Below are 54,176 nucleotides of genomic sequence, written 5' to 3'. Positions count from 1 at the left end.
GCGCATGTGCCTCTCCTCGGGTTCAGGCGGCGCGGGTTAGAGCCGTTGGGGGATGGGAGCAAGAGGTCGCCGGCCTGTCACCCACAATGAACGGCGGGGCCCCGGCTCCGCCGTTTTCCACGTCTCTTTTCGGGACCCTCGTGGAAATTTCGGGGGCTCGTGCGTTAACGGTCGTTAACCGTAACGAGCCGCGCGTGCACCATACCGATTCTTCCTTTCCCATCGCATTGCGCGGCCGCAGGCGCTGGCCTCTCTACGTGCGGGTCGTGCTGCTGAGCCTGCCCGCGCTCGGACTGCTGCCGATCCTCGACATGGCGCAGGCCTCGCGGCAGACAGGCGGCCCTACGCCCGAAGCGCCACGCGCGCGACCGGGCCAGATCGACCGGCCCGCAACCATCACGCTCGGCGCGCTCATCGAAGTACAGCGGCGCGAGCGAGAGCAGCGCCGCGCGATCGCCGCGGCGGAGCTGCTGGTGGAGGAAACGCCGTCGGGCGAGAGCTGGCAGGCGCAGCTCGGCGCGTTCCGCTCCGCCGATGCCGCCGAGCGCCAGCGGGCGCGGCTGATGGAGGCGGCGAACCTGCCGGTCGTGGTGCGGCAGGCGGGCGCGCTTCACCGGCTGGAGAGCCTCCCCGCCCTGCGCGCCGATACCGAGACGCTTTGCGCGCGCGCCCAGGCCAGCGGCATGGATTGCTTCGTGCGCCGGGCGGCGGATGCGATCTGATTCCGCGTCACTCCGGCCCAAGACCGGGGTGACGCACAAGAGATAACGCGCTTACCGCTTGCATTTCCGTCGCTTTGCCCGCATAGGCCGCGCCAGCCGGGGTGGAGACGTGTCTCCGCCCCCGCTTGCTTTTGAGACGACAGCCGGAGGGGCGCCGCACATGGGGTGCGCGTCAGCGATCGGCCAACAGGAAGAGAATATATGGCTCTTTACGAGCATGTGTTCCTTGCGCGCCAGGATCTGGCACAGGCGCAAGTGGACGCTCTGGCGGAAGCCGCCACCAAGATCGTCGAGGACAATCAGGGCAAGGTCGTCAAGACCGAGACCTGGGGTCTCCGCAGCCTCGCCTATCGCATCGCCAAGAACCGCAAGGCGCATTATGTGATGCTCGAGATCGACGCGCCCGCGGGCGTGGTCGCCGAGCTCGAGCGCCAGACGCAGATCAACGAGGACGTCATCCGCTACATGACCGTCAAGGTCGATGCGCTGGAAGAAGGTCCGAGCGTGATGATGCGCAAGGGCCAGGACCGCGAGCGTGGCCGTGGCCGTCGCGACCGCGACGAGGCCGGCAACACCGGTTTCGGCGAGTAAGGAGCTTATAGATCATGGCACGCCCGTTTTTCCGCCGCCGCAAGAGCTGCCCCTTCTCCGCGAAGGACGCGCCCCGGATCGATTACAAGGACGTCCGTCTGCTCCAGGGCTTCGTGTCCGAGCGCGGCAAGATCGTCCCCTCGCGCATCACTTCGGTGAGCGCGAAGAAGCAGCGCGAGCTGGCCCAGGCCATCAAGCGCGCGCGTCACCTGGGCCTGCTGCCCTACATCGTTAAGTAAGGAGCGCCAGAATGGACGTCATTCTGCTGGAACGCGTCGAGAAGCTCGGCGCCATCGGCGACGTGGTGAAGGTCAAGGACGGCTTCGCCCGTAACTACCTGCTGCCGAACAAGAAGGCGCTGCGCGCCAACGAAGCCAACCGCAAGGTCTTCGAGGCCAACCGCGCCCGCATCGAGTCCGAAAACGCGGCACGCCGCGGCGAGGCCGAGAAGGAAGCAGGCAACTTCAACGACGTGTCGGTCACGCTGATCCGTCAGGCCTCGAACACCGGCCAGCTCTACGGCTCGGTCGCGGTGCGCGACCTGGTCGAGGCGATCACCGCCGACGGCCACAAGGTCACCAAGAGCCAGATCGTGCTCGACCGTCCGATCAAGTCGATCGGCGTGTACGAAGTGCGCGTCGCGCTGCACCCCGAGGTGTCGGTGACCGTCAAGGTCAACGTCGCCCGCTCGCCGGAAGAGGCCGAGATGCAGTCGCAGGGCGTCGACGTGATGTCGGCGATGTTCGAGAAGGACGAGGCCGGCTTCACCGAGGATTACGATCCCAACGCCGAGCCGGGCGCGACCGCCGAAGTGCAGGCAGCACCTGCCGAGGACGAGAACGCCGAGGGCTGAGGCCTTCGCCGCGACAGGAAACGGGCCGCTCCGGAGCATCCGGGGCGGCCTTTTTCGTTGCGCGCGACTTGGCCGGTTGCCATCGGGCCGGAATCACGGTTAATCCCGGAGTATCCGCACGCATTGCCAGTGGCTTAGGGTGCGGGCGGTCACCATCCATATCCGGCGCGCGCGGGGCGCGACGGGGTTCGGGGGGAACGAGTTTCATGCGTATCGGGCGTTTCGCGGCCTGTGTCCTTGCCGCGTGTTCCGGGTTGTTGGTCGCCGCCGCCGAGCCGCGCGGCAGTTCACTCGAAGCGCAGGTGCTCGCGCGGATCAACCACGCCCGCCAGAATCCCCGCGCCTATGCCGACGAGCTGCGCGAACTGCGCGACTATTTCGAGGGCGACATCCTCTATCTGCCCGGTGAGCCCGAAGGAATCGCCACGCGCGAGGGCGTTTCGGCGGTCGACGAGGCGATCGACTTTCTCGAGCGCCAGGCGCCCCTGCCCCCGCTGGATCGCGGCGACCTGCTGGCGCTGGCTGCCCAAGACCATGCCTATGACCAGGGCGAGACCGGCTCGACCGGGCACCGGTCGAGCGACGGCGCGGGTCCGGGCGAGCGGGTGCGCCGCCGCGGCGGCGACATCTTCGTCGGCGAGAGCATCTCCTACGGCATGGCCGACGCCGATTCCGTGGTGCGCCAGCTGATCGTCGACGACGGCGTCCCCGGCCGCGGCCACCGCACCCTGTTGTTCAAGCGCGATTTCCGCTTCGCCGGAGTCGGCTGCAGCGACCATCGCCGCTACGGCGCGATGTGCGTGGTCGATCTCGCCGCGACGGCGGACGGCCAACCGGCGATGCCGCGCTGGGCGGGCAGCGGAGCAACCCGCGGCACGCCGGTGCGCGCCCGCGCGCGCTGAGGCCTGCGCGCCGAGGCGTCCGTTACTGGGTGGAACTCATGCCGCCGCCTTGATTCCGGCGGTCGCGGAAATTCTCCGCCTGCCGCTCGTTCTCGGCATTGAATTTGGCCCATTCGGCTTTGGTCATGCACTTACGCTTGGCCATGATGCTGCCGGTGGGCGTCATCGCGCGGCAGATCTTCTTTTCCTTCGCCGGCTCGGTCGCAGCCTGCGGCTGCGCCGCGTCCTGCGCGGCGGCGGCGCTCGAGACCAGGCAAATGGCGGCAAGCGCCGCACAGGTACGGACCAACATCACGTGGATTCCCTCTTCTGAAGCAAGCCGCATAACACGCTGTACTAGCTGAGTATAGCAGACAGCGTAGCTCCGGTGGCACCAGGGCTATGCGGCAAGGTTATGCACTCATTTGCGCCCGAACAGCTTCTCGATATCGCCATGGGCGAGCTTCACCCAGGTGGGCCGGCCATGGTTGCACTGGCCCGAATGCGGGGTGACTTCCATCTCGCGGAGCAGCGCGTTCATCTCGGCGACCGAGAGGATACGGCCCGCGCGCACCGAGCCGTGGCACGCCATGGTCGAGGCGACATGGTCGAGGCGCTCCTTCAGGGACAAGGCCTCGTCGAAGCTGGCGAGCTCGTCGGCGAGATCGGTGACTAGCCCCAAGACGTCGCCCTGGCCCAGGGCCGCGGGCGTCGCGCGGACGAGCATGGCGCGCGGGCCGAAGCGCTCGAGCTCGAGCCCGAACTGGGCCAGTTCCGCGATGCGCGCCTCGAGCCGGTCGCAGCCGGGCTCATCGAGCTCGACGACTTCGGGGAGGAGCAATGCCTGGCTCGCGACGTTGCCGCCCTGCATCGCGCGGCGCATCCGCTCGAGGACGAGGCGCTCGTGCGCCGCATGCTGGTCGACCAGGACGAGGCCGTCCTCGGCCTCGGCGACGATATAGGTCTTGGCGACCTGCCCGCGGGCGACGCCGAGCGGGAAGTCGATCGTCTGCGGAACCGGCGCATGCGCGGCCTCGGCGCGGGCCTGGGGCGGCGGAGTCATGAAGGTCGGGCGGCGATCGTGCAACGCGAGGCCGGAATAGTGCTTGAGTCCCTCTCCTGCGGGGGAGGAAGTCTCACTGGTACCTGAGCCTGCGGACAGGCCCCACCCCAACCCAGTGTCAGGTGAATAGCGCCCCGCGCTATTCAGGTCAGGCTGGGAGCCTGACCGACCTGACACTCCTGAAGGGGAGGGGCTTTCCGAGGTCCACATCCCCAGCGCGGCCTCGCTGGGGCGCTGGACGCTGCGGTGGCCGGCTTCGTCGAGCGCGCGCCTGAGGCCGCTGACGATCATGCCGCGCACGAGCGCTGGGTCGCGGAAGCGGACTTCGGTCTTGGCGGGGTGGACGTTGACGTCGACCTGGTCGGCGGGAACGTCGAGGAACAGGGCGACCACGGGGTGCCGGTCGCGCGCGAGCATCTCCGCATAGGCGCCGCGCACCGCGCCCGCGAGCAGCCGGTCCTTCACGGGGCGGCCGTTGACGAACAGATATTGGTGGTCCGCCACCCCGCGGTTGAAGGTCGGCAGCCCGGCGACGCCGCCGAGCATCAGGCTCTCGCGCGCGAAGTCGATCGCGACGCTGTTTTCCGCGAGGTCGCGATCGGTGAGCGCCGCGACGCGCTCGGGCCGCGTCTCGCCGCCCTGGACCGACAGCACCCGCCGGCCGTCATGCTCGACCGAGAAGGCGATGTCGGACCGCGCCATCGCAAGGCGCTTCACCACGTCGAGACTGGCGCCATATTCGGCGCGCGCCGAGCGGAGGAACTTCCGCCGCGCCGGCACCCGCGCGAACAATTGCTCGACCCGCACCCGCGTCCCCGGCGGCAGCGCGGCCGGCCCCTCGGCCACGACCTCGCCATTGTCGACGGTGCGCGACCAGCCGTCGGCGCCGCGCACCCGGCTCTCGATCGTCAGCCGGGCGACGCTGGCGATCGAAGGCAACGCTTCGCCGCGAAAACCCAACGTCGCAACGGCTTCGATCGCATCGTCGGGAAGCTTCGAGGTTGCATGACGCTCGAGCGCGAGCGCCATGTCGGCGGCGTTCATGCCGCATCCGTCATCGATCACCTCGATCAATTCGGTGCCGCCGGCGGCGAGACGGACGGCGATCCGCGCCGCTCCCGCGTCGATCGCGTTTTCGACCAGTTCTTTCAGCGCACTGGCGGGGCGTTCGACCACCTCCCCGGCTGCAATTCGGTTGACAAGATGCTCAGGGAGACGGCGTATTGACATGGCAGTCTGTCTAGCCCAACGGGCGGCATCCCGCGACCCGCAAGCGCATGCACCGAGATGGATTTTCCCAGTCCGTTCCGGAAGGGTCCGGACTAAATCTGGTGCGAACAGCCGACGGCGGGCGCCCGTGCGGCAGGACGGAACAACGAATGGCTTTTTCCCGCTTTTTCAAATTCATGTCCCACGACATGGCGATCGATCTGGGTACTGCGAACACCGTCGTCTATCTTCGCGGGCGCGGCGTCGTCCTCAACGAACCGTCGGTGGTGGCGGTCGAGACGCTGAACGGCGTCAAGCGGGTCAAGGCAGTCGGCGACGACGCCAAGCTGATGATGGGCAAGACGCCCGGCTCGATCGAGGCGATTCGTCCGCTTCGCGACGGCGTGATCGCCGACATCGACGTCGCCGAGCAGATGATCAAGCACTTCATCCAGAAGGTGCACGGGCAGCGTCGCTTCATGCGCTGGCCGCAGATCGTGATCTGCGTGCCCTCGGGCTCCACTTCGGTCGAGCGCCGCGCGATCCGCGATGCCGCGTCGAACGCCGGCGCCAGCCAGGTCTGGCTGATCGAGGAGCCGATGGCCGCCGCGATCGGCGCCGACATGCCCGTCACCGAGCCGATCGGCTCGATGGTGGTCGATATCGGTGGCGGCACCACCGAAGTCGCGGTGCTCTCGCTGCGCGGCCTGGCCTATTCCACCTCGGTCCGCGTCGGCGGCGACAAGATGGACGAGGCGATCGTCTCGTACGTCCGCCGCAACCATAACCTGCTGATCGGCGAGGCCACCGCCGAGCGGATCAAGCAGGAAGTCGGCGTCGCCAAGCCGCCCGCGGACGGCATCGGCACGACGATCCACATCAAGGGCCGCGACCTCGTCAACGGCGTGCCCAAGGAAATCCAGATCAACCAGGGCCAGATCGCCGAGGCGCTCAGCGAGCCCGTCGGCACGATCGTCGAGGGCGTGCGCATCGCGCTCGAGAACACCGCGCCCGAGCTGGCCGCCGACATCGTCGACCAGGGCATCGTGCTCACCGGCGGCGGCGCGCTGCTCCAGGGGCTCGACGAAGTGCTCCGCGACGAGACCGGCCTGCCGGTCACCGTGGCCGAGGATCCGCTGACCTGCGTCGCGCTCGGCACCGGGCGCGCGCTCGAGGATCCCGTGTTCCGCGGCGTGCTCATCCAGGTCTAAGGGGCAAGCGGGACATGGCGCCGCCACGCAACCGGCGCCCCGGATTTTCGCGGCGGGCGCAGTACGGGCTCTTCATCGGCTATGTGGGCGCGGTCGGCGGGGCGCTGATCGGCGCCGTCCTGCTGCTGCTCTCGACGTTCAACCCACCCGCCTTCGCGGCGGTGCGCGGCGTCTTCGCCGAGATCACCACTCCGATCGCCTCGGGGTTCCATTGGGTGCGCGACGGCCTGGGGAGCATCCCCGCGGGGATCGGCAGCTATTTCAACGTGCATGGCGAGAATGCGCGGCTGAAGAAGAAGCTCGCCGACGACGCCCTGACGGTGGCACGCGCGCAGACGCTCGAGCAGGAGAACCGGCGACTGCGCGAGCTGGTCAAGCTGCGCGACGTCACCACCGACGCGATCGTCGCGGCACGGCTGGTCAACAGCTCTTCGTCGAGCACGCGGCGCTTCGCGACGCTCAATGCGGGAACCTGGCAGGGCGTCAAGCGCGGCCAGCCCGTGCGCGACCCGAACGGGCTGATCGGCCAGGTGATCGAGGCGAGCCCCAACAGCGCGCGCGTGCTGCTGCTCGTCGATGCCGAGAGCATCGTGCCGGTGCGCCGCACGCGCGATGGGCTTCCGGCGATCGCATCGGGCCGCGGTGACGGGCTGATCGACATCCGCTCGGCGAGCGTCGCGACCATGGGGTTCCGTCCAGGCGACGCGTTCGTCACCTCGGGCACCGGCGGCGTCTTCTCGCCCAACATCCCGGTCGCGCGGGTGATCCGCACCCAGGGCGACATCGCGGTCGCCCAGCCCGCCGTCAATCCCGACGCGCTCGACTTCGCTTTGGTCCAGCAGACCTTCCTGCCCGAACCGACGCCGACCCCCACCGCCTCCCCCTCTCCCTCCGGCACCGCGCAGCCCAAGGCGGCGCCGTGAGCGGAATCGAATTCATCCCGATGGGGCATTCGGAGAAGCCGCCGCGCGCGGTCTGGCTCGCGCCTCTGTCGGTGATGCTCGGCTCGCTGATGACGCTGGCGCCGGTGATCGCGGTGGTGCCCTTCCTGCCGCCGTTCGGGCTGATGGTGCTGCTCGGCTGGCGAATGGTGCGCGGAGATTCGATGCGCGTCTGGATGCCGGTGCTGCTCGGCTTCTTCGACGACATGGTGAGCGGCCAGCCGCTCGGCTCGGCGATGCTGCTCTGGACAATGTGCGTACTGGCGATCGACGTGCTAGATACGCGATTGGTATGGCGCGATTTCTGGCAGGATTGGCTGATCGCGTCGGGCGCCATCGGCTTCTGCCTGATCGCCGGACGGTTCGTTGCCTCGCCCTTCGGTTCGCACGTCGATACCGCGTTGCTGCTGCAGGTGCTGACCTCCGCGGCGCTGTTTCCGCTGATCTACCGGCTCTGCGCCTGGTTCGACAGCGATGTGAGGAAGCATTGAGGTGCTGAAGGTCACCGAGGCCTCGCAGGCCTACAGCTTCTCGCGCCGGGCATTGCTGATGGGCGGCGCTCAGGGTGCGGTCGCGCTGGCCCTGGCCGGGCGGATGACCTGGCTCGCGGTGTTCGAGAACGAGCGCTACAAGCTGCTGGCCGAGGACAATCGCGTCAGCCTGACGCTGAGCCCGCCGCGCCGCGGCTGGATCGTCGACCGGAACGGCCAGCCGCTCGCCAACAACCGCACCGATTTCCGCGTCGACCTGATCCCCGATCGGCTGGAGAAGCGCGAGGAGACGCTCGTCGAGCTCCAGCGCATCCTGGCGCTCACGCCCGAGGACATGGCGCGCATCCGCACCGACCTGAAGCGCGCGGCGGGCTTCCAGCCGGTATCGGTGAAGGAGAATCTCGGCTGGGAGCAGTTCGCGGCGGTCAGCGTGCGGCTGCCCGAGCTCCCCGGCGTGGCGCCCAGCCGCGGCTTCGCGCGCAACTATCCGATCGGCGCGGCGGTCGGCCATCTGGTGGGCTATGTCGGCACCGCCTCCGCCGAGCAATATCAGAAGGAGAAAGATCCCCTTCTCGTCACGCCCGGCTTCAAGCTGGGCAAGGACGGGCTGGAGAAGACGCTCGAGAGCCGGCTGCGCGGCACGCCCGGGGCCAAGCGGGTCGAGGTCACCGCCCGCGGCAAGCTGGTGCGCGAGCTCGCCACGCGCGCGGACAAGCCGGGGCAGACGATCAAGCTGACCATCGATGCCGGGCTGCAGGAATATACGTCGCGGCGGCTGGGCAATGAATCGGGCTCGGCGATCGTGTTCGACTGCATGACCGGCCACATCCTCGCGATGGCGTCGATGCCGGCCTATGACCCCAATGCCTTTTCCGACGGGATCAGCCGCAGCGAGTGGCGGATGCTGTCCGAGGACGATCACATCCCGCTGATGAACAAGTCGCTGCAGGGGCTCTATCCCCCGGGATCGACGTTCAAGCCCGCCACGGCGCTGGCGGCGCTGACTGCGGGAGTGGATCCGCAGCGCGTGGTCTATTGCAACGGCGGCTACACGCTCGGCAACCGCCGCTTCGGCTGCCTCGGCCGGCACGGGCCGATGACGATGCACACCGCGATCGCGCGCAGCTGCAACACCTATTTCTACACGGTCGGGCGCGAGATCGGGATCGACCGGATCGCGGCGGCGGCGCGCGCGCTCGGCTTCGGCGCCGAGCATGCGCTGCCCCTCCCCTCGCAGCGCTACGGCACCATCCCCGACGAGGCGTGGAAGCTGCGGCGCTACAAGCAGGACTGGACCCAGTCCGACACGCTCAACGCCGCGATCGGCCAGGGCTATGTGCTGGTCAGCCCGTTCCAGCTCGCGCTTTCCGCGGCGCGGATCGCCTCCGGCCTCTCCGTCGCGCCGTCGCTGCTTCATGCCCCGCCCCAGGGCTTCGCTGCCCTGCCCTTCCCCCCGGAGCATCTCGCGATCGTCCGCGCGGGGATGGACGAAGTGGTCAACGGCCACGGCACGGCCGGCGCGTCCCGCCTGCAGGTGCCGGGCATCCGCATGGGCGGGAAGACCGGCACCGCGCAGGTCCGCCGGATCATGGACCGCAACCGCGGCCAGGGCGGCGAATGGAAATATCGCGACCACGGCCTGTTCATCTGCTTCGCGCCGGTCGACAATCCGCGCTACGCCGCCTCGGTGGTGATCGAGCACGGCATGGGGGGCGCGCGCGCCGCCGCGCCGGTGGCGAAGGACGTGCTCACCTTCCTGTTCGACCGCAAGCAGGCGATGGACCGCCTCCACGCGCTCGAGGCCGGATGGGGCGGCGACATCGCCAAACGCATGGCGGCCAAGGCCGAGGCGTGGAAGGCCGCGCATGCGCCGCAGTCGGTCGTCGCGTCGCCGGTGCCCGAGGACCCCGCCCAGGCCGCCGAGAACGTCGCCTCCGCCGCCGCCAACGCATCAGTCAACGCGATCGAGCCCGACGTATCGAACCGCAGTGCCGGGGTGCCGACCGAATGAAGACGGGCAATGTCGGCGTCACGGGCATCGTGCCGCAGCCGCTCGCGGTGCTCCCGTGGCGGATCATCCTCCTGGTGCTGGCGCTCGGCAGCTTCGGGCTCGTCGTCCTCTATTCCGCAGCCGGCGGGAACCTCTACCCCTGGGCGTTCTCGCAAGGGGTGCGCTTCTTCGTGTTCCTGGGCATGGCGATCGGGCTGTCGCGCGTGCCCGAGGCCTATTGGGCGCATGCGACCTTCCCGATGTACGCGATCATCCTGCTGATGCTGATCGGCGTAGAGGCGTTGGGTGCGGTCGCCGGCGGCAGCCAGCGATGGCTCGACCTGGGCATCATCCGGCTCCAGCCCTCGGAGCTGATGAAGCCGGTGATCGTCCTCACCATGGCGCGATTCTACGAGATCCTGCCCGCGAGCGAGATCCGCAAGTTCGGCGCGCTCTGGCCGGGGGCGGTGCTGATCGGGCTTCCCGCGGCTTTGGTGATGCTCCAGCCCGATCTCGGCACCGCGCTGATGATCGTGGGCGGCGGGATCGCGGTGATGTTCCTCGCCGGGATCCCCCTCAGGCTGTTCATCGGTGGCGGGCTGGCGCTGGCGGCCGCGATCCCGCTCGTCGTCAACTTCGTGCTCCACGACTATCAGCGCAACCGCGTGCTCGTCTTCCTCGATCCCGAGAGCGATCCGCTCGGTACCGGCTATCATATCAGCCAGTCCAAGATCGCGATCGGATCGGGCGGCATCTTCGGCAAGGGCTTCCTCAACGGCACCCAGAGCCATCTCGACTACCTCCCCGAGGGCCATACGGATTTCGCGCTGGCGACGATGATGGAGGAATGGGGGCTGATGGGCGGGCTGTTCGTGATCCTCGCGTTCGGCTTCCTGATCGGCTGGGGCATCAGCGTGAGCATGCGCGCGAAGAGCCGGTTCGGCCGGCTGACCGCGGCGGGGCTCTCGGCGACGATCTTCTTCTATTCCTCGATCAACATGCTGATGGTGATGGGCCTCGCCCCTGTTGTCGGCATCCCGCTGCCGCTGATCAGCTTCGGTGGGACGGCGCAGATGACCTTCATGATCTGCTTCGGGATCCTGATGTCGATCGATCGCGAGGGCCGCCGCAAGCCGCGCTGGTAGGATTTTTCCGGGGGGTGCATTTTAGGGTTTGCAATCCGAAAAACCTCTGCTAACCGCGCCCCTCCAAACGCGGCGGCGCACTCACCAAAAGCGCCGGAAACGCCCCGGAATGGACGCATAGCTCAGTTGGTAGAGCAGCTGACTCTTAATCAGCGGGTCCTAGGTTCGAGCCCTAGTGCGTCCACCATTCTTTTCAATGACTTAGGTCCTTTCCAGCCACGATTCGAAGCCGCGGACGGCTCGAACTGTGACCATTTTTGTGACCTCGCTGTGACCCGTCAAATGGCGGCTCGCCGCCGCCCTTCGGGGGTCCATCCAACGTCAGCTGGTCGGCATAGGGCGCCAGGTGCTTCACCGACATGTGCGCGTAGCGGCGCACCATCGATTCGGACTTCCAGCCGCCCAGCTCCTGAAGCACCCAGGTGGGCACATCGTTCTGCCGTAGCCAGCTCGCCCAGGTGTGCCGCAGGTCGTGCCAGCGGAAATCCTCGATCCCGCAAGCCTTCAATGCCGCACGCCAGGTCCGGTTGTTCGCATTCCGGAGCGGCTCGCCCCGAAAGGTGAACACATGGGTCCTGTGCTTGCCCAGCTGCCGCCGGAGCACCCCCATCGCCACGTCGTTCAGCGGCACGCCGAGCGCGTCGCCATTCTTCGTGTCGCCGTGCGCGATCGTCGCGATGCGCCGATCGAGCTCGACCCGGTCCCAGGTGAGGCGGAGGATGTTGCCCTGGCGCAAGCCTGTGGCCAGCGCGAACATCACCACCTCGCGTTGATGATCCGGTAGCGCATCGAGCAGCTGCCTGGCCTGGTCATGGGTCAGATACCTGATCCGGACCTCGCCGCCCCTCGAATAGGTCTTGAACGCCGGGATGTGGTCCAGCCATTCCCACTCGCGCATCGCCTTCCGGAAGATGGCGCGGATCAGCGCCACGTAGAGATCCTTGGTGCGATCGCTCCTGCGAGCGAGCCGGCGGGAGATGATCCCGTCGATCGTGTCCCTGCTCACCTGATCAAGATACCTGCCACGCAAGCTTTTGGTGAACCACCGGATCCGGCTCACATCGTCCCGATGGGACTTCTTGTGCGCCTTCTCCTTCAGCCACCGCAGCGCCGCTTCGTCCCAGGTGCGTCTGGGCTTCCGCTTCAGCCTGGCAAGGTCCCACAGCTCGGCCTTCAGCTTGTCGTGATATTCCTCGGCCTTCTTCCGGTCTTTCGTTCCAGTAGAGCGTCTAAGGAGCGTTCCGTCCGGCGCTGTGAGCTTGACGTAGTATATTCCTGCACGGTTCCAGAGTGCCATGCCTCTGCCTCCTTGTCGTAGGCACTCAGCTGCATCCGTGCGCGCCCAGGATATCCCGCTCGAATCAGCGCAACAAGGTCGTCCTCGACGAAACGCCAGCCGCGTCCGATCTTGGTCGCGGGAACGGCGCCGCTGATGGCGTAGCTGCGCATCGTGTTGGGATGGACCCGGAGCAGCGCGGCCGCGTCTATGAGCGTGAGCAGGCGCATCGAGCGCTCATCCCGCCTTGCCGGCGCCAGCGCCTTTCCGGGCCTTGGCGAACGCGCGGTCGCTCTCGAGGAACGCGGCGAGCATTGCCGGCACGAGCTCGGCGACCGGCTCGCCGCGACCATAGGCCTGCTCGTACAGGGCGGCATATTCGGCGAGCGCGGCGGCAAGCTCGGGCGCGACGCTGATCGTCATCCTGACCGGCGTGCGATCCGGCAGCTTGGGAAGCTTCAAGTCAACCATGGCCGTCTCCCCACGGCCGCAGCACGATGTCCTTGTGCACCACCACGCGTAGCGGCCAGCCGGGACGCACCTTGAGCGTGGGCTGGATGTCGAGGCTGCGCCCGACGAGCTGGTCTCCCGCGCGCGCGCCGCTGCGCTGCGCGGACTCGCGGATCGCCTCGACCAGGTCGCTCTCGCCGGTGAAGCTCAATTCGGTGCCGACGCCGAGCAGCGTCGACAGGGCTACGCCCTTCAGCAGCTGCCAGGTGTGGCGATCGACCCGGTCGCCGAGCCCGGCATAGCCCGCCGTGTCGGTCGCGGGCACATTGTCGATCTGGATGGAGGCGCCGTCGGGCAGGATGATCCGCTGCCAGACGACCAGCGCCCGGCTCTGCCCGAACGCGACCATGCTGTCGTAGCGGCCGATCAGCCGCGAGCCCTGTGGGATCAGCACGGTCCGTCCGGTCACGCTGTCGTGGACATTCTCCGTCACCTGCGCGGTCACCAGGCCCGGCAGGTCGGAATTGAGGCCGGTGATCAGGCTCGCGGCGATGATGCTGCCGGCGTGCAGCGTCCAGGGCGAGACCGGAGCCGCCAGGCGGTGCGGATTGATGTCGTCTTCGTTGTTGGCGCGGCCGACCAGCGCGTTCTTGTGCTGCTGGCCATTGGGATCGCGCTCCGGGTCAGGGGTAGTTTGGGTCGCCCGCGCGGCCGGGCCTTCGCTTGCTCCGGCCGGCGGACCGGCAGGTGCGGCTTCTGTTCTCGTCCCGGCCAGCTGCAGCATTACGCCGGATTCGCGCGCCGCCTTCCGCTCGGCGGCGATGCGCTGGCGCTCGGCTTCCGCTTGCTGCGCCGCCCGAGCTGCCGCGTCGGCGGCGGGATCGGTGGGCATTGGCGCTCCGATCTCGCGCTGATGGTTGAGGATCGGCCGCCCCAGATCGCCCGGCAGCGGCGGCCCGAGCTGCGGCACGGCACCATAAGTGGCTGGCGCACCGGCGAGCGCATCGGGCGGCGCCTTCGCGGCGACCGGCTTATCGTCACCGGGGGCGACAAGGCTCAGGCTCGGCGGCTTCAGCGCCAGCCAGGCGATGCCGGCGATTGCGGTCGAGCCGCTCGCGGCGATCGCGATGATCGCGCCGCGGCGGAAGCGCGCTACCCTGCCCGGCGCGGCACGCAGGACCAGCGTCTCCGGATCGGCCTTGGGCGACGTCGCAGCACCGGACGGGGCGGACGTGTCGGTCACGACGCCCTCCCCGCCCGGCCCCGCGCCCGCCGCTCGGGAGCACGTTCGATGCGGACGATCTTCTGGCGCTTGCCGCCGAGCCGCAGCTCCGCGGCGGTGAACAGGCGGTCGACCACATAGTAGCGACCGGCAACGCGGTAGTTGACGAGCTGGGCCCCGCCGTCCTCTCCGACGACGAACAGGGGCGGCGCTTCGCCGACCGCGATCGAGGCTGCGAACTCGATATAGGTCTGCCGTCCGTCATCGAAGGCGCGGAGCGGCCGCCATGCGGGCCGGTCCCCCGAGACGGCATAGTTGAAGTTGAGGTTTTCGATCGCGAGGCCGGTTGCGATCGGCGCCCTCGCCTCGATCGCCTCGCGCTGGCGCTTCACCGCGATCAGCTCATCCTGCGGGTAGGTCCAGGAGATCGCCACCATCGCCGCCACCGGCGTGCTCTCCAGCTGGAGATGATAGGCGCGCCGGTCGGTGGTGATGATGAGATTGGTGCGCAAGCCTGCCGAAAAGGGCTTCACGAGGATATGCGTGCGCCGTGCCTCACCGCTGCCGCTCGTCGTGTCGCCGACCGTCCAGCGCACGGTATCGCCGGCAGCGACCGAAATCAGCGCCTCGCCCGGCTGCAGGGCGATGTCGGTCACCCGCTCGGGCGCAGCATAGAGGCGGTAGAGAGCGCCCTCGCTGTATGGATAGACCTGGACCGCATTGACGTAGCCGGTGCTCGAGGGCTCGCGCACCGCCGCCCGGTTCGCGGCAAGGACGCGGGTGGTCGGCGCCGCGGATGCTTCGGTCTGGGCGGCAGCGGGCGTGGCGAGCGCGGCCAGGCTCGCCGACAGGATGGTGGCACGGATCATGGCATGTTCCTTTCGGGTGTCCGCGAAGCCCTGGGCTCCGCAAGGTTCGGGTCGAGCGGAGAGCCGAGCGGCAGATTGGCCGGCGGCGCGGCCATCGGGGATGGCGTCGGCGCAGCAGCCGAGGGCGCGCGATCGGCCGGGGCTTCGAGCTCGCGGCTCCAGTCGATCGCCTCGACATACAGCCCGAGCGGGTTCTTCCTCAGCAGCTCGGCCGAACGTGGCGGCTGGACCCTGACCGTCAGCATCGCTGTCCAGCGCGACGTGTCCGTGAGGCTCCCGCGCTCGTACCGGCTCTCGGTCCATTTGACCTGGAAGCTCTTGTCCGAGGCACGGACGACGCTGGTGACCTGCACCGACACGGTATGGCGCCCGACTTCGGCGAACGGGTTCTCGGCCCGGGCATATTCGCCAAGGAACAGCGCGGCCCGCTCGGTCGCGAAGTCATAGGCCGACAGCCAGTTCTCGCGCATCAGCACCGGATCGAGCGAGCGCGAGCGGATGTTCGATATGAAGCGCCCCAGATGCCACGCGATCTGCGGGTCGGTCGGCCGATAGTCGGTGGCGGCCGGCGCGACACTGCGCGCCTCGCCGAGGCGGTCGACCTCGACGACATAGGGCACGACGCGGCTCTGCATGGACTGCCACACCAGAGCCGCCGACAGACCAGTGGTCAGAAACAGCCCGCCGAACGCCATCAGTCGCCAGTTCCGGGCCTGGACGCGGGCGGAGCCGATCCGCTCGTCCCACAATTGCCCCGCGCGCTGATACGGCGTTTCAGGCTCGGGCGTTCGCCCATAGCGCTGCACGGCGCGTCTGAATTGCATCGTTCAGTCCTTTTCCTTGATGTCGGGGGTGGCGGAGCCGCCGCCGCGGTCGCCGCTCTGAACGGCATGGATCGCCATCTGGCGGTGATGCCGCGCGTTCTGCGAAGCCTGGAGCTGGCGCGCCCAGGCCGGCGCGGCGTCAGAGCTTGCGGCGTTCGTCGGAGCGCCCTTCGTAGAGGAACCGCTGTTCCCGGCGGCCCAGGCAGCGTTGCGTCCACGCTCGGCCGCCGCGCCGATGTCGAAGGCGTTGCGAATCCCTTGGCTGGCGGCACCCTTCGTAGCCGTTGCCATCCCGCCGATGCCGGCCCAAACGCTGCCGGAGCCTGAGGTCTCCTGCCCGAGCTTGTACGCAGTCGACGCCGCGCTACCCATCGAGGTGCCCGCGCGGATCGCGCCGAGGCCGGCGCCGGCAAGCCCGCGCGCCGCCCCGGCCGCGCCGGCACCCGCCATTGCCAGGCCGCCGCCCGCGAGCGCGGCCGTCGCGACCGCCGATCCGGCGCCCAGCTGCGGCGCGCCGGCGACCAGGCCCGAAGCGACGGACGGGCCGAAGATCGCAAGTCCGAAGATCGCGAGGCTTGCGAGCATCAGCGAGACCGCCTGCTCGATCGACACCTCGCCGGCGGTGATCGCGCTGGTGAAGTCGGCGAAATAGTTGGACCCAATGCCGACGATGACGGCGAGCACCATGACCTTGATGCCCGAGCTGATGACGCTGCCGAGCACGCGTTCGGCGAGGAAGGAGGTGCGGTTCCACAGCGCGAACGGCACCAGCACGAAGCCGGCAAGGCTGGTCAGCTTGAACTCGAGGATGGTGACGAAGAGCTGGATCGCGAGGATGAAGAAAGCGAGGATCACGATGATCCAGGCGATCACCAGCACCGCGATCTCGATGAAGTTCTCGAAGAAGCCGATCGGCCCGACCAGCTCCTTCGCTTGTTCGAGCAGCGGCCATGCCGCCTCGAACCCGGTGCCGGCGAGGCGGCCGGGCCGCAGCAGGTCCTGCGCCGTGATCGCGCTGCCGCCTGCGGTCAGGCCCAGCCCGGCGAACGACCGGAAGATGACGTCGGACAGGGTCGAGAAGCTGTTGAGGATCAGCGCGAACACGCCGACATAGAGGATCTTCTTGAGAAAACGCCCGATCACGTCGTCCTCACCGCCGAGCGCCCAGAACAGGCCGGCAAGCGTGATGTCGATGCCGATCAGGATGGTGGTCAGGAACGCGACGTCGCCGCCCAGCAGGCCGAAGCCGCTGTCGATATAGGCGATGAACGCCTGCATGAACTGGTCGATGACGTTGAGATCGTCCACGTGTCGGTTCCTCGGGAGAAGGTGTCGCGGGAGCTGGGGCGCAGGGGGCGAGCGCCCGACGGCCCCCGCGACGGAGCGGCCCGACCGGGGAGCTGGGCCGGACCGCCCTGGCTCATTGCCGCGGCGTGTAGGCTTTGCCGTCGCCGAGGAAGCGGCGCGTCGATTCCCGCGCCTCGCGCTCGATCTGCCCGCGCCGCGCCTGCTCGATCGACTCCGCCCGGAACTGCGCCGCCATCATGTTCTGGATCTGGAGCTGCTGCTTGGTCGCGAGCGCGAGGAGCTGGTTGGTCGCCTGGGCCGCTTGCAGGCTGCCTTCGGCGCCCTGGCTGCGCGCGACGATCTCGGCGAGCGCGGCCGTGTCGCTGCGCACATTGTCGACGATGCCGTTCTGGATGCCCATGGTCTGCCGGAACGCCGACATGGCGGTGTCGAGCTGGTCACGGGCGCGGGCGACGCGCTGGTCGCGGCGCAGCGCCTGGTCGAAGTCCTGCGGGTAGAGCTGGCGGAAGCGCGCATCGAGCTGGTCGATGCGGAAGTCGATCCCCTGCGCCTGCCCCATCAGCCGGTCGATGTCCGACAGGCGCTGCTGAAGCTCGCGGAGCTGCGGGAAATCGATCCGGCTCAGATTCCTGCCCTGGTTGAGGAGCATCTGGGCTTCGTTCTGGAGGCTCTGGATCTGGTTGTTGATCTGCTGGAGCGTCCGCGCCGCGGTGAGCAGGTTCTGCGAGTAGTTCGACGGATCGAACACGCTGATCTGGGCGGATGCCGGCGCGTCGCTGAGCATGCCGGGGCCGAGCGCGCCGACCGCGGCGGCGCCGAGCAGGCGAGCAATCACATGGTTCCTCATTTCACTTCTCCTTCGGGGGCTTGGGGGCTGGGGTAATCGGCGAGCAGCGGCGCGGCCCAGGCGAGGCCGGCCAGCGCCAGGAAGCGCGCGGCGAAATCCCGCGGGCCGTGCTCGGCAAGGATCGCGTCGATGGCTTTCTGGCTCTCGGGGTCGGAGGCGCCGCACAAGGCGAGCGCGATCGGGCCCAGCCCCAGCTCGAACAGCCGGTTGCCGCGCGCGGATTGCAGGTAATAATGGCGTTTGGGCGTGGCGCGGCTGACCAGCTCGATCTGCCGCGCGTTGAGGCCGAAGCGGACATAGGCCGCTTGGGCTTGCGGCTCGATCGCGCGGTCGTTGGGCAGCAATATCCGCTGCGGGCAGCTCTCGATGATCGCCGGCGCGATTGTGCTGTCGGCGATGTCGGCGAGCGACTGGGTGGCGAACACCACGGCGACGTTGCGCTTGCGCAGGACCTTGAGCCATTCGCGGATGCGCGCGGCGAACAGCGGGTGGTCGAGGAACACCCAGGCTTCGTCGAGGATCAGCAGCGTCGGCCGGCCGGTGAACCGCTCCTCGAGCCGGTGGAACAGATAGGTGAGCACCGGCGCGACGACGCCCACCTGCCCCATCAGCGCCTCGGTCTCGAAGCACTGGACGTCGGCGATGGCGAGGTCGTCCTCGGCAGCGTCGAGCAGGCGGCCGAACGGTCCTTCGAGCGTATAGGGCGCCAGCGCCGCGCGGAGCGGCGCCGACTGGAGCAGCAGCGACAGGCCGGTGAGCGTCCGCTCCTCGACCGGCGCGGTGGCGAGGCTGGTTAGGGCCGACCAGACCGCCTCCTTGACATCCGGCGTGACCAGCACCTTCTCGTGCGCTAGCAATGCCCCGATCCATTCAGCCGCCCAGGCGCGCTCGTCGGCCTGGACGATGTTTCGAAGCGGCTGGAACGCGATGGCGCCTCCAACACCCTCACCCTCGCCGCCGAGCCCGAGCGCATGATGCGCGCCGCCCATCGCCAGCACCGCGGCTCTCGCGGAAAAGCCCTTGTCGAAGACATAGACCTGGGCGTGGCGGTAGCGGCGAAACTGGAGCGCCAGCAAAGCGAGCAGGACCGACTTGCCGGCGCCGGTCGGCCCGACGATCAGCATATGGCCGACGTCGCCGACATGGGTCGACAGCCGGAACGGCGTCGAGCCGCTGGTCTGCGCATGGAGCAGCGGCGGTCCGCCCAGATGCGCATTGTGCCCCGGCCCCGCCCACACCGATGATAGCGGCATCAGGTGCGCGAGGTTCAGCGTGTGTACGAGGGGCTGGCGGACATTGGCGTACGCGTGGCCCGGCAGGCTCGACAGCCAAGCCTCGACCGCGTTCACGGTCTCGCGGATGCATGTGAAGCCAAGGCCGTTGACGATCCGCTCGACCGCGCGGACCTTCTCCTCCACCCGCCCCCGATCCGCATCGGCGACGGTGATGGTCGTGGTCAGATAGCCGAACGCGACATGGTCGGCGCCGAGCGCCTGGAGCGCGAGATCGGCATCGGCGACCTTGTTGTCGGCGTCGTTGTCGAGCAGCTGGACCGGCTGGTTGTAGAGAACCTCGCGCAGCAGCGCGGTGACCGACTTGCGCTTGTTGAACCATTGCCGGCGCAGCCGGGTCAGCGCTTTGGTGGCATCGGTCTTGTCGAGCGCGATGAAGCGCGTGACCCAGCGATAGGCGAAATCCTCATGGTTGAGCGCGTCGAGGATCCCGGGGCGGCTGAGGTTCGGGAAGCCGAGGATGGTCAGCGTGCGCAGGTGCTCGCCGCCCAGAATCGGCTCGAGGCCGCCGGTCAGGGTCACGTCGACAAGCAGCCCATCCAGATACATCGGCGTTTCGGGAACAGCGACGTGCTGGCGGCGCGTGGAGATGGCGCCATGCAGGAAGGTCAGCGTCTCTTCATCGTCGAGCGAGCGGACCTCGGGCATGAAGCCCGCGAGCAGGTCCAGCGCGCGGTCGGTCTCGGCAATGAAGCCCTGGAGCGCCTGCCGCCAATCACGACCACTGACGTCGTCGCTGCGCTCGACCAGCGTCCGGCCGGCGCTGTCGGCCTGGTCGGCAGGCGGCAGGAAGGTCAGCGTCAGATAATAGCGGCTCTCGAAATGGGCTCCAGCGCTCTCGAACGCGGCACGCCGTTCCGCGTCGACCAGCCACGACGCGGCATCCGGAAAGCTGCTGTCGGGATAGCCCAGCGCCTCGTGACGCTCCGCCTCGAAATGCAGCGCCCAGCCCGAGCCGAAGCGCTTGAGCACATTGTTCGCGCGCGCGCAGGCCGCGACAAGCTCGGCCTGGGTCGCGGATTCGAGGTCGGGGCCCCGAAAAGCGAGCGTGCGCTGAAAGCTGCCGTCCTTGTTGAGGACGACGCCGGGCGCGACCAGAGCCGCCCAGGGAAGATAATCCGCGAGCCGGTCCGCGCGGCTGCGATATTCGCGCAGGTTCAGCATGCGAGATGTCCCCGCTGCCGCAGGTGCCGCGTGAGGACGGCTGCGAAGTCGGGATCGCGCTTCGCCGCGAACACGGCGAACGCGTGCCCGACCGCCCACAGCACCAGCCCGGCGATCCATTGCTGGAGCCCGAGGCCAAGCGCCGCCGCGACGGTGCCGTTGACGATCGCCACCGCGCGCGGCGCCCCGCCAAGCAGGATCGGCTCGGCGAGCGCGCGGTGCATGGGCGCCTCGAAGCCCTCGATGTGCGAGCCGGCGCCAGTCATGCGATCAGCGCTCCGCCGCCGAAGCTGAAGAAGCTCAAAAAGAAGCTCGACGCGGCAAAGGCGATCGACAGACCGAAGACGATCTGGATCAACCGCCGGAAGCCACCTGCCGTCTCGCCGAACGCCAGTGTCAGGCCGGTGACGATGATGATGATCACCGCGACGATCTTGGCGACCGGCCCCTGCACCGATTCCAGCACCTGCTGAAGCGGTTCTTCCCACGGCATGCCGGAGCCAGCTGCCTGCGCGGTGGCGGCAAGGGCCAAGCCAAGGCCAATGGCAGCGCCGACGAAAAAGACAGATCGCCGGTCTGGAACGAGAGGCAAGCGCATGGTCATTCTCCTTCGAAATTGCTGCCGGGATTGAGGTCGAGGACGGTGTAGTTCCCGTCCGGATCGAGGCCGGCGACGCGCGCAATCGCCTCCACCCGGCGCGCGAGGCCGCGACCCGAAATGAACACGATCATGTCGATCGCCTCGGCGATCAGGCGCCGCGGCACGGTGACCACGGCTTCCTGGACGAGCTGCTCGAGCCGGTAGAGCGCGGCGACCGCCGAATTGGCATGGACCGTGGCGATCCCGCCGGGATGGCCGGTGTTCCACGCCTTGAGCATGTCGAGCGCCTCGCGCCCGCGCACCTCGCCGACGACGATCCGGTCGGGACGCAGGCGCAGCGTCGAGCGCACCAGGTCGGCCATGGTGACGCTGTCCGCGCGGGTGCGCAGCGCGACCACGTCGCGCGCGGCGCATTGCAGCTCGCGCGTGTCCTCGATGAGGATCACCCGCTCGTCGAGATGCGCCATCTCCGCGAGCAGCGCGTTGGCGAGCGTCGTCTTGCCCGAGCTGGTGCCGCCGGCGACCAGGATGTTCCTGCGCTCGACCACGGCGAGACTGAGCAGCCGGGCGGTCTCGGCCGGCATGATGCCGTCGTTCACATAGTCGAGCAGCGTGTAGATCCTGGCCGCAGGCTTTCGGATCGAGAAGCACGGCGCCTGGGCGACCGGCGGCAGCACGCCCTCGAACCGCTCCCCGGCCCCGTCCCCATGCGGCGGCAGCTCGGCCGAGACGATCGGCGCGTTGGCGTGGACCTCGGTCCGCGCGTGGCTGGCGACCAGGCGAATGATCCGCTCGACCTGAGCCGGATCATAGCGCGTGCCGGTGTCGATCCGTCCCTCGCCGAGCCGGTCGAGGCGCAGCACGCCGTCCGGATTGACCATGATCTCGATCACACGGGCGTCGGCGAGCGCGGCCGCAATGGTCGGCCCCATCGCCGTGCGCAGCATCGCCCGGCGACGCTCGGCGGAGAGCGTGTCGCTCATCGCGCGCCTCCATCGGTCTTCGAGGGTCCCAGGGTGCGCTGGCCGCTGGCGAGCGCCTCGCCGACGCGCGCCACAAAGGCATTGAAGCGGTCGCGGCCGACCGCGCGGGCCGCGTCGTCCGCCTCGGCGAGCGGCGCCTGCACCATCAGCTCGTAGCGCACGAACAGGGCAAGGCTTTCGAGCAGGACGTGTCCGTCGCGCTCGATCCGCCCCAGAGCCATCGACATGCGATCGAGCCGCTGGCTGAAGCGGTTCTCGAGCTCGCTGGCGGCTTGACGGTTGAGCCAGGCAGTGAGCGCATCGGTCAGGATCGACGACTTGGACGCGCCGGGCTTGGCCGCGAGCGATTCCAGGCGATGGCTGAGCTCCTCGGGCAGGAAGAGCTGATAGCGGATACGCTTCGGCTTCATCGCGGCCACCTTCAGAAGCTCGGCAGCGCGTCGTGGTCGCGCGACTGGTTGATGGCGTGAGCGCGGACAACCGCGTTGGCGGGGCGGGCGCTGTCCATCGCGCGCTTGTCGCTGGCCGGATCCACATCATCCTTCTCGAAGCCGAGCAGGTCGAGCTGCCGGGGCGCCACGGGCTTCTTCGCCGGCTCCTCGCCGAGGCCCGGATGGCGCTGCTGCTGAAGGCCGCCCTGATCGTCCGGCTTCGCCTCGTCACCGGCTGCGCCGAGTCGGGTATCGGTCTGGCGAACCAGGCCACTCCAGTCGTCCGCACGCGGTGCGGGCCGATCGGCGTAGCCGTCATGATCAAGCGCCGGAGGCGGCGCCACCCGGCCGCGGAAGTTGCGGTCCTCATAGTAGCGCAGCTTCCTGGCGCGGATCGGCGCGAGCCCCGAGATCAGCACCAGTTCGTCCGTAGGCGGAAGCTGCATCACCTCGCCCTGCGTCAGCAGCGGACGGGCGGTCTCCTGCCGGCTGACCATGACATGGGCGAGCCATGGCGCGAGTCGGTGCCCGGCATAGTTGCGCATGGCGCGCTGCTCGGTGGCGACGCCGAGCGCGTCGGAGATCCGTCGCGCGGTCCGCTCGTCGTTGGTCGCGAACGCGACGCGGACATGGCAATTGTCGAGGATCGAGTTGTGCTCGCCATAGGCCTTCTCGATCTGGTTGAGGCTCTGGGCGATCAGGAAGGCGCGCACGCCATAGCCGGCCATGAAGGCAAGGCTCGTCTCGAAGAAATCGAGGCGACCCAGCGCCGGGAACTCGTCCAGCATCATCAGCAATTTGTGCTTGCGGCCGCCCTCGCCGGCGCCTTCGAGCCTCTCGGTCAACCGGCGGCCGATCTGGTTGAGGATCAGCCGCACGAGCGGCTTGGTGCGGCTGATGTCTGAGGGCGGGATGACGAGGTAGAGCGAGACGGGATGCTCCGCCTCGACCAGATCCGCGATCCGCCAGTCGCAGCGGGAGGTGACCTCCGCGACAGTCGGATCGCGATACAGGCCGAGGAATGACATGGCCGTGCTGAGCACGCCCGAGCGCTCGTTCTCGCTCTTGTTCAGCACCTCGCGCGCGGCGGAGGCGACGACGGGATGGACCTTCGGCGCGTCCTTGGTCCCGAGATGATTGGTTTCCATCATCCGCCTGAGCGTGGCGGTGAACGACCGCTGCGGATCGGAGAGGAAGGTCGCGACGCGCGCGAGCGTCTTCTCCTCCTCGGCATAGAGAATGTGGAGGATCGCGCCGACCAGCAGCGAGTGGCTGGTCTTTTCCCAGTGGTTGCGCCGCTCGAGCGCCCCTTCCGGGTCGACCAGGATGTCGGCGATGTTCTGAACGTCGCGGACCTCGTGCTCGCCGCGACGCACCTCGAGCAGCGGATTGTACTGGGCCGAACGGATGTCGGTGGGGTTGAACAGCAGCGCATGGCTGAAGCGCGCGCGCCAGCCTGCGGTCAGCTGCCAGTTCTCGCCCTTGATGTCGTGAACGACGACGCTGCCGGTCCAGCTGAGCAAGGTCGGCACCACGAGACCGACGCCCTTGCCCGACCGGGTCGGCGCGAAGGCCATGACATGCTCGGGGCCGTCGTGTCGGAGATAGCGGCCGCGCAGCCGGCCGAGGAACACGCCCGCGTCCCTGAACAGGCCGGCGCGCTCGATCTCCGTAGAACTCGCCCAACGCGCCGAGCCATAGGTGGTGACGAACCGCGACTGCCGCGCGCGCCACAGCGAGCCGGCGATTGCGGCCGCGCAGCCGAGAAAGCCGCTCGCCCCGGCCAGCGTTCCCGCCCGGTCGAATACCTCCGGCGCATAGGCCTCGTAATGATACCACCAGGGGAAGATCGCCCAGGGCTCGTAGACCGGAGTCCCGAGCAGCGCGAACCACGCCCGACCGAGCTGCGGCTGATAGCCGAGCATGGCGGCGCACCATTGGGTCGCCGCCCAGACGCCGGCGATCACGATCGCGAAGACAATGAGGATCTGGCCGACCAGAAGCCTGGTAGGGGTCATCATGGCTGCTCCGGGAAGGACGGTTCGTCCTGACCCGGAAAGAGTCGCACCGATGGAGCCTCAGGGGTTAGCGTCGTTCTGCCGCATCCCGCCGCGTCCTGCCGCACGCGGCATTACCGGCCCCGGCTAGTCAGGCGCGTTTCCGCTACATCTCGAGCACGCGCTGCGCGAGTCGATGCTGCTCACGCAGCGCACGTCGCGCTCAACAACGCCGCTGCCGCGGATGCATTGCAGCGCTATCAGGCAGGGAAAAATGCTCGATGCGGGAGCGTCATGCGCGAGGCGATTTCTCCCGCGGCGCTATGACAGCCATCCCCGTTCGGTGGGGAGATGGCGATCCAGCTCCATCGCGTCGTGGAGGACGCGGCCGATCACCACCAGCCCGTCTGCTTCTATGCGAAAAAGCAGGAGATGGCGCGGGCGCCTTACGACGCCCGCCTCCGTGCGGGCGCGCTCGCGGCTGGCCCGCAAATGCCAGGTCCGCGCATTGGGGCCCAGCTCCTCGCGGTCCAGCGTCCCTGGTCGGGTGGGATCGCCTGCTATGTCGCGGATAGCCGTCGCGATCAGCCGCTCGTAGCGAAGCCGCGCGGCCTCGCCGAAGTGCGCCTCCGTATGGGCAAGAATGCCGATGATGTCGGCCTGGGCCGAGGCCGTTACCCGATACCGCGCCATCAGTTGGCGGCGCGAACGCGATCCGCTGCCTGCCGGCCCAATGCGCCGATGAAATTGTCGAGATCCTCATCTGCGACATCGACAAAACGCCCGGCCTCCACATCGTCCCAGCCGGTCTGGGCCGCCCTCTTCAAGGCTTCCAGTCGGGCCGCGTCCTCAGCGGCGCGGTGTTCGACCAGTCGTAGCCCTTCGCGCACGACCTCGCTGGCGTTCTGATAACGCCCGGATTTCACAAGCGCCTCGATGACTCGGGCTTGATGATCGGTCAGAACGACATTGCGGGTTGGCATCGCTTGGTCTCCGTAACGGAGAATATAGCGCCTATGGCATAATATGCCAACGGATCGGCATGGCACCACCGCCCCCCGATGCCCGGGCGCGAGACCTGCCGAACGTCCCGCAATTGGTAAGTGCCCTTCTCGCGCGGAAGGGAAATTCCCGTTCCAAGCAGCAGCTTTGCGCCTTCATGCCGCCCGTTCTACTGCACCCCAGGCCGATCCCGGAGCCGGTCGCTCGTTCGGTTGGCGTCGCAGTGACAGCTAGTCCGCTTTGTCCCGAGCCGTCGGGCATGGGCGAGGCAAGCGCTTCATTGCGTTCGTTCCCCACACCTGCAGACCGCCGCGCGCGCCCGTCATTCGCGGCTGTCATGCGGAACGGCTACACATGGCCGTTCGTCGACGAGGGTGGGTTGTACCTGCTAGCCCGAACACGCCAGCCGCAGTTCGAAGCCCGAGCCTCTATCCCTGGGTTGCAGGACAAAGGCGATGTCCGCGCTTCTCGCCAGTTCGGCGATGAGCGCCGTGCCGCCGCGCCGCGCCGCCGTTTCCTGACCGATTCCGACGCCATTATCGGCGATCTCGCAGCGGATCATGTCGCCGTCTCTCGCGAGTTCGATTTCGACAAGTCCGCCGGGAGCACGGAAAGCATGCCGCGCGGCATTGGTCAGCAATTCCGACACGATCAGCAGCAATGCCCAGCCCGGTCCGGGGTCGGCCCAGGCCTCGACGGTTCGCAATCGCACGAATGCGCCCTGACCGGCGAAGCGGGCCTCCGCGTAATAGTGGCATAGCTCGCAAAGGCGATCGCCAAGGTGGATCGGCGCTTCGCCCGGCGGTTGGAGCAAGCGCTGGATCGAAGCCAAGGCTTGCAGCCTGGCACCCACCAGTTCGAGATGGTCCTGCACCGCGGCGTAGGAAGCCAGCTTCGATGCATTGCAGACCTCGATACTGGCTATGGCAAAGTCATTCGCCGCGCGATGGATGAACTCCGCGAGGAGAAGATCGCTCGGGTGCTTTTCCGCCCACCGCTCAGGGCCAAGATCCTGTGATCGCGCAACTGCCACGGCGCCATACCTTCGCTGTCCGCGACATTCCTCGCCGCTTTCGGGACGATAGGCTCATGCATTCGATGGCGAGAGTTAAGCGGCGTGAAATCCGGCAAAGTCCCCGGTGCGCCCAGCGATTTACCGAAACTTACACGGAATGACGGGCGCCGCCGGCGGCGCAGGCGTAAACGCAATCCGTCGTTCCATTCGGCAATCCGAACCAGCGGAGGCATGCATGAGCAAGGGTAAAGTGGTGGTCCTTGGATCGAACGCGACCCGTATCGAGACGCAGGGCGGATATTGGGGCGCGACCGGCCAATATCTCAACGAGACCGTCGTGCCCGTGATGGCGCTGGTCGACGCAGGATATGAAGTCGTGCTTGCCACTCCGAACGGCCAGCAGCCGCATATCGACCCGGCCTCGGACAAGCCCGAGCATTTCGGCGGCGACGTCGAAGCCTATCGGCGCGCCAAGGCCTTCTATGCCGAGGATCCTTCGATGCAGCCGCGCACGCTGCGCTCGATTCTGGACGAGGGGCTCCAAAACTATATCGGTCTGCTTGTTCCCGGCGGCCAGGCGCCGATCGTCGACCTGATGCAGGACCAGGAGATTGGCGAGATTCTGCGCCATTTCCACGAGAAGGCGAAGCCGACCGCAATGCTGTGCCACGGCCCGATCGCGTCGGCCGCCGCGATGCCCTATGCCCGTGAATTCCGCGCCGCGCTGATCGCCGGCGACGCTGAAAAGGCCCGGGAATGGGCCAAAGGCTGGCAATATGCCGGCTACCGAATGACCGTCTTCTCGGCGACCGAGGAGAAGGTGATCGAGGACAACATCCTCCACGCCAAACTCTATTTCGACATGCCCTATGCGCTGGGCCTGGCGGGCGCGGAAGTGAGCACCACGGCCGTCGACTTCGAGCCCCATGTGGTCGAGGACCGCGAACTCATCACCGGGCAGAATCCGCGGTCGGATCATCCCATCGCCAAGGCGCTCGTCGCCGCCCTCGACCGCTACCGCGCCACCGCGCGCGCCGACCTGGAGACACTGTGATGAAACCCATCGCCCTGGGAGTGCTGCTCGCCATGACTCTTGCTTCCGCCTCTTCCGCCCAGACCCCGGGCGAAAAGCCCGTGTCGATCGTGCTGGTGCACGGTGCCTTTGTCGACGCGTCCGGCTGGAAGCCGGTCTATGACATCCTGACGCGCGACGGCTATGAGGTGCTCGTCGTCCAGAACCCGACCGTCACCCTGCAAGGCGATGTCGAGGCCACGCGCCAGGTGATCGCGCGGGCGACCAAGCCCGTCGTGCTGGTCGGCCATAGCTATGGCGGCGCGGTCATCACCGAGGCGGGAACCGATCCGAAGGTCCGCAGCCTGGTCTATCTCGCCGCCTTCGCGCCCGATGTGGGCGAGACAGTGTTCGAGCTGGCGACGCGCCCGACGCCGGGCGAGCCCGGGGCGCCGTTGCTGCCGCCGAGCGATGGGTTCCTCCTCGTCGATCCGGCCAAGTTCCCGGCGGCCTTCGCACCCGATGTCGATTCCGCTACCACGCGGTTCATGGCTGCGTCGCAGGTCCCTTGGGGGCTGGGCGCCGTCCAGGCCAAGATCGCCAAGGCGGCGTGGAAGGACAAGCCCGTCAGCTTCATGCTGACGACGCGGGATCACATGGTGCCGCCCAGCACGCAGCGCTTCCTCGCTACTCGGGCCAAGGCGAAGATTGTCGAGATCCAGAGCAGCCATGCGGTGATGCTCGCCCATCCGAGCGAAGTCGCCGAACTGATCGAAAGCGCGGCGGTCGAAGCCAGATAGCGATTGCAACGACAGGGAGGTTCCGATGAACCGGCTGGTCCTGGGCGCAGCGCCGGTGCTGATGGCACTGGCGCTCGCGTCACCCGCCCCCGCGGCGCGTCCGAGCGACGACGCCGTGGCTGGCCTTCCGGCCCCGGCTGTGATCCATTATCGCACCGAGACGATCGATGGCGTGAAGTTCTTCTATCGCGAAGCTGGTCCGGTGGACGGACCGGTGGTGCTGCTCCTTCACGGCTTCCCCAGCTCGTCGCACATGTTCCGCAACCTGATCCCGTTGCTGGTGGACAAATATCGCGTGATCGCTCCGGACTATCCCGGCTTCGGCCAGAGCGACGCGCCCGATCCCCGGCAATTCGCCTATTCCTTCGCGCATTTCGCCGAGATGGTGGATGCGCTCGTCCAGCGGCTCGGCGCCAAAAGCTATGCGATGTACGTGATGGATATCGGTGCCCCGGTGGGGTACCGCCTCGCGCTCAGGCATCCCGAGCGGGTGCGCGCGCTGATCGTCCAGAATGGCAATGCCTATGAAGAGGGGCTGGGTGCATTCTGGGATCCGCTCAAGGCCTATTGGGCCGAGGGCACGCCTGCGCGGCGCGCGGCGCTGGCCGGGCTCGTGACGCTGGAAACCACCAAGTTCCAATATACCGACGGGATGGGCGACGTGTCGCGGATCAGCCCGGACAATTGGGTGCACGACCAGGCGCTGCTCGATCGGCCGGGCAATCGGGAAATTCAGCTCGATCTGGCCTATGACTATCGCACCAACGTGCCGCTCTACCCGCGCTTCCAGGCCTTCTTTCGTGAGCATCGCCCGCCGGCGCTGATCGTCTGGGGCAGGAACGACAAGATCTTCCCGGTCGAAGCCGCGCGCCTCTATTTGCGCGACCTGCCCGACGCGGAATTCCATCTGCTGGATAGCGGTCACTTCGCGCTCGAGGACAGGCTGGCTGAAATGGGGCCGATGATCCGCGACTTTCTGGACCGGAAGGTATCGAAACGCTGATCGGCTGCTGGCTCCCTGCCTACGCGTTGCGCGCGAACAGGGGCAGACCCGCGTCGAAGTCGAACCGCGCTGCGGCGAGCGATCGATCGCCCGCATCCGGATCCCCGACGAACAGATAGCCCCGGCCGATGACGCATTTCACACGGGCGCCTGCGTCGCCGAGCGCCTTGCGCAGCAAGGCCACCTGCACACGGAGATTGGCTTCCTCGACGAAGGTCGACGGCCAGACATATTTGACGATTCCCGCCTTGCTGACGATCTCGCCCTGGGCGCGTAGCAACACGATCAGCAGATCGAACGCGCGGTCGCCGATTGCGATCGGCTGCCCCGCGCGTTCAAGGGTTCGGGCGCGTACATTGACCACGAATTCGCCGAACGCGAACCACGCGCCACCATCGTCGCGACGCGGTAGGCGGTGATGGGCTGATGGCAGCACGGTGACGGGCATCTCGCTCATGGCTGGCCTCCCTTGCGGTCACGCCGAGGCTCGCAAAGCCGGGAGCAAATCGACAGCCCGGAGCGAGGTTGGAGCCGGCCACCCTTTCGAGGTTCAGTCCTTGCGCGAAAGGAGGATCTTCGCCCGGCCGAAACGCATTGCGTCGATCGAAAAGGCCCCCGGTCCCAGTGCCGCCAATGCCAGCGCCTGGAGGATCTCAGCGCCCAGGCAAAGCAGCGGCGCATCGCCATGTCCCACGAGCAGCAGGAGGCCGAGCACCGCGCAGGCCAAAGCGATGAAGCGGGTCCAGAAGCCGAACAGGAGTCCCAGTACGCTCAGGCTCAGGAGGAAAAGGGCCCAGTGCGGGATGGTAGTCGCCAGCACCCATTTGACGACGTACAATGCGAGGGCGCAACGCAGGAGCAGCAGGCCGCCACCCGCAATTTCACCTGGGTGCACGGCGAAACTCTGCCTCATGCGACCGGGGTACAGCGGCCGTGCAGGGGCGGGTACCTCGAAATTGGTCAGCGTTCGGCAACCCTTTCGGGGGGTGTCTGGGCCGCCCGGCCGCTCCAGGTTGCGCGGGTGCGGTAAGGAGTTGAAGCGAAACGAAAAGGGGACTCGATGCGAAGGACGTCGCCGACCAGAGCTGTATTGCGGATGCTTCTGGTGGCCGGCCTCGCCGCCCTTGCCGCCGCTTTGCCCGCCCGGGCGCAGATACCCCGGCTGGGTTTCGACCAGTTCAAGCACACGCGCTGGACGATCGACGATGGCGCGCCGATCAGCATCGTCGCGATCGCGCAGACGCCGGATGGATATCTGTGGCTGGGCACCCTGAAGGGATTGTACCGGTTCGATGGCGTAACCTTCGAGTTCATCTCGCCGCCCGCCGGTTCGCGCATGGAGCGCAAGGCGGTGGGATCGCTATGGGTCACGCGGTCGGGCGAACTATGGGTAGGCTACGGCTTCGCAGGGATCGCAGCCTATCGCGGCGGAAGCCTGGTGGATCTCGGTGTGCCCAACCCTGCGTCGTCGAACTGGCCGATCGTCGAGACGCCCGACGGCGCGATCTGGGTGGCTTTCCGCGGCCGGTTTTCCGAGAAGCGGCTGACACGCCTGTTCAAGGGGCGCTGGGAATTGGTCGCCGAGCCGCTTGGCCTGCCGGCCGGTTCGATCTCGGCAATGGCCGCCGGACCCGACGGAGGACTCTGGATCAGCGTCACCCGCGACGAGGACAGTTCGCTAGTCTATCTGCCGCGCGGCGGCAGTCGCTTCTTGCCCGCCCCCTATCCGCAGACAGGCGCGCAGCAGGGCCTGGCAACCGATCGGATCGGGCGGCTCTGGTTGTCCGATCGATCGGGGGTGCGGGTGCTGCTCGACCGCAATGGCAAGCCGCCCGCGGCCAGGAACCTGCTTCCCGTTGTGCCGGAAGGTTCATTCAGGGGAATGTTGTTCGATCGGCATGGCGGAATATGGGGCACGACCGGGGAGCAGGGCCTTTATTACCTCTCGGTCGACGACCCGACACGGCGCAGCCCCGACGATCGGCTGTGGAGGTTCGGAAACAAGCAGGGCCTCACTTCGGATCTGGCCTATACCCAGTTCATCGATGCCGAGGGCAGCGTCTGGATCGGCACGGCCAGCGGGCTCGATCGCTTTCGTCCCGTCAATGCTTGGCCCGAACGCGCGATCCCCACCCAGGACGGGGTGATCATGGCCGGATCGACCGACGGATCGGTTTACGGCATGTCCAGCGAGGGCTTGTACCTGATCGCGCCCGGGCAGGTGCCGCGCCGAATCCGCGACGGCGAGTACACCATAATCTGCAAGGCACGGGATCGCGGCATCTGGGCGATCGAGGCCGATCGCGTTTACCGGTTCGTGGGCGACCGCGTGACGCAAAGCTTTGCGATGCCGCCGGGCGACGAACTCGCGGGTGTGTGCGCGGAGGGTCGCGACGGGCTCTTTATCCGGCTGATGTCGATGAAAATGATGCGCCATGACGCGCACGGCTGGCATGTCGTCACCGAAGCGGACGCAGCCAACCGATCCGATGAGCATTGGGATTTCTTCCCGACGCCCGAAGGGGACATCGCCTATTGGGCAAATGACAATCTGGTGCGCCTGCGCGGGGACCGGAAGCGGGTGACGTCGCTCCGTTCGGCCAAGGTTGCCCCCTTCGTGCGCATCTGGGTCGGACCCCGCGAAATCTATCTCGCCGGTGATGGCGGCCTCCTTCGAGTGCGCGGCGACGAGCTGCGCAGCATCAGCGCCGCACGCTTCCCCTGGGCGGGCGAAGTTTCGGGACTCGTGCAGACCTCGCACGGGCAATCCTGGCTGATGGGTGACAACACCATCTATATGGTGGCGACGGCGGATCTTGAGCGCGCGTTTGAGGACCCCCGAGCTCCACTTGCGCTGTGGCCATTTGATATTCAGGACGGCCCGATCGAAGGGTTGGGGCCACGCAACTCCGCTGGCGAAAAGGCAGTGCTCGGCGGCGACGGCCGCATCTGGTTCGAGACCTCGAAAGAGCCGATTTTGATCGATCCGGCCAAGCTGTTGCGGAACACCGTGCCTCCCGGGGTCGCCATCCGCTCGGTCACCGTCGGCGAACGCAGCTTTCGCGATCCCGCCGACCTCGTCCTGCCACCGGGGACCCGCTCGCTCGATATCGCCTATGCCGGCCTGAGCCTGGCCGTGCCGCAGCGCGTGCAGTTCCGCTATCGCCTCGAAGGGGTCGATGACGATTGGGTCGATCCGGGCACGCGGCGGCTCGCCTCCTATGCCAATCTCGGGCCTGGAAGCTATCGCTTCCAGGTCATCGCTTCGAACAATGACGGGGTCTGGAACCGGACGGGCGCGACCTTGCGCTTCGAGATCCAGCCGACCTTCTTCCAGTCGACTTGGTTCCTGCTCATCGAACTGCTGGGCGCAGGGCTTCTGCTGTGGATCCTTGTCTCGATCCGGATCCGCCACGTTTCGAACCGGCTGCGGGCCGCGCTCGAGGTTCGGCTCGCCGAACGCGAGCGCATCGCGCGCGAGCTGCACGACACATTGCTCCAGGGATTCCAGGGGCTGGTTCTGCGCTTTCAGTCGATGGTCAACCAGCTGTCCGAGGACGAGGCACAGAAACCGGCGCTGAATGCGGCGCTCGATCGTGCCGAGGATGTACTCGTCGAAGGCCGGCAGCGCGTGCAGGCGCTGCGATCTGCGACAAGCGATCTCACCGAAATGCTGATGGAGGCCGCAAACGACATGGCTGCCGTTTCTTCCGCCGCTTTCGAGCTCACCACCGAAGGTCGGGCGCGCCCGCTGCATCCAGTGGTGCGCGAGGAAGTGCAGCGCATCGGCGAGGAAGCCATCCGCAATGCCTTCAAGCATGCGCAGGCGAGCAGGGTCGAAGTCGTTCTGAGCTACCTGCCTGGCACGCTTCGCCTGAGGATCGATGACGATGGTGTGGGTCTGCCGCCCGAGGTGGCCGCGACGGGCGGGCGCGAGGGTCATTTCGGATTGGCCGGAATGCGCGAGCGGGCGAAGGGCGTCGGCGGATCGCTCGCCGTGGACAGCAGCCCCGGCCAAGGCACCCAGGTCGAACTGACGATCCCGGGCGACGCCGCCTATGCCGATGCGACGCGCGGCTGGCTCGCCGGGCTGCGATCTCGCTTTTTTCGGCGGAGCGGTTAGTCCATGTCACCCGGGATGCCAGCCGATCCGATCCGAGTCCTGACCATCGACGACCATCCCGCGTTGCGCGAAGGCGTCGCGGCGATGATCGCGCCTGAACCTGACATCGTCCTGGTGGGCGAAGCCGCGGACGGCGCCGAAGGACTGGCGGCATTCCGGAGCCTGCGGCCCGATGTGACACTCGTCGATCTGCAGATGCCGGTAATGGGCGGCGTCGAGGCAATCGAGGCGATGCGGCAGGAGGCGCGCAATGCGCGCATCATCGTGTTCACCACCTATGAAGGCGATGTCCAGGCGGCTGAGGCACTAAGGGCGGGTGCGGCCGCGTATCTGCTCAAGAGCTCGCTCAGGCGCGAATTGCTCACGACAATCCGTTCCGTTCATGCGGGGCGCCGTCATATTCCGCCGCATATCGCGCAGGAAATCGCGTTCCATGCCGCCGACGATCCGCTGAGCGAACGCGAGCTCGAGGTGCTGCGGCTGGTCGCCGGCGGTCATGCGAACAAGGAAATCGCCTGGCGCCTCGAACTGTCCGAGGACACGGTCAAGGGGCACATGAAGAGCATCTTCGCCAAGCTCGACGTCGGCGACCGGACCCAGGCGGTCACCGTAGCGCTGCGGCGCGGGATCATCGAGCTTTAGCTCCGCCGCCGCGCGCGATCCGCGGCCATCCACGCCAATTTACCTCGCTTAACGCGCCAGCCTGTGTCCCGGATGTTAGTCCCGTGCCCATGGCCGCTCTGAACACATGACCGGCCGGCGGGCAAGAATCGGCCCGCGACGAACGAAGATCGGCAGCCGGCATCCGATGGTCACTGCGTGGCCATGATCGATGCCGTGCGCGCTGGACGGATCGAGGGAAGCCATGCCCCGTGCGCTCAACACGCTGACCTTGTCGGACGCCAGGCAGATGCTCGTGGCGGGGGAGGCCGAGGCCGTGCGCATCGGCATCCCCTACAATATCGCGGTGGTCGATGCGGGCGGCACGCTGATCGCCTTCGTTCGCCAGGACGGAGCGCTCGCGGGCAGCGTCGACCTAGCCATCGGCAAGGCCAGAACGGCGCGCATGTTCGACAAGAGCACCGCTACGCTCGCCGGGCTGGCCCAGCCCGGGGGCCCGTTGTTCGGCATCGAGCAGAGCAATGACGGCCAGGTCGTGATCTTCGGCGGCGGGCTGCCCGTGCGGATGGGCGATCAGATCATCGGCGCGGTCGGCACGAGCGCGGGCTCGATCGAGCAGGACATCGCGGTCGCCGAAGCGGCGGCTGCTGCGATTTCAGCCACGGCAACATCCCAAGGAGACTGAAGATGAAAGCGGCACGCATCCACGAATACAAGAAACCCCTTGTCCTCGAGGACATCCCCGTCCCGGACATCCGTCCCGACGAAGTGCTGGTCAAGGTGGCCGCCTGCGGCATGTGCCGGTCGGATGTGCTACTGATTGACGGCTTCTTCCAGGGCTATGGCGACATCCCGCCGCCCGTGACGCCGGGCCATGAGATCACCGGCACGATCGAGAAGATCGGGAGCGTCGTGCCCGAGGTGGCGGGCCTCGCCGAAGGCGATCATGTCGTCGTCGCGCCCGGCTGGGGCGATGGCGTGTGCCGCCATTGCCTGGCCGGCGACACGCAGATCTGCCCGAATGTTCGCTGGCCCGGCTTCGGTCTCTATGGCGGCTTCGCCGAATATATCCCGGTGCCGTCGCGCTATGTGATCAAGGTGCCCAAGCATCTGGAATTCGCGCAGCTTGCGCCCCTCACCGACGCCGGGCTCACTCCCTATCGCGGGCTCAAGAAGATCCGCGCCGCGGGCGGCCTCGGCCCGGATCGTGTCGTCGGCGTGTTCGGGATTGGCGGGCTCGGCGTCTATGCCGTGCAATATGCCAAGCTTCTGGGAGCCGGCGGACCGGTCGTGGCGGTGGGCCGCAATGCGGAGAAGCTGGAGGTCGCCCGGCAATATGGCGCGGACCATATCCTCGCGATCGAGGGCAAGTCCGCGGCCGATCTCGGCAAGGAGCTCAAGGCGGCTACCGGCCAGGACAAGTTCGACGCGATCATCGACTGCGCCGGCGCGCCCGAGATGATGCAGCTCGGCTTCGCGATGCTGGCGATCAGCGGGCATTACGCCGATGTCGGCTTCGTCGGCGACCGGATCGACGTCCCGCTTTTCCCCCGCGTTTCGGGCGAGCAGACCTTCCACGGGTCCTTCTGGGGCAACAATGTCGACCTGGGCGAGGTCATGGCGCTCGCTGCGGAAGGGAAGATCCAGCACACGATCCACACCATCGCGTTCGAGGACATCAACGAGAACATCGATCTGCTGCGCGACAACAAGATTGTCGGGCGCGCGGTCATCACCTTCTGATCGAGCCGGCAAGGGGAGAATCGACATGCACAAGTCTGACAGTCGCAATTCGGCCAGCCTCGCGCGCAGGGAGGTTCTGGGCGTGACGGGCGCAGCGATGCTCACGGGCCTTGCAGCGCCGACGGCTGCCCGCGCCCTGACGGCCGATCGCGACAGCGCGCCGCTGGGCGCCCGGCTGCAGGGCGTCCAACATTTCGGACTGACCGTCCAGAACATGGAGCGGGCGTTCGAGTTCTACACGCAGGTGCTGGGCGGCACCGAAGTGTTCCGGCATGGCGATTTCCAGGGCGATCAGGTTCAGAACACCTTGCTCGCCGACCAGGAAATCCTGGCCAACGAGCTGGGCGTCGATCCGCAGACGATCGGTGTGCCCGATCTGCGCGGCGGCGCGCAGCGGCTCGACGTGCGCTTCATCCAGTTCGACAATGTCGTGATAGAGCTGCTGCAATATCGCGATGCCGGCCAGCCGATGGGCGGGCCCAGGGCCTTTGCCGAGCCGGTCCAGCATATGAGCCCCGCCTATCCGCGGATGATGCACATCTGCTTCCATGTCCGCGACGATGTCGATTTCAACAAGTTCATCGCCGATCTCGAAGCCGAGAGCGCGCGGCGGGGCATGACGCAGGTGCGTGCCAACCGATCGATTCGAGTCACCACCGAGCAGCAGCGCCGCGCGGCGCCGCAGGACGCCAACACCACCAAGGTGGCCGAGGCGCCGTCGGACGGGTGGGAGCTGATCTACTGCAAGGGGCCCGAGGGCGAGCAGCTCGAATTCGTCAAGGCACTGGGTCCCGTGAAGCGCCGCTTCGGCGATGCTTTCGCCCGGCAGCAGCGGCTGGCGGCATCACGCTGAAGGAGAGATCGACATGCGATTTCCGCGCATTCTCATGCTGCCGGCGCTACTTGCCGGAACACCCGCGGCCATGGCGCAAGCCACGGCGGAACAGCCTGCAAGCGGCATTGCCTATGCGGCGATCCCCGAGGGCGCCTGGTCCGTCGTGGCCCAGGTCCGCGCCAGACCGGGCAAGGAAGACGCGCTGCGCGAGGCGACGCTGCCGCTGGTCGCGCTGGTGCGCAGCGATCCCAAGAACCTCGTCTATTTCCTCCAGGAGGATCGCGACCGGCCGGGCCATTTCATCTTCTACGAAATCTTCGCGACGCGCGCCGATTTCGAGGCGCACAACGCGATGCCCTATGTCCGGCAATGGTTTGCACGCCTGCCAGAGCTCGCCGAGGGCGGCGTGACGGTGATGCAGATGGACGTGCTCGGCCATCGTTGAGATCCCCGGCACCAGGAGCGACCGCGATGGCGCAATCCCCCGTGAAGATCACCGCCAGCCTGGCCGCCCGGCCGGGCAAGGCGCACGAGCTGGAAGCTCTGCTGCTTGGCATGGCACCACATTGCCGGGCAGAACCGGGCAATCTGCGCTGGGACATCTGGCGCGATCAGGCCGCGCCCGAACGCTATGTGCTCGATGAGCTCTATCGCGACGGCGACGCGGCGGCCGCGCATCGGCAGACGCCGCACTATCAGGACTATCTGGCGCGCATTCCCGCGCTGGCCGAACGATCGGCGCTGGTCCTGGAACCGGTGGCGGTGGCGTAACCATGATCGAGGTCGTGCAAGCTTTCGATCGCGAGCACATCATCGACCTGCCGACGGATGATGCCGCCGCGCTGGAAGCCAAGTTGACGACTGCCCGCGCGCGCTTCCTCGATCGCGGTGGCTGGCTGCCGCCACACCGGCGCATCGACGTGCTGCGGAAGCTGGCGGAGCTGGTCGGGCAGCAGCGCGAAGCCTTTGCCACGCTCATCGCGCGCGAAGGCGGCAAGCCCTATACGGACGCCTTGGTCGAGACCGACCGAGCGATCGACGGCATTCGCAATGCGGGCGAGCTGCTTCGCACCCGCGTGGGTGTCGAAATCCCGATGGGCCTCACGCCCGCGAGCGAGGGTCGCCGTGCCTGGACGATCCCGGAGCCGATCGGCGTGGTTGCAGCCATTTCGGCCTTCAATCATCCACTCAATCTCATCGTTCACCAGGTCGCGCCCGCAATCGCCACCGGCTGCCCGGTGATCGTCAAGCCGGCCACGGCCACACCGCTCTGCTGCCTCGAGTTCGTCAGGCTCCTTCACGAAGCGGGCATGCCCGAGGGATGGGTGCAGACCTTCCTTCCGGAAAATCGCGACCTGGCGAGCGCCTTCGCCACCGATGCGCGCGTCGCCTTTCTAAGCTTCATCGGATCGGCGGCGGTTGGCTGGCGGCTGCGCGCCAATCTGGCCCCGGGCACGCGCTGCGCGCTCGAACATGGCGGCGTCGCGCCGGTGATCGTCGACCGTGGCGCCGATCTCGACACGATTATCGAGCCGATCGTGAAGGGCGGCTATTATCACGCCGGTCAGGTCTGCGTATCGGTGCAGCGCATCTACGTGCACGCCGATATCAAAGCCGAATTCGTCGAGCGGTTTGGCCAGCGCGTCGCCAAGCTGCGCGTGGGAAATCCGCTCCGGCCCGAGGTTGAGGTCGGACCGTTGATCCGCCCAGAGGAAGCCGCGCGGGTCGGGCAATGGATTGACGAGGCCATCGCCGCGGGTGCGTGGCTGATTGGTGGCGGACAGCTGAGCGAGACCACGCTCGAACCCGCCATCCTCGTCGAGCCGCCGCGCGACTCTAGGGTATCGACCCGCGAGGTCTTCGGCCCGCTCACCTGCCTGTTCGGCTACGAGGCGATCGACGAGGCCATTGCCGCCGCGAATGCGCTTCCCGTCTCCTTCCAGGCCAGCATCTTCACCCGCGATCTCGGCGTCGCGCTCGAGGCGGCAGAACGGCTCGACGCCTCGTCGGTGATGATCAACGATCACAGCGCGTTCCGCACCGACTGGATGCCCTTCGCGGGGCGACGCGAGTCCGGCCAGGGCGTGGGCGGCATTCCCTACACCGCGCGTGAGATGACTGCGGACAAGCTGGTGGTCTTCAAACTGTGAGGGCGGTCCGGGTATCGGGCGGCTTACTGCGAGATTTCGCCGATAGCTGCCGGACCGATGACGGCCCGAAACTTGTCATGAAATGCTCGGCCCGCTGCGCTGCCGCCCGATCGCCCAATTGATTCCGCTCTCACGCACGGTGCCCGCGACATCCTTGCCGACATGGCGATCGAGCACCGGCCGCCATGGCACCAGCGTAAAATCCCGCGACCGCTCGATCAGCGCGTGCCGCCCGCTGGCCATCTCCACGGTGCGGCTGAACCGGCCCTCGACCCGCTCTCCCGCCCTCGCTTCCACAAAGGGTAGGCCGAGCTCGTCTGAAAGCTGACCGGCAACCCGCAGCAGCTCGCGCCGCTGGAGCGTCGCGATCATTCCCGTTCGATAGACGGTCTGCGCACCCCTCGTCTCGGCAAGCTGCTCGTCGATCAGCCATTGCCGCCGCAAGGCCTGCGCGGCGCGAACCTCGCGCCCGAAACCGGCATCACGAACCGGCGCCGGCGCGTCCGCCGTCAGCTCGCGGTCGAGCCAGGTCGCGGCCTCCGTATCCGGAAGCCGCTCGAGCGGCACGGCCGACAGGATCTCGACGCTCACCGGCCGGTCGCGCAGCCGCCGCGCCTCGAACGCAGCGGCCTTGTCGAGATGATCAGGCGTGACGATCCAAATCCCGTCGGCCTCGCGCTCGACGCTCCGCATCACGCGCCGCATCGCCTCGAGCCGCCGGACATGGGTCTCGGCGAACGCTTGGGTGGCCGTAGGGTCGTGGCGCAGATGGGCATCGATCGAATAGCGCCCGCCATTGGCGGCGGCGACTTCGGCGATGGTGCGGTCGACCGGCCGCACGCCGCCCTCGCGCGACACGATCCTGACGATTGCGTCCTTCGGGATCGGATCGACGGCTTCGCCCTTGCCGATCTCGGCATAATGGGTGCGCCCGTCGATCCCGTCGACGATCAGGTAATGGCGGTCGTTGAGCTCGTCGGCGAGGCCACGCGTGACGACGCGGCCGATGACCGGTGCCGCGCCCTCGGCCATCGGATCGAAGATGATCTGGTCGGCCGCGCCGCGCTCGAGCTTCCGCGCGCTGAGCTCGCGCTGCATCGTGCGGATGATATCGCCGCGCTCGCCCATGCGGCGCAGCGTGTCGGCGAGACCTTCGGCGAGGCGCCAGCGGTCGCCGTCGATATGCTCGGCGAGGCCGAGGCTTCCGAGCTTCTGCAGGCGCCCCGCCCGCAGCGACTGGTGAAAGGGATCGGAGTCGCCGGCGCCGACGAAGTGCTGGGCGTCCATGTCGCGGATCAGCCGCCGATCGATCGCCGTCAGCCGTTCCGCGCCGGTGTCGCTGCGCAGGCGCTCCTCGATCTCAAGGTCGGTGCGGGGCCCGAGGTCGAGCGAGACGATCTCCATCGCGCGCTCGCGCAGCCCGTGCGAGATATATTCGCGCGCGATCACCAAATTGTCGCCGCGATCGTCCTTGCCGCGCAGCATGATGTGCGTGTGCGGGTGTCCCGTGTTGAAATGGTCCACCGCCACCCAGTCGAGCCTCGTGCCGAGATCCTCCTCCATCTGCGACATCAGCCGGCGCACGAAGGGCTTGAGGTCCGGATATTGGTCGGCATCCTCGGCCGAGACGATGAAGCGGAACTGGTGGCGGTCGCTCGCCGACCGCTCGAGGAAGCTCCTGCCGTCGGCCGCGTCCCTGTCCGCCGAATAGAGGGTGCCGGGCTGGCCGTCGCGGGTCACGCCGTCGCGCTGGATGTAGCGCAGATGCGCTCGGGCAGCCGCGGCCCCCTTCCCCGCCAGCATCGCGAGCCGCGCCTTCACCACCACCCGGCGCGCGCGGAACGCGCCAAGCCGGTCGCCTGATCGGAGCACGCGCGCGAGGCCGGCACCGCGGCCGATCCGGCTGCCGTCGAAGCGCCGGCTGCGGATGCCGGTCCGCCGGCCGGCGCGCCGCGCCGCCTTCACCACCAGGCTCAGATAGCGCGCTTCCTTGCCGCGACCGCGCATCCGGCCGAGACGAGGCTCGAACTCGTCGTCATGCATGTCGGCGTCCTTTCCAGCTGCTGGAACGACGCTCCCCGACGACGACAATGGCGCCTCTGCGCGCCGCTTCAAGGAGTCTCGCGAAAGCGGCGCGGAACCCGCGCAAATCCGCCCTTTCCGGTGGCCCTGTCTCGCGATCGAAGCGGGAGTCTCGCGAGAATCGCTAAAAAACGATGTGCAGACAATCACTTGGAATATCGCGAGATATTCCCTCTATCTTGCTTTCCCTGCTTCTTCTCTCCCGCCCTCCCCTCGGCTCAAAAAGAGAGAAGCCGAGACACGGCACCCACCTGGTACCGCATCCCGGCCGAAATGGCACCGATCCTCACGCCTCCGCGAACGCCCTGCGTGCGTCGCCCGCGCGCCCGAAGCTGCGCTTGCCCATCATCCCGTGCGGGTTGCCGTCGCCATCGACGATCATCACCGCGACGAACCAGCGCCCATCGAGCCGCCCGAGAACGCGTACCCGATCGAGTTCCACATCGTCCTCCTCGAGGCGCCCATATGCGCCGATCCAGCGTTCCTGAAGCCGCGCATCCCAATGAAAATCGACTTCCTCGGCCTCGAGAAACCGGTGCGCCAGCGCTTCGCCCGCACCGCGTCCGAACTCGATCTCGAGCCCCGAAACCAGCGCTGCCATCACACGATCCGCCGCGGCCGAGATGGGTTGAACCATGGTCATGATGTGTCTCCGCTTGACGTCCTCACCATCGAGGACGCGGCCCTGACGACGGGCGGCGGAGCGGTTGTCAGGGCCGCCGAAGCGCAGCGCAGGCGCCGCGAAGCGGACGCGGGGGGAACCGATTTGCGCAGCAAATTGGGGGGCACCCGCGGGCCTTGAGAGCCGCTGCGCCGCCCGTCATGCTGGGAAGAACCGAGACGAGCCCCCTCCCCGCCAGCCCCGGCACCCGCGATTGCCACCCTCAGGTCGCGGGCGAGCCCGCGGCCAGGACTGTCGAAAATGCCTCCGGCAATCGGACATTGGCAGGCGCATCCGCGAACATCGGCGCGATCTGCTCGGGACGATATCCGGCCAGGCCGCACCCGATCGGCGTCAGCTCGAACGCGGTGTCCGGCCACTGCCGGGCATAGTCGAGAAACTCGGTGACATGGTTTTGGATCAGATGCAGCGGCAGCACCCGCAAGCGGTGATCCTTGGTCGGGATGCCATAGGCATCGCCCTGGCGTCCGACGCCCTGGCCGTAGATGGCGCCGCGATGCTGGCGCGCCCACAGGGCGGCGCCCTTGCCGTGACGGCCGGCGAGGTTCGATCCGAAGACAAAGACCGGAACGGTGGACGAGCTGGACATCGATATGCTCCCGACGAGGGCTTGGGGCCGACATGCCCCGATAGCCGAACAAGGCTGCCGCGGCACCTGAGGGCGCCGCGGCAGGCGCGTCAGCGCGACCAGATGAGCTTCAGCTCGCCCTCGTCGCCCTGGCTCAGCGTCGCGTAGATCGGCGCCGGGAAGGACGGGTCGTCGAGCTTGACGCTCAGATATTCGGCGCCGGTCTCGCGCGCCGCCTTGGTCCAGCACGCGCCGAACTCGACGCCGTTGGCGCTGACCCGGTGATCCGGCGCCTTGTCATGCTCGCGCTCGCACGGGCGGATGGTCGCCTTGACGCGAAGCGTGAGGGTGCGGATCTCGCCGGTATAGACGCCGTTCTCGCCGCGGGTGAACGAACCGATCTGTGCCATGATAGGTCTCCTTGCTGCTCGAGCGCCGCCCGATCGCGGCCTCGATGGCGGTCGACCCGGCGGCGGCGCGGACGGGCTGCACCTCGTGCCGGAGCGCAGCGAAGGACGGCGGAGCCGGGCTTTCTTGCCTCGCGAGGAAGGCGTGGCACACGCCGGGGAAGAAAGTTCGGCTCCGCCGTTGCAGGCCCGGCCGCGGCGCCGCCAGACCCGCCAACCGGGAGGCCGTGGCGGCGCTTGAAGGCGTGGGAGGCGACCAACGGGACGCGGGCAAAGTCCCCGCGGCGCGTGCGGCGGGGCATCGGCGCTGCCGCCCTCGGTTCGGCGCAGACGCGTTGCCCGTGCGCGGCCGCCGCAGCATAAGCGCCGGATTCAGGGGGAAAGATGACGGTATTGGACCAGGTTCGCGGGCTGATCATGCGGCTGTCGCCCGAGCCGGTGTGCGACGATTGCATCGCCGAGCGGCTCGGGCTCTCGGTCCGCCAGCACGCCAATCACCAGACGCGCGAGCTTGCCGGCGACCATGGCTTCGAGTGGAGCAAGGACGTCTGCACCTTGTGCGGCGCCACCAAGCTGGTGATCCGGCACAAGGCGAGATGAGCATGGGTGGCGGACGATGCGCGGCCGTGCTGGCGGCCGCGGCCCTGCTCGTCGCGGCGGCACCGGCCGACCCGCAGCGCGGCCGCGTCGCCTGGGTCACCGACGGCGACACCTTCCGGCTCCAGAGCGGCGAGCGCATCCGGATCGCGGGGATCGACGCGCCCGAGACGCAGGCCCGCAACGCCAGATGCCGCGCCGAGATCGCCCTCGGCAAGGCGGCGAAGCGCAAGGCCATCGCGATGCTCAAGGGCCGCGACGTCCGCTTCGAGCGCGTCGGGCGCAGCTATGACCGCACCGTCGCGCGGGTGTGGCTCGACGGCCGCGACCTTGCCGGGGCGCTGGTCGCGGCGGGCGCGGCACGCTGGTGGCCGCGCGGCAAGCCCCGTCCGGACTGGTGCGGCGGCGCGCGGCGATAGCGCCTCGCCCCGCCCGCATCATTGTCCCTTGCGGATGTGTTCTACATTTGTTCCAATAGGCGCATGACTCGAATCGACACCGACACGCTCGGCGCGATCGAGGAGGCGCCGCTCGCCTACCGCCAAGGGCTCACCGCCCCTTCCCCGCGCGAACGGCTGCGCGCGGTCGATGCGCTCGCCGGCTGGATCGGCGCGCAGCTCGCGCCGCCGCCGAGCTACAACGATCGCCAGCTGACGCTGCCGATCGACAGCGGCCTCGTCTGACGCGCCTCAGGCCGCGGGCTCGCGGGCGGCGGCATCGCCCGGCGCCCGCCCGAGGACCGCGCGCAGCATGATCCGGGTCGAGCGCAGGGCGGTGCGCAGCGCCGGCGCGAGCGCGGGCTGGACCGGCCCGGCCGGCGCCGGGCAGCTGTCCTGGTCGAGCAGCGCGAGCAGCCGCTCCTCGTCGGCGGTGAGGTCGACGTCCGTCGGCGCGCCCGCATCGAACCGGCGCCGGAACACGGCCTCGAACAGGGTCAGCAGCCCGTCGAGCACGGGGGCGAGGATGCCGCTGCCGAGGCGGTCGAGCCGCGCGAAGAGCATCGGCTGGACGGGCTGGCCGAGGTCGCGCGCGGCACGCCAGATGCGCGCCGAATCGATGATGGCCGAGGCGGCGGGCGAAGCGAATGCGAGGCGCATGGGGCATCCTTCCTGGCCCCTTTCCAACGCTCTTCCCTGACGTCCCTTTGCGGGATCGTTGCGTGAGCGATTAGGCGGAGTTCATGGCAGCAAAAAGACGGCGGCGCTCGGCTCGCCGCATCCGCTGCGCGCTCGTCGAGACCGACAAAGGGCCGCGCGGCGCCGCCAGAAGGGCGCGCCCCGCGGCCGAATTTTCAGGCCCCAATTGGGAGCGGCGACGAGATCGCCGCCCCCTCCAAGGATCAGGCAGCCAGCGGCTCGGGCACCGGCTCGGGCTCGCTGTCCGGCGCAGGCAGCGCCAGCAGCGCGCCGGGGCCGCTCGGCTCCGGCTCGTCGTCCTCGACGCGCGCCGCCGCGACCAGCGCGGCGGCGCGGACGCTGCCGACCCCGCCCCGCACAGTATAGGCCGTGGCCGGGAATGCCATCCAGCCGGGCACCCAGCGCTCGACCCTGGCCCGGCCATTGGCGCCTTCCAGATGGTCGGCGACGATCGCCTTGAGGGTCCTGCCCTTCTCCTTGGCGTTGGCCTCGGCGACGCGCTCGCCCGCCACCTCGGCGACGATCCGCAGCAGCACTTCCCTGTCGCGGATCAGCTCGAGGAACACAGGATCGGCCTGCCACCAATCGGCCATCGCGACGCCGAGCTGCTCGCCGACCGCCGCGACCGCCGCGCTGCCGCTGGCGAGCGTCTCGCCCATGACGATCGCGATCACGTCCATGACGGCGGGATCCGGCAAATCGAGCAGGCGCAGGAACAGCCGCACCAGCGCGCAGTCGTCGAGGCGATTGCGCACCACCGTCTCGCGCTCGGGATCGAAGCCGAGAACGCCAAGCACCGCGCGGCGCTTCTCGTCGAACTCGGTCTCGCCCCGGCAGGTCTCGACCGACTCGCGCACCGCGTCGTTGCGCGTCGCCTGCGGCTCGACGCGCACGCCCCAGAGCGGCGAGCCGAGGACGGCGTGCGCGACCATCAGCCGCAGCGCGACATGCGGGAAGCCGGTCAGCGCGGCACGGACGGCGGCGTGCCGGTGCAGGTCGATATAGTCCTGCATGGTGCCGCTGACCTCGGGCCGCGCGGGCTTGCGGCCGCTCTCCGGCGCCTCGCCGCGCTCGCGCCTGCGGACCTCGCTGCGGGTGAGATAGCCTTCGTGGAAGGCGACCTCGCCGCTTGCGCGCACGACGATATAGACGCGCCCGCCCTTGCGCTTGGGCGTCTTCTCATATTCCCACGACTGGAAATGCTGGCCCGGCGGCACGATCACGACATCGCTCCAGCCCGCCTCAAGATAGGCGGCGCGCCGCGCGTCGATGGCGGCGTTCTGCAGGGTCCAGAACGCATCGGGATCGGCGAACCACTTGTCCTCGCCGAACAGGTCGGCGACCGTCGCCGCGCCGCTCGCCTCGACGTCGAACAGCGCGTGCGCCGCCTTGATCGTGCTCCCGCCGAAAAGCCACGCCTTCAACTGATGGCCGGTCGGGCAATACGCCTCGGGGTCGTCGTGAAGCGCGAGCCATGCCTGCTGCTGGCGCTTGCTCGCCATGGTCAGGTGGCGCACGGTCGCGGCATCGATCGCCTCACGGCGATAGAGATCGCGGATGCGCGGCAAGAGGTTGCCGAGCGCGAGCACGCGGCGGACGGCGAGGTCGGGCAGCCCGAAGGTCGCGGCGATATCCTCGACCGTCTTGCCCTGCTTGACCAGCCGCACGAAGCTCTCCCACCGGCTGACCTCGTCAGGATCGAGCCGCGCGAAATTCTCGATCATCGAGGCCTCGATCGCGGCGGCATCGTCGCCCGCGTCGAGGATGCCGCAGGGCAGCAGCAGCGCCTCGGGATCGGGGTCGCCCTCGCCCCGGCGTTCGGCGGCGACGGCGAGGCTGGCATGATAGCGGCGGCTCCCGGCGACGATGCCGAACCGGTCGTTGTCGGCCGGCCGGACCAGCAAGGGCTGGATCACGCCGCGCGCGCGGATGGTCGGCAGGATGTCCGATATGTCGGGCGCCTTCCGGCCGTGCCGCATGTTCGCCTTGTCGACGAACAGCTTGTCGATGGGGATGAAGTCGAGTTTCATGACGCTGCTCCAAAGTGAGCGCCGGTCCCTTCTGCTGAGAACGGGCGGGACCGGCTTTTCATCGGCGGCGGACGGCCGCCACGTCCTCCGGTCAGGACCCGGAAGCCTCGGTCCCGCGCGTCGCGGCGCGGTGAAGAAGGGTCTCGGCGCCCATGATCGACCCGGCGCGCCGCGCCGCCTCGGCCCATCTGGACAGCGGGAAATCGCCGGAGAAATGCAGGTCGCGCTCGATGGCGAGGCCGAACGGCAGCCGCACGCTGGCAATCTCGGAAAGGCTGAAGCTGCCCAGCTCGGGACAGCCGAAGCCGAGATCGGCGAGCCCGAACAAGGTGTCGCCATCGGCGTCCAGCTCGGTCGCGAGCCACGTCGCCGCGCCGCAGGGGTTGAAGAACTTAACCACCGGCACGGGATCGTGCCCGGGATCGCGGGCAGCCTCGGCATTGGCGCGCAGCGCCGCGCGCAGGGCATCGGTAAGCAGGTCCATCATCGCCTCCTCGCCGCCCCCAAAACCCCATGGCCTTCCCGGCGAGCGGGGATGGGCGGCGAAGCGACCGCAAAGGCCCGCGCCCGCGGATGCCCGCACCCAAGTCCGGGGTCCCCGTCGCGCGGGCGCGACGGGGTGGCGCAGGGCCGCAAGGCACTGGAGGAGCCGGCAACGCCGGCTTGCGGGCGGCCGCAGCGGGCCTAGCCGGGCGCGCCGGCCAGACCCGCTCGACCGGGAGGCCGCCAGCAACGCCGCCGCGCAGGCAGCGCGGCGTCCGCCAGCCGGAGCCCCAGGGCTCCGGCCAAGCGCCAGGCGATCGTCACCCGCAGGGCCGGGACGCGACAGCGGCCGGGCGCGCGTCAGCGCGTAGAGCGCGGTCGCGCCAGGGCCTCAGCGATGCGCAAACAGGCGCACTCCGGGCGAAGCCGGCTCAAGCGGCGGCGTGCGCGCGGTGCATCGGGTCGGCCATGCCCCCGGCATGGCCTGAACAGCGTGGGGCGCTGTTCACCCGATGCAGGGGGCCAAGCAAGGCGCGCGAACCCTGGCGATCCCGCAGGGAGCCGCCAGTGTGCGCACCGCATGATCCGCGCGCGCAGGCATCGCGCCCGCGCGAGGCGCCATTTTCCCCATCAGAAGAGTGTCGGCGAGATGGGCTTACGGGGATGACCCACCATGCTGCCATCTCCAGAACGCACGAGATCGTTGAACGCCGGCGCCTCAGCTGATGCCGAGCTGCTCACGGATATCGGGGGGAAATAGCCGGCCGAAGACCGTGCCGTCGTCGATGACGATCTCCTCTGGAAATCCGAGCTGGACATACCGGATGGCCTCGCTGCGCGAGAGGATGCGCGCCGCGCGCGGACGCAGGGCAGCCAAGCCCTTGCCCGACAGCCCGGCGATGCGTTCGAGCAACGCACCGTACCAATCGGGCCGTCCCATATTGATCTCGTAGTTCGTGCGCGTCTTGAGCTCCCGAACCGCGTCGGCATCGGCGGCCGGGTCGAGCAGCGCATCGATCGTTTCAGTCGCGAGCACCATGCGCAACAGGCCCGATACGAACTCGCCCCAGCTGATCGCACGTTCATAGGCGTCGAGCGCGGCCGGCAGGAAGGCGGCCAGTCGATAGAGGAAGCGCGACAGGAACGATGCCGCTTCCACTCCTCCGATCGGCAGCAAGGTCGCGAGCACCGTTCGGGCGCCGGCGGCGATGAAGCCGTTGCCGATCGTGACATGGCTCGGCGCATCGATTCCCTGCGTGTCGCATGCGCTGAGGATCACGATCGGCGGAACGCGAATCCGCTCGCGCAGATTCCAGATGCTCACGGAGCGCCCGCCGACGATGATCCCGCCCATCCGGTCACCGTCGTCGACGGTGCCATGGCCGTCGAAGACGAGTATCGACTCGTCCGCAGCGTTCAGCGCCGCGACCAGCTCCTCCTCGCTCGAGACGCGGACCTGGCGGATCGCGACCCTGCCTTCGAGCATCGGCATGGCGCTATCGATCGCGGTCGCCACCAGGTTGCGAAGCGGGTCGTCGTCGGCGAAGGCGCTGATGACGAGCACCCGCGAAAGCGCCTCCGGTGCGAGGGTCAGCGTTACCCGCGGGACGAGTTCTCCCATCATCAGATTGCCGGGCGTCGCGTTGACGCGCGAGACGTCGTAGCGAAGCGCGAGCGGCAAGTCGCCGACCGGCAACAGCTCGAGCGGGGCATCGGATATGATCTTGATCGGCCCGCCATGCCGCTCGATGAAGGCGATGCGATCCGGGCCCAGCGCGCTCGCAAGGCTGCGCTGGATGTCGTCGAACAGGCGCGGTGTCTTGAGCCGCGCCTCGACATTTCGCGCCCGGATGTTGGCAGCATATCGCGAGAGAAGAGGGAACACATGATTGACTGCCGGCCGCAGGCGCAGCACCGCAGAGCAGGTCTGGGCGGCAAAGAGCGCGACACCTCCGGTAAAGATCGCAAGCTCGCTGCGGCGTGCCGCCACCACGCCTTGCGCCAGCGGGTCGTTGAGCAAGGCATCCGCTTGGGTTTCGTCGATCTCGGTGAAAAGGCCACGCTGCTGCTGGAACATGCGCAGCACACGGTGCGCCGCACGGTCCTCGCGCGATCCGGGCCGCGTCCGCGGGTAGGCGAAGCGATAAAGCGCAGGCTCGCTCAGTATGAGACCCGGACGCGGCAGGTAGAAGCGGTTGAAATCGCGAAACCGCACCGCGTCGCGAACGGCCATCACCGCCTCAGCGCTCGCGATCACGGCGGCATCATAGTCCGCCTCCGACTGGCCGATGAACCCCTCCTCGCGGGCGACGAGACCGCGGCCCGCACGTTGCAGGACCAGCTCATTGGGCGAGGTAGCGTTGTGCCCGAGCTCGGGCAGCTCGATCGCAATTGGTTCGGGCGACGACCAACCGGCCAATCCGCGCTCGGCGGAAGCGCGACGTTGCGGCGAGAGCCGGTCTCCGTGCGCATCGATCACCGAATGGCAATAATCCCGCACCGAAGTATCCGCGGCCTCGAAATCGACCGGCTGCGGGTCCGCGCGGATCAGCAGCGTCGCCCGGGGCTGGCGCGCCTGCCACTGCGTGACGCGATCGCTGACCACCTCCGTGCCGGCGAAGAGCACCAGGAGAAAGCCGATATCGTCGAGGTCGACTTGCTCGAGCGCGCCGATGGCGAGCGGCTTCCAGGCCTGCGCGTTCATCCCGCCCATGCGCATGGCGATCAGCCCGTCCAGGGGCAGGATGCGGTCGATGAGCGACGCGGGCAACCTGGCGAGCAGCGGCAGCGCCCAGAGCGTGCGGGTCCAGCTCGGCCCGAATCCCTGGAGCGGCGACATGTCCTCGAGGCGATCATCGTCATGGACAACGAGATAGTTGATCCGCAGCGGGTCCGGATTGAGCACCCGCGCAGTACCGCGCCATAGCTCGGGCCCGGCCTGCATATCTCCCCCGGTGAGCCCTTGATTGTCCGTCATGCTCGCAGCGCCAGATCCTCTAACGGTGATGCGCAGACACAGTCGTCCGCGCCGAACGCGTCTTACCGTCGCCAGCGAAGCCCCGTGCCGGAACCGCGTCTTCAAACGATATCGGTTTGCGGTGCAAGCACGGAAGCAGTGAGGATTGAGCTCGTATCGTCCGCCTTTGCCCACCGCCGTGTCGGTTTCCACAGCGGCCACTTGGGACCTTCATCGATCTGGGCGTGCATCCGAGGCCTCATCGCTCAGCAGCAGGAAGAGCGAACCGTCCGACTGCTGCTGCGGAACCGACGAGGCCTCGTGGCGCACAAAAAAGAGTCCGGGTCGCTCCAGCGGCTCCCCTGCCCTCACCGCATATCCGGAGAGAGAACCGGCAAGGCTTGTGAGATAGGCGCGCGTCTCGGCCGGAAGCGCCTTCCCCGTCGCCAGATGCGCGGCATAGCGGGCGGGACCGGCGTTATAGGCCGCGAACAGGCCGGGATGACCGAAGCGATCGTAGAGCCGCCTCAGATAGCAGGCGCCCGCCAGGATATTGTCGCGCGGCCGGTGCGGATCGGGGCCGAGCCTCAGCGCGGCGCGCATCTCGGCCCAGGTGCCCGGCATGAGCTGCATCAGGCCCATAGCGCCGGCGCGGCTGACGATCGGGCGGCCGTTCCATTCGGTCCGCCCGCTGCTCTCGGCCCGCATGACCTCGGCGATCCAGACAGCCGGAACGCCGCACCGCGCCGACGCTGCCTCGATCAGCGGTTGCCAGTCCGCCACGGGATCGGCCGCGGCCGGCGCCGCGACAAGAATGGCAAGCCCGGCAAGACCCGGCCTCAGGCGCGCCACAGCAGCCGCGCTTCGCCGATGACGTCGCCCCGCGTCGTCGGGCCGAAATAGCGCCCGTCGAATGATGCGGGGTCGTCCATGAGCAGGAAGAGCGTGCCCGCATCAAGGACAGTGCAGCCGTTCCACCAGGGCATCGGGCGTCCCGCTCCATCAGCTGCCCGTCGCTCTCCGATCAGGCGGCCATTGACCAGGAGCTGCCTGCCTGAGGCGCACACCCTGTCCCCGGGGCGCGCCGCGACGCGCTTCACCAGCGGCACATTGGCGGGAAGATAGCGTCGCCCCGCTGCGAACCGCCGCCAGGGTGCGGGCATGCGAGCGACCACCATGTCCCCCACGCCGACATCGTCCGGACGACCGACCAGATAGAGGCCCCGCGGCGCGCTGGCGGAGACGTTCCAGACGAAGCGCGGTGCCGGCGGGACGATGATCGTCGCCGCCAGCGCGCAGGCGAGCGCCGCCAGCGCAAGCATGCCCGCTAGTGCGCTGCGCCGCCCGCCCACCAAGCGGATGGCCCTGCGCTCAGCCATCGTCCAGCTCCCCTAGGGTCGTCGCGCGCGACCAGCTTTCGAGATCGTCGACATGATAGAAGACGAGACGGCCGTGCCGCCGGAAGCGCGGGCCGGTGCCCCCGCTGCGCATCTGCTCGAGCGTGCGCACCGACAAACCCAGAAAATGGGCCGATTGGCGGGTGTTGAGGTAGGGCCGCCCGCCCGAGGCGATTCCCATTCCATGCGATGGTTCGGGCATGACGCTGCTCCCACGGGGCCGGCTTGCGGCCTGTCGCGGTCAGCATCGTCTCGGAGGGAAGGCCCCGGCAGAGTCGAAATCGCGCCCCCGCGATTTCGACTCCCCTGCAGCGATCACCGCGTCCGCAGCAGCGCGCGATAGCCGCCCTTCTCCATCCGCCGCGCCTCCGCGGCCCGGCGCCGCACGCGCGAAAGCAGGAAGTCCGAACGCCCTTCCCATTCGGCCCCGACACGCTGCTCGCCATAAAGCGCGACGGCGATCTCGCGATAGGAAGCGCCGGCGGATCGCGCGTCGGCGACGCGCAGCGCCTCAAGTCGGTGCGCCAGGCCGGCGAGCGGCTGGAACAGCGCATGCAGGAACCGCTCCTTCCGCCACAGCGAGAGCAGGCGACGGATGGTCAGCAGTCTCGCCTCGAGCTGCGCGAAGCCGGCCATCTCGAAATGCAGCCGCACATGGCCTTCCCCGAGCAAGGTGCCCTCGACCACGTCGAGCCGCAGGCGCCGCCAGCCATCGGAAAGAAGGAGATGCTCGCGGCCGTCATCGCCGCGCGCGAGCGAAGCGCGGCCGGCGAGACGCGCAAGCGCAAACGCATCCGGATCCGCGGCGGCGACCGGCTCCGCCCGCACCGATACGACGCTGCCATCGACATCGGCGCTCCAGAACAGAAGGGCGTCAGGCGCGGAGCGGTCTGGACGCTCGGCGAAAAAGAAGCCCCCAGTCATGCGCCCGGCGCATCGCCGCAACGATCGGGACGCCCTGCAGCAATTGCGCTTCGCTGATCGGCTGGGCCTGCCACCATGCGATATAGCCAGGATCGCGGCGGAGCCATTCCCAGGCAAGCCCGGCTGCGTCGATGCCGATCAGCGCGCGGTAGGGCGCGTCGTCCCGCCAGTCGGGGCGCCCGTCAGCCCCTCGCCCCATCCGCGGACCGGAATGCGAGCAGCGGACCGGCGCACCGCCGACAGGCCCATATTGCGAATTGTTTGCAGAATCGACCTCGGCCGCATATCCTCAGCGCGTTATCGATACGTCCCCCGCGGCGGCTGAGAATCGCCGTGGGCGGGTCCGGTGGTGTCAATGCGAGCATGGAGCAGCCTGGGGCGTGCCTCGCTAGGGCGTGGCGCGTGCTATGAGCTTGGCAAGGGTCGCGGAGGAATTCGCGCGGGCGATCGAGAATGCCGCCGATCTCGATGAGCTTGCAAATGCGGTGGAGGCGATCGCCCGCGAGACGGGCTTCCGCTATTTCGCGCTGACCCATCATGTCGACATTCCACGCGCGCCGCAGCCGGCGATCCGCCTCGACAATTATCCGCCGGCCTGGGTCGAGTATTTCGACGCGCAGCGGCTGGGCCCCTCCGACCCGGTGCACCGCGCCAGCCAGCTGACCAACACCGGCTTCTGCTGGTCGGACCTTGGCGACATGATCGACCTCAGCCCACGCGACCGCGACATATTGCAGCGCTCGCAGCGCGCCGGGATCGGCGACGGCTTCACGGTGCCGGCGCATGTGCCGGGAGAATCCGCCGGCTCCTGCTCGTTCGCGACCGTCAAGGGCAAGGAGATCCGCCGCGAGTGGCTCCTGCTCGCCCACCATGTCGGCGAGCTTGCGTTCGATCGCGCCCGGCAGCTGTCGGGCATACGCGCGCTCGCCGCCGACCGGCCGAGGCTCACCGACCGGCAGCGCGACTGCCTCTTCTGGGCGGCGCGCGGCAAGACCGACTATGAGATCGCGATAATCCTGGGCCTCAGCCATGAGACGGTGATCCAGCACGTGAAGCAGGCCCGCGGGCGGTACGGCATCGCCAAGCGAGCGCAGCTCGCGGTCCATGCGTTGTTCGACGGAACGCTGAGCTTCGTCGATCTGCTGCGGCGTTGAAAATCCCCATTTCTGGGGAATGGCCATGGCCGGCGGCCGGGCGGAGGATCGGGGCCTTTCATGGCCGAGGGAGCCCGCCCGATGCTCATCACCGTCGATCCCGCCAGCCAAGCCGCCGATGCGGCGATGCGAGGGATGTTCGAGGCGCGCAAAACATGCGTGGGGTCGCATGCACCGCCGCCTTTAGCCGTGAGGCCTGGACATGCGCGGCGGCCACCCGGCCATTCGCGTCACGGGCGACTCGCCCGCCCGGCTCGCTCCCGCGACCCTTCAGTCGAGCCCCGTCTTGCCCGGCGCCCAATAGGCCTTGGCACGCAGCCGCCGGGTCTCGACCCCATGCGCCTTCAGGGTCCGGCCGACATGCTGGATCGAGGACGCCTTGCCGCTGAGGACGAAATCGCTCGCCGGCTGCATCAGGTCGACCACGATGTCGGCGATCTCGGGCAGGTGGCCGTCGTCGGCCCGCCGCTCCACCAGGATCGGGTCGGGGAGCTCGAGCAGGTCGAGAACCGACGCCGCTTCCGCGCGGTCGCTCACCTCGAAGACGTAGCGCTGCTCGGCGAAGGGATTGGCTCCCGGTTGCCGGGCAAGCGCCAGGGCAAGCGCGAAGGAGGTCTCGTCGCCGAACAGGATCGTCGAGGAAGCGAGGCCCTCGAGCGAAAGCGAGCTGCGCGGCCCGAAGAACTGGCGCTCGTCGCCCGGCACGACGCGCCTCGCCCATTCGCTGCCCGGTCCGGCGCCGTGGCAATAAGCGAGGAACAAGGTCCTGCCCTTGGCGCGGTTCCAGCCGATCGGCGTATAGGTCCGGGTGATCATCCCGCCGTCGAGCTTCACCTGGACCTTGTCGCCCGGCGACCAGTCGCATTCCTTCAGGGGCTCGCCCTCGAAGTCGATGAGACGGAAATTCCGGGACAGCTCGGTGACCCCGACCACAAGCGCCGGCCGCATGAAGAGCCGGGTGAAGGTGCGCTCGAGAAAGCCGGCGCGGGGACTCGCCGCCGCGCCGTTGAGCCGCACCCGGGCACCGTTTTCCGGAGGGGCATGCATGTCGTCAGCCATGGTGTCTCGGTCTCCAGCAGCGGCCCGCGTCCGCCT

The 54,176-nt window shown here is 68.2% G+C and carries 60 protein-coding genes, 1 tRNA gene and 1 pseudogene (1 of these 62 running past the window's edge); 26 read left to right on the top strand and 36 right to left on the bottom strand.

Going from position 1 to position 54,176, the window contains the following annotated elements:
- Positions 1 to 6 carry the beginning of an ACP S-malonyltransferase gene (gene fabD / locus MT490_RS19820; RefSeq protein WP_297391488.1) on the bottom strand. The gene continues 930 nt to the left of window position 1, outside the view, so the window shows 6 of its 936 coding nt (coding positions 1–6); its start codon is at positions 4 to 6; its stop codon lies off the left edge, out of view.
- 251 nt (positions 7 to 257) lie between these two features.
- On the opposite strand from fabD, the gene MT490_RS19815 reads away from it, so the two are divergent.
- The 5 genes from MT490_RS19815 (at position 258) to MT490_RS19795 (ending at position 3,068) form a co-directional block, all read left to right on the top strand.
- Positions 258 to 722 (top strand): SPOR domain-containing protein, encoded by a 465-nt coding sequence (locus MT490_RS19815; RefSeq protein ID WP_297391486.1) that lies wholly within the window; start codon positions 258 to 260, stop codon positions 720 to 722.
- Between the two features lie 201 nt (positions 723 to 923).
- On the top strand, positions 924 to 1,313 hold the full coding sequence (rpsF, locus tag MT490_RS19810) for a 30S ribosomal protein S6 (RefSeq protein ID WP_297391484.1): 390 nt from the start codon (positions 924 to 926) through the stop codon (positions 1,311 to 1,313).
- A 14-nt stretch (positions 1,314 to 1,327) separates the two neighbouring features.
- Positions 1,328 to 1,552 carry a 30S ribosomal protein S18 gene (rpsR, locus tag MT490_RS19805; RefSeq protein ID WP_010543816.1) on the top strand — a complete coding sequence of 75 codons (225 nt, stop codon included), beginning with the start codon at positions 1,328 to 1,330 and terminating at the stop codon, positions 1,550 to 1,552.
- Between the two features lie 11 nt (positions 1,553 to 1,563).
- A complete protein-coding gene (rplI, locus tag MT490_RS19800) occupies positions 1,564 to 2,166 on the top strand; it encodes a 50S ribosomal protein L9 (protein WP_297391482.1) in 603 nt (200 codons plus the stop codon).
- A 206-nt stretch (positions 2,167 to 2,372) separates the two neighbouring features.
- On the top strand, positions 2,373 to 3,068 hold the full coding sequence (locus MT490_RS19795) for a CAP domain-containing protein (protein ID WP_297391480.1): 696 nt from the start codon (positions 2,373 to 2,375) through the stop codon (positions 3,066 to 3,068).
- A 22-nt stretch (positions 3,069 to 3,090) separates the two neighbouring features.
- Here MT490_RS19795 and MT490_RS19790 read toward each other — a convergent pair whose 3' ends face one another.
- Complete coding sequence (locus MT490_RS19790) at positions 3,091 to 3,360, bottom strand: hypothetical protein (RefSeq protein ID WP_297391478.1); 270 nt, start codon at positions 3,358 to 3,360, stop codon at positions 3,091 to 3,093.
- A gap of 108 nt (positions 3,361 to 3,468) precedes the next feature.
- The gene (mutL, locus tag MT490_RS19785) at positions 3,469 to 5,340 is read right to left on the bottom strand and encodes a DNA mismatch repair endonuclease MutL (protein WP_297391477.1); all 1,872 of its coding nucleotides are present in this window, start codon (positions 5,338 to 5,340) and stop codon (positions 3,469 to 3,471) included.
- 149 nt (positions 5,341 to 5,489) lie between these two features.
- Between mutL and MT490_RS19780 the strand changes: the two genes are divergently transcribed.
- The 6 genes from MT490_RS19780 (at position 5,490) to MT490_RS19755 (ending at position 11,284) form a co-directional block, all read left to right on the top strand.
- On the top strand, positions 5,490 to 6,530 hold the full coding sequence (locus MT490_RS19780; RefSeq protein WP_077509254.1) for a rod shape-determining protein: 1,041 nt from the start codon (positions 5,490 to 5,492) through the stop codon (positions 6,528 to 6,530).
- 14 nt (positions 6,531 to 6,544) lie between these two features.
- Positions 6,545 to 7,453 (top strand): rod shape-determining protein MreC, encoded by a 909-nt coding sequence (mreC, locus tag MT490_RS19775; RefSeq protein WP_297391474.1) that lies wholly within the window; start codon positions 6,545 to 6,547, stop codon positions 7,451 to 7,453.
- Complete coding sequence (gene mreD, locus MT490_RS19770; protein WP_297391472.1) at positions 7,450 to 7,962, top strand: rod shape-determining protein MreD; 513 nt, start codon at positions 7,450 to 7,452, stop codon at positions 7,960 to 7,962. Before mreC ends, mreD begins: the two co-directional genes overlap by 4 nt.
- Positions 7,963 to 8,020: 58 nt before the next feature.
- Entirely contained in the window at positions 8,021 to 9,973 is a 1,953-nt protein-coding gene (mrdA, locus tag MT490_RS19765; RefSeq protein WP_297391504.1) for a penicillin-binding protein 2, read from the top strand.
- Positions 9,970 to 11,097: a rod shape-determining protein RodA gene (gene rodA / locus MT490_RS19760; RefSeq protein WP_297391470.1), complete on the top strand. Its 1,128-nt coding sequence runs from the start codon at positions 9,970 to 9,972 to the stop codon at positions 11,095 to 11,097. Before mrdA ends, rodA begins: the two co-directional genes overlap by 4 nt.
- Positions 11,098 to 11,208: 111 nt before the next feature.
- Positions 11,209 to 11,284, top strand: a tRNA-Lys gene (locus MT490_RS19755).
- A 6-nt stretch (positions 11,285 to 11,290) separates the two neighbouring features.
- Here MT490_RS19755 and MT490_RS19750 read toward each other — a convergent pair.
- From MT490_RS19750 to MT490_RS19675, 17 genes and pseudogenes are all read right to left on the bottom strand, one after another.
- Positions 11,291 to 12,394 carry a site-specific integrase gene (locus MT490_RS19750; protein ID WP_297391467.1) on the bottom strand — a complete coding sequence of 368 codons (1,104 nt, stop codon included), beginning with the start codon at positions 12,392 to 12,394 and terminating at the stop codon, positions 11,291 to 11,293.
- Positions 12,395 to 12,462: 68 nt separating this feature from the next.
- Positions 12,463 to 12,603 (bottom strand): annotated as a pseudogene (locus MT490_RS20375) (helix-turn-helix domain-containing protein); the annotation flags it as partial.
- A 7-nt stretch (positions 12,604 to 12,610) separates the two neighbouring features.
- On the bottom strand, positions 12,611 to 12,844 hold the full coding sequence (locus MT490_RS19745) for a DUF2274 domain-containing protein (protein ID WP_297391465.1): 234 nt from the start codon (positions 12,842 to 12,844) through the stop codon (positions 12,611 to 12,613).
- Positions 12,837 to 14,066, bottom strand: a complete 1,230-nt coding sequence (locus tag MT490_RS19740; RefSeq protein WP_297391462.1) for a TrbI/VirB10 family protein — start codon at positions 14,064 to 14,066, stop codon at positions 12,837 to 12,839. Before MT490_RS19740 ends, MT490_RS19745 begins: the two co-directional genes overlap by 8 nt.
- Entirely contained in the window at positions 14,063 to 14,914 is an 852-nt protein-coding gene (gene trbG, locus MT490_RS19735; protein WP_297391461.1) for a P-type conjugative transfer protein TrbG, read from the bottom strand. Before trbG ends, MT490_RS19740 begins: the two co-directional genes overlap by 4 nt.
- Positions 14,911 to 15,738 carry a conjugal transfer protein TrbF gene (gene trbF / locus MT490_RS19730; RefSeq protein ID WP_297391459.1) on the bottom strand — a complete coding sequence of 276 codons (828 nt, stop codon included), beginning with the start codon at positions 15,736 to 15,738 and terminating at the stop codon, positions 14,911 to 14,913. The genes trbG and trbF overlap by 4 nt, the downstream gene beginning before the upstream one ends.
- A 3-nt stretch (positions 15,739 to 15,741) precedes the next feature.
- Positions 15,742 to 17,046, bottom strand: coding sequence for a P-type conjugative transfer protein TrbL (gene trbL / locus MT490_RS19725; RefSeq protein ID WP_297391457.1), 1,305 nt, complete (start codon positions 17,044 to 17,046; stop codon positions 15,742 to 15,744).
- A 112-nt stretch (positions 17,047 to 17,158) separates the two neighbouring features.
- Complete coding sequence (gene trbJ, locus MT490_RS19720; RefSeq protein WP_297391455.1) at positions 17,159 to 17,893, bottom strand: P-type conjugative transfer protein TrbJ; 735 nt, start codon at positions 17,891 to 17,893, stop codon at positions 17,159 to 17,161.
- Positions 17,890 to 20,349, bottom strand: a complete 2,460-nt coding sequence (gene trbE, locus MT490_RS19715) for a conjugal transfer protein TrbE (RefSeq protein WP_297391453.1) — start codon at positions 20,347 to 20,349, stop codon at positions 17,890 to 17,892. The genes trbJ and trbE overlap by 4 nt, the downstream gene beginning before the upstream one ends.
- Positions 20,343 to 20,615, bottom strand: coding sequence for a VirB3 family type IV secretion system protein (locus tag MT490_RS19710; protein WP_297391451.1), 273 nt, complete (start codon positions 20,613 to 20,615; stop codon positions 20,343 to 20,345). Before MT490_RS19710 ends, trbE begins: the two co-directional genes overlap by 7 nt.
- Complete coding sequence (locus tag MT490_RS19705; protein WP_297391449.1) at positions 20,612 to 20,947, bottom strand: TrbC/VirB2 family protein; 336 nt, start codon at positions 20,945 to 20,947, stop codon at positions 20,612 to 20,614. The genes MT490_RS19710 and MT490_RS19705 overlap by 4 nt, the downstream gene beginning before the upstream one ends.
- Before the next feature lie 2 nt (positions 20,948 to 20,949).
- Positions 20,950 to 21,933, bottom strand: a complete 984-nt coding sequence (gene trbB / locus MT490_RS19700; RefSeq protein WP_297391447.1) for a P-type conjugative transfer ATPase TrbB — start codon at positions 21,931 to 21,933, stop codon at positions 20,950 to 20,952.
- A complete protein-coding gene (locus MT490_RS19695) occupies positions 21,930 to 22,343 on the bottom strand; it encodes a CopG family transcriptional regulator (protein WP_297391445.1) in 414 nt (137 codons plus the stop codon). The genes trbB and MT490_RS19695 overlap by 4 nt, the downstream gene beginning before the upstream one ends.
- A gap of 11 nt (positions 22,344 to 22,354) precedes the next feature.
- Entirely contained in the window at positions 22,355 to 24,382 is a 2,028-nt protein-coding gene (locus tag MT490_RS19690; protein WP_297391502.1) for a conjugal transfer protein TraG, read from the bottom strand.
- A gap of 300 nt (positions 24,383 to 24,682) precedes the next feature.
- Positions 24,683 to 25,054, bottom strand: coding sequence for a type II toxin-antitoxin system RelE/ParE family toxin (locus MT490_RS19685; protein WP_297391443.1), 372 nt, complete (start codon positions 25,052 to 25,054; stop codon positions 24,683 to 24,685).
- Positions 25,054 to 25,344 carry a type II toxin-antitoxin system ParD family antitoxin gene (locus tag MT490_RS19680; RefSeq protein ID WP_297391441.1) on the bottom strand — a complete coding sequence of 97 codons (291 nt, stop codon included), beginning with the start codon at positions 25,342 to 25,344 and terminating at the stop codon, positions 25,054 to 25,056. Before MT490_RS19680 ends, MT490_RS19685 begins: the two co-directional genes overlap by 1 nt.
- Positions 25,345 to 25,751: 407 nt before the next feature.
- Positions 25,752 to 26,396 (bottom strand): sensor histidine kinase, encoded by a 645-nt coding sequence (locus tag MT490_RS19675; protein ID WP_297391439.1) that lies wholly within the window; start codon positions 26,394 to 26,396, stop codon positions 25,752 to 25,754.
- Between the two features lie 217 nt (positions 26,397 to 26,613).
- Between MT490_RS19675 and MT490_RS19670 the strand changes: the two genes are divergently transcribed.
- The 3 genes from MT490_RS19670 to MT490_RS19660 are packed head-to-tail and all read left to right on the top strand — an operon-like array spanning position 26,614 to position 29,193.
- Entirely contained in the window at positions 26,614 to 27,432 is an 819-nt protein-coding gene (locus MT490_RS19670) for a type 1 glutamine amidotransferase domain-containing protein (protein ID WP_297391437.1), read from the top strand.
- Positions 27,432 to 28,190 (top strand): alpha/beta hydrolase, encoded by a 759-nt coding sequence (locus MT490_RS19665; RefSeq protein ID WP_297391435.1) that lies wholly within the window; start codon positions 27,432 to 27,434, stop codon positions 28,188 to 28,190. The genes MT490_RS19670 and MT490_RS19665 overlap by 1 nt, the downstream gene beginning before the upstream one ends.
- A gap of 25 nt (positions 28,191 to 28,215) precedes the next feature.
- Entirely contained in the window at positions 28,216 to 29,193 is a 978-nt protein-coding gene (locus tag MT490_RS19660; protein ID WP_297391433.1) for an alpha/beta hydrolase, read from the top strand.
- A gap of 19 nt (positions 29,194 to 29,212) precedes the next feature.
- On the opposite strand, the gene MT490_RS19655 is transcribed toward MT490_RS19660, so the two are convergent.
- Together MT490_RS19655 and MT490_RS19650 are read right to left on the bottom strand one after the other, a co-directional pair.
- Positions 29,213 to 29,650, bottom strand: coding sequence for a winged helix-turn-helix domain-containing protein (locus MT490_RS19655; RefSeq protein ID WP_297391431.1), 438 nt, complete (start codon positions 29,648 to 29,650; stop codon positions 29,213 to 29,215).
- 93 nt (positions 29,651 to 29,743) lie between these two features.
- The gene (locus MT490_RS19650; protein WP_297391429.1) at positions 29,744 to 30,106 is read right to left on the bottom strand and encodes a hypothetical protein; all 363 of its coding nucleotides are present in this window, start codon (positions 30,104 to 30,106) and stop codon (positions 29,744 to 29,746) included.
- 183 nt (positions 30,107 to 30,289) lie between these two features.
- Here MT490_RS19650 and MT490_RS19645 point away from each other — a divergent pair, with 183 nt between their 5' ends.
- The 8 genes from MT490_RS19645 to MT490_RS19610 all read left to right on the top strand — a co-directional run bounded on the left by MT490_RS19645 (position 30,290) and on the right by MT490_RS19610 (position 38,665).
- Positions 30,290 to 33,316, top strand: coding sequence for a sensor histidine kinase (locus tag MT490_RS19645; RefSeq protein WP_297391428.1), 3,027 nt, complete (start codon positions 30,290 to 30,292; stop codon positions 33,314 to 33,316).
- Positions 33,317 to 33,319: 3 nt separating this feature from the next.
- Complete coding sequence (locus tag MT490_RS19640; protein ID WP_363321771.1) at positions 33,320 to 33,958, top strand: response regulator transcription factor; 639 nt, start codon at positions 33,320 to 33,322, stop codon at positions 33,956 to 33,958.
- Between the two features lie 223 nt (positions 33,959 to 34,181).
- Positions 34,182 to 34,622: a heme-binding protein gene (locus MT490_RS19635; RefSeq protein WP_297391424.1), complete on the top strand. Its 441-nt coding sequence runs from the start codon at positions 34,182 to 34,184 to the stop codon at positions 34,620 to 34,622.
- A 2-nt stretch (positions 34,623 to 34,624) separates the two neighbouring features.
- The gene (locus MT490_RS19630; RefSeq protein ID WP_297391422.1) at positions 34,625 to 35,680 is read left to right on the top strand and encodes an NAD(P)-dependent alcohol dehydrogenase; all 1,056 of its coding nucleotides are present in this window, start codon (positions 34,625 to 34,627) and stop codon (positions 35,678 to 35,680) included.
- A 25-nt stretch (positions 35,681 to 35,705) separates the two neighbouring features.
- Positions 35,706 to 36,533, top strand: coding sequence for a VOC family protein (locus MT490_RS19625; RefSeq protein WP_297391420.1), 828 nt, complete (start codon positions 35,706 to 35,708; stop codon positions 36,531 to 36,533).
- Positions 36,534 to 36,546: 13 nt separating this feature from the next.
- Positions 36,547 to 36,960 carry a putative quinol monooxygenase gene (locus tag MT490_RS19620; protein WP_297391419.1) on the top strand — a complete coding sequence of 138 codons (414 nt, stop codon included), beginning with the start codon at positions 36,547 to 36,549 and terminating at the stop codon, positions 36,958 to 36,960.
- A gap of 26 nt (positions 36,961 to 36,986) precedes the next feature.
- Positions 36,987 to 37,286 carry a putative quinol monooxygenase gene (locus MT490_RS19615; RefSeq protein ID WP_297391417.1) on the top strand — a complete coding sequence of 100 codons (300 nt, stop codon included), beginning with the start codon at positions 36,987 to 36,989 and terminating at the stop codon, positions 37,284 to 37,286.
- Between the two features lie 2 nt (positions 37,287 to 37,288).
- Complete coding sequence (locus MT490_RS19610; RefSeq protein WP_297391415.1) at positions 37,289 to 38,665, top strand: aldehyde dehydrogenase family protein; 1,377 nt, start codon at positions 37,289 to 37,291, stop codon at positions 38,663 to 38,665.
- A gap of 75 nt (positions 38,666 to 38,740) precedes the next feature.
- Here MT490_RS19610 and rlxS read toward each other — a convergent pair whose 3' ends face one another.
- From rlxS to MT490_RS19590, 4 genes are all read right to left on the bottom strand, one after another.
- On the bottom strand, positions 38,741 to 40,708 hold the full coding sequence (gene rlxS / locus MT490_RS19605; RefSeq protein WP_297391413.1) for a relaxase/mobilization nuclease RlxS: 1,968 nt from the start codon (positions 40,706 to 40,708) through the stop codon (positions 38,741 to 38,743).
- 325 nt (positions 40,709 to 41,033) lie between these two features.
- Positions 41,034 to 41,390 carry a hypothetical protein gene (locus MT490_RS19600; RefSeq protein WP_297391412.1) on the bottom strand — a complete coding sequence of 119 codons (357 nt, stop codon included), beginning with the start codon at positions 41,388 to 41,390 and terminating at the stop codon, positions 41,034 to 41,036.
- A 241-nt stretch (positions 41,391 to 41,631) separates the two neighbouring features.
- The gene (locus MT490_RS19595) at positions 41,632 to 42,018 is read right to left on the bottom strand and encodes a hypothetical protein (protein WP_297391410.1); all 387 of its coding nucleotides are present in this window, start codon (positions 42,016 to 42,018) and stop codon (positions 41,632 to 41,634) included.
- An 89-nt stretch (positions 42,019 to 42,107) separates the two neighbouring features.
- Positions 42,108 to 42,407 carry a DUF736 domain-containing protein gene (locus tag MT490_RS19590; RefSeq protein WP_297391409.1) on the bottom strand — a complete coding sequence of 100 codons (300 nt, stop codon included), beginning with the start codon at positions 42,405 to 42,407 and terminating at the stop codon, positions 42,108 to 42,110.
- Between the two features lie 381 nt (positions 42,408 to 42,788).
- Here MT490_RS19590 and MT490_RS19585 point away from each other — a divergent pair, with 381 nt between their 5' ends.
- From MT490_RS19585 to MT490_RS19575, 3 genes are all read left to right on the top strand, one after another.
- A complete protein-coding gene (locus MT490_RS19585) occupies positions 42,789 to 43,004 on the top strand; it encodes a hypothetical protein (protein ID WP_297391407.1) in 216 nt (71 codons plus the stop codon).
- A gap of 2 nt (positions 43,005 to 43,006) precedes the next feature.
- A complete protein-coding gene (locus tag MT490_RS19580) occupies positions 43,007 to 43,420 on the top strand; it encodes a thermonuclease family protein (protein ID WP_297391405.1) in 414 nt (137 codons plus the stop codon).
- 63 nt (positions 43,421 to 43,483) lie between these two features.
- A complete protein-coding gene (locus tag MT490_RS19575; protein ID WP_297391403.1) occupies positions 43,484 to 43,684 on the top strand; it encodes a DUF6771 family protein in 201 nt (66 codons plus the stop codon).
- A gap of 6 nt (positions 43,685 to 43,690) precedes the next feature.
- Here MT490_RS19575 and MT490_RS19570 read toward each other — a convergent pair whose 3' ends face one another.
- The 9 genes from MT490_RS19570 to MT490_RS19530 form a co-directional block, all read right to left on the bottom strand.
- A complete protein-coding gene (locus MT490_RS19570; RefSeq protein ID WP_297391401.1) occupies positions 43,691 to 44,098 on the bottom strand; it encodes a hypothetical protein in 408 nt (135 codons plus the stop codon).
- 242 nt (positions 44,099 to 44,340) lie between these two features.
- On the bottom strand, positions 44,341 to 46,167 hold the full coding sequence (locus tag MT490_RS19565) for a ParB N-terminal domain-containing protein (RefSeq protein WP_297391399.1): 1,827 nt from the start codon (positions 46,165 to 46,167) through the stop codon (positions 44,341 to 44,343).
- Between the two features lie 91 nt (positions 46,168 to 46,258).
- Positions 46,259 to 46,651, bottom strand: coding sequence for a DUF2958 domain-containing protein (locus MT490_RS19560; protein ID WP_297391397.1), 393 nt, complete (start codon positions 46,649 to 46,651; stop codon positions 46,259 to 46,261).
- A gap of 717 nt (positions 46,652 to 47,368) precedes the next feature.
- Positions 47,369 to 49,819, bottom strand: a complete 2,451-nt coding sequence (locus tag MT490_RS19555) for a CHAT domain-containing protein (RefSeq protein WP_297391395.1) — start codon at positions 49,817 to 49,819, stop codon at positions 47,369 to 47,371.
- 18 nt (positions 49,820 to 49,837) lie between these two features.
- Positions 49,838 to 50,458, bottom strand: coding sequence for a lytic transglycosylase domain-containing protein (locus tag MT490_RS19550; protein ID WP_297391393.1), 621 nt, complete (start codon positions 50,456 to 50,458; stop codon positions 49,838 to 49,840).
- Complete coding sequence (locus MT490_RS19545) at positions 50,446 to 50,985, bottom strand: S26 family signal peptidase (protein ID WP_363321770.1); 540 nt, start codon at positions 50,983 to 50,985, stop codon at positions 50,446 to 50,448. The genes MT490_RS19550 and MT490_RS19545 overlap by 13 nt, the downstream gene beginning before the upstream one ends.
- The gene (locus tag MT490_RS19540; RefSeq protein WP_297391391.1) at positions 50,978 to 51,205 is read right to left on the bottom strand and encodes a helix-turn-helix domain-containing protein; all 228 of its coding nucleotides are present in this window, start codon (positions 51,203 to 51,205) and stop codon (positions 50,978 to 50,980) included. Before MT490_RS19540 ends, MT490_RS19545 begins: the two co-directional genes overlap by 8 nt.
- 113 nt (positions 51,206 to 51,318) lie before the next feature.
- Positions 51,319 to 51,927 (bottom strand): DUF2285 domain-containing protein, encoded by a 609-nt coding sequence (locus MT490_RS19535; RefSeq protein ID WP_297391389.1) that lies wholly within the window; start codon positions 51,925 to 51,927, stop codon positions 51,319 to 51,321.
- Positions 51,878 to 52,126 (bottom strand): DUF6499 domain-containing protein, encoded by a 249-nt coding sequence (locus tag MT490_RS19530; RefSeq protein ID WP_297391387.1) that lies wholly within the window; start codon positions 52,124 to 52,126, stop codon positions 51,878 to 51,880. The genes MT490_RS19535 and MT490_RS19530 overlap by 50 nt, the downstream gene beginning before the upstream one ends.
- Before the next feature lie 208 nt (positions 52,127 to 52,334).
- On the opposite strand from MT490_RS19530, the gene MT490_RS19525 reads away from it, so the two are divergent.
- Positions 52,335 to 53,081, top strand: a complete 747-nt coding sequence (locus MT490_RS19525; RefSeq protein WP_297391385.1) for a LuxR family transcriptional regulator — start codon at positions 52,335 to 52,337, stop codon at positions 53,079 to 53,081.
- 270 nt (positions 53,082 to 53,351) lie between these two features.
- Here the strand turns inward: MT490_RS19525 and MT490_RS19520 are convergent, their stop codons facing one another.
- Positions 53,352 to 54,140, bottom strand: a complete 789-nt coding sequence (locus tag MT490_RS19520; RefSeq protein ID WP_297391383.1) for a siderophore-interacting protein — start codon at positions 54,138 to 54,140, stop codon at positions 53,352 to 53,354.
- Positions 54,141 to 54,176 lie beyond the last annotated feature (36 nt).

Origin of the sequence: Sphingomonas sp., from assembly GCF_026460985.1 — a bacterium.
Classification (GTDB): domain Bacteria; phylum Pseudomonadota; class Alphaproteobacteria; order Sphingomonadales; family Sphingomonadaceae; genus Sphingomonas.
The sequence above is the reverse complement of the archived record's forward strand: the minus strand, read 5'-3'. Positions and strand labels throughout refer to the sequence as shown.

Bases quoted from the DNA above. Each gene is read 5' to 3' on its own strand.
- MT490_RS19630 (WP_297391422.1), top strand. From the start codon at position 34,625: ATGAAAGCGGCACGCATCCACGAATACAAGAAACCCCTTGTCCTCGAG.
- MT490_RS19670 (WP_297391437.1), top strand. From the start codon at position 26,614: ATGAGCAAGGGTAAAGTGGTGGTCCTTGGATCGAACGCGACCCGTATC.
- MT490_RS19645 (WP_297391428.1), top strand. From the start codon at position 30,290: ATGCTTCTGGTGGCCGGCCTCGCCGCCCTTGCCGCCGCTTTGCCCGCC.
- MT490_RS19520 (WP_297391383.1), bottom strand. From the start codon at position 54,140: ATGGCTGACGACATGCATGCCCCTCCGGAAAACGGTGCCCGGGTGCGG.
- MT490_RS19655 (WP_297391431.1), bottom strand. From the start codon at position 29,650: ATGAGCGAGATGCCCGTCACCGTGCTGCCATCAGCCCATCACCGCCTA.
- MT490_RS19595 (WP_297391410.1), bottom strand. From the start codon at position 42,018: ATGTCCAGCTCGTCCACCGTTCCGGTCTTTGTCTTCGGATCGAACCTC.
- MT490_RS19575 (WP_297391403.1), top strand. From the start codon at position 43,484: ATGACTCGAATCGACACCGACACGCTCGGCGCGATCGAGGAGGCGCCG.
- MT490_RS19600 (WP_297391412.1), bottom strand. From the start codon at position 41,390: ATGACCATGGTTCAACCCATCTCGGCCGCGGCGGATCGTGTGATGGCA.
- rpsR (WP_010543816.1), top strand. From the start codon at position 1,328: ATGGCACGCCCGTTTTTCCGCCGCCGCAAGAGCTGCCCCTTCTCCGCG.
- MT490_RS19695 (WP_297391445.1), bottom strand. From the start codon at position 22,343: ATGAAGCCGAAGCGTATCCGCTATCAGCTCTTCCTGCCCGAGGAGCTC.
- trbF (WP_297391459.1), bottom strand. From the start codon at position 15,738: ATGCAATTCAGACGCGCCGTGCAGCGCTATGGGCGAACGCCCGAGCCT.
- MT490_RS19530 (WP_297391387.1), bottom strand. From the start codon at position 52,126: ATGGGGCGAGGGGCTGACGGGCGCCCCGACTGGCGGGACGACGCGCCC.
- mreC (WP_297391474.1), top strand. From the start codon at position 6,545: ATGGCGCCGCCACGCAACCGGCGCCCCGGATTTTCGCGGCGGGCGCAG.
- MT490_RS19680 (WP_297391441.1), bottom strand. From the start codon at position 25,344: ATGCCAACCCGCAATGTCGTTCTGACCGATCATCAAGCCCGAGTCATC.
- trbB (WP_297391447.1), bottom strand. From the start codon at position 21,933: ATGAGCGACACGCTCTCCGCCGAGCGTCGCCGGGCGATGCTGCGCACG.
- MT490_RS19690 (WP_297391502.1), bottom strand. From the start codon at position 24,382: ATGACCCCTACCAGGCTTCTGGTCGGCCAGATCCTCATTGTCTTCGCG.
- MT490_RS19540 (WP_297391391.1), bottom strand. From the start codon at position 51,205: ATGCCCGAACCATCGCATGGAATGGGAATCGCCTCGGGCGGGCGGCCC.
- MT490_RS19560 (WP_297391397.1), bottom strand. From the start codon at position 46,651: ATGGACCTGCTTACCGATGCCCTGCGCGCGGCGCTGCGCGCCAATGCC.
- MT490_RS19660 (WP_297391433.1), top strand. From the start codon at position 28,216: ATGAACCGGCTGGTCCTGGGCGCAGCGCCGGTGCTGATGGCACTGGCG.
- rplI (WP_297391482.1), top strand. From the start codon at position 1,564: ATGGACGTCATTCTGCTGGAACGCGTCGAGAAGCTCGGCGCCATCGGC.
- MT490_RS19780 (WP_077509254.1), top strand. From the start codon at position 5,490: ATGGCTTTTTCCCGCTTTTTCAAATTCATGTCCCACGACATGGCGATC.
- MT490_RS19710 (WP_297391451.1), bottom strand. From the start codon at position 20,615: ATGACTGGCGCCGGCTCGCACATCGAGGGCTTCGAGGCGCCCATGCAC.
- MT490_RS19570 (WP_297391401.1), bottom strand. From the start codon at position 44,098: ATGCGCCTCGCATTCGCTTCGCCCGCCGCCTCGGCCATCATCGATTCG.
- MT490_RS19705 (WP_297391449.1), bottom strand. From the start codon at position 20,947: ATGCGCTTGCCTCTCGTTCCAGACCGGCGATCTGTCTTTTTCGTCGGC.
- MT490_RS19665 (WP_297391435.1), top strand. From the start codon at position 27,432: ATGAAACCCATCGCCCTGGGAGTGCTGCTCGCCATGACTCTTGCTTCC.
- MT490_RS19610 (WP_297391415.1), top strand. From the start codon at position 37,289: ATGATCGAGGTCGTGCAAGCTTTCGATCGCGAGCACATCATCGACCTG.
- MT490_RS19795 (WP_297391480.1), top strand. From the start codon at position 2,373: ATGCGTATCGGGCGTTTCGCGGCCTGTGTCCTTGCCGCGTGTTCCGGG.
- MT490_RS19790 (WP_297391478.1), bottom strand. From the start codon at position 3,360: ATGTTGGTCCGTACCTGTGCGGCGCTTGCCGCCATTTGCCTGGTCTCG.
- rpsF (WP_297391484.1), top strand. From the start codon at position 924: ATGGCTCTTTACGAGCATGTGTTCCTTGCGCGCCAGGATCTGGCACAG.
- MT490_RS19635 (WP_297391424.1), top strand. From the start codon at position 34,182: ATGCCCCGTGCGCTCAACACGCTGACCTTGTCGGACGCCAGGCAGATG.
- MT490_RS19580 (WP_297391405.1), top strand. From the start codon at position 43,007: ATGGGTGGCGGACGATGCGCGGCCGTGCTGGCGGCCGCGGCCCTGCTC.
- mrdA (WP_297391504.1), top strand. From the start codon at position 8,021: ATGGGCGGCGCTCAGGGTGCGGTCGCGCTGGCCCTGGCCGGGCGGATG.
- MT490_RS19585 (WP_297391407.1), top strand. From the start codon at position 42,789: ATGACGGTATTGGACCAGGTTCGCGGGCTGATCATGCGGCTGTCGCCC.
- MT490_RS19750 (WP_297391467.1), bottom strand. From the start codon at position 12,394: ATGGCACTCTGGAACCGTGCAGGAATATACTACGTCAAGCTCACAGCG.
- MT490_RS19590 (WP_297391409.1), bottom strand. From the start codon at position 42,407: ATGGCACAGATCGGTTCGTTCACCCGCGGCGAGAACGGCGTCTATACC.
- rlxS (WP_297391413.1), bottom strand. From the start codon at position 40,708: ATGCATGACGACGAGTTCGAGCCTCGTCTCGGCCGGATGCGCGGTCGC.
- MT490_RS19545 (WP_363321770.1), bottom strand. From the start codon at position 50,985: ATGGCTGAGCGCAGGGCCATCCGCTTGGTGGGCGGGCGGCGCAGCGCA.
- trbJ (WP_297391455.1), bottom strand. From the start codon at position 17,893: ATGAGGAACCATGTGATTGCTCGCCTGCTCGGCGCCGCCGCGGTCGGC.
- MT490_RS19535 (WP_297391389.1), bottom strand. From the start codon at position 51,927: ATGACTGGGGGCTTCTTTTTCGCCGAGCGTCCAGACCGCTCCGCGCCT.
- trbG (WP_297391461.1), bottom strand. From the start codon at position 14,914: ATGATCCGTGCCACCATCCTGTCGGCGAGCCTGGCCGCGCTCGCCACG.
- MT490_RS19625 (WP_297391420.1), top strand. From the start codon at position 35,706: ATGCACAAGTCTGACAGTCGCAATTCGGCCAGCCTCGCGCGCAGGGAG.
- MT490_RS19615 (WP_297391417.1), top strand. From the start codon at position 36,987: ATGGCGCAATCCCCCGTGAAGATCACCGCCAGCCTGGCCGCCCGGCCG.
- mutL (WP_297391477.1), bottom strand. From the start codon at position 5,340: ATGTCAATACGCCGTCTCCCTGAGCATCTTGTCAACCGAATTGCAGCC.
- MT490_RS19620 (WP_297391419.1), top strand. From the start codon at position 36,547: ATGCGATTTCCGCGCATTCTCATGCTGCCGGCGCTACTTGCCGGAACA.
- MT490_RS19745 (WP_297391465.1), bottom strand. From the start codon at position 12,844: ATGGTTGACTTGAAGCTTCCCAAGCTGCCGGATCGCACGCCGGTCAGG.
- MT490_RS19565 (WP_297391399.1), bottom strand. From the start codon at position 46,167: ATGAAACTCGACTTCATCCCCATCGACAAGCTGTTCGTCGACAAGGCG.
- MT490_RS19525 (WP_297391385.1), top strand. From the start codon at position 52,335: ATGAGCTTGGCAAGGGTCGCGGAGGAATTCGCGCGGGCGATCGAGAAT.
- MT490_RS19650 (WP_297391429.1), bottom strand. From the start codon at position 30,106: ATGAGGCAGAGTTTCGCCGTGCACCCAGGTGAAATTGCGGGTGGCGGC.
- MT490_RS19685 (WP_297391443.1), bottom strand. From the start codon at position 25,054: ATGGCGCGGTATCGGGTAACGGCCTCGGCCCAGGCCGACATCATCGGC.
- rodA (WP_297391470.1), top strand. From the start codon at position 9,970: ATGAAGACGGGCAATGTCGGCGTCACGGGCATCGTGCCGCAGCCGCTC.
- MT490_RS19640 (WP_363321771.1), top strand. From the start codon at position 33,320: ATGTCACCCGGGATGCCAGCCGATCCGATCCGAGTCCTGACCATCGAC.
- trbE (WP_297391453.1), bottom strand. From the start codon at position 20,349: ATGCTGAACCTGCGCGAATATCGCAGCCGCGCGGACCGGCTCGCGGAT.